Source organism: Shewanella colwelliana (assembly GCF_001735525.1).
Lineage (GTDB): Bacteria > Pseudomonadota > Gammaproteobacteria > Enterobacterales > Shewanellaceae > Shewanella > Shewanella colwelliana.
Map to the genome: position 1 here is coordinate 444027 of NZ_MCBT01000046.1, position 57671 is coordinate 501697.

Below are 57671 nucleotides of genomic sequence, written 5' to 3' on the forward strand. Positions count from 1 at the left end.
CAGAACTCAGTTAACTGACTATGCCCAACGCGTACTTGAAGACAGATTCAGCCTGATCACGGGCGTGAGTTCTGTCAATATTTCGGGTGGCCTGTATAAGGTGATGTATGTGCAGCTTAAGCCTGAGTTGATGGCCGGTCGTAGCGTAACGACCGCCGATATCACAGCGGCATTGCGCAGCGAAAATGTCGAAACGCCAGGTGGTGAAGTGCGCAATGACACCACGGTCATGACAGTGCGTACCGCAAGGCTGTATCATCACCCCGAGGACTTTGATTATTTAGTGGTCCGCACGGCCAGTGATGGCACGCCGATTTACCTTAAAGATGTTGCGTCGGTATTTATTGGTGCCGAAAATGAAAACTCTACCTTTAAAAGCGACGGGGTTCCCAATCTGAGCCTTGGGATTGTGGCGCAGTCAGATGCTAATCCTCTTGAAGTGGCTAAAAAAGTACACCTTGAGGTAGACCAGATCCAAAAATTCCTGCCCGAAGGAACTCAGCTGACTGTTGACTATGACTCGACAGTGTTTATTGATCGCTCTATCACCGAGGTCTACAACACCCTGTATATTACCGGGGCCTTAGTGGTGCTTGTGCTCTATATCTTTATCGGTCAGGGACGTGCCACATTGATCCCCGCCGTGACTGTACCAGTGTCGCTCATTTCAGCCTTTATTGCGGCTAATTACTTTGGATTTTCGATTAACTTACTGACCTTGATGGCACTGATTTTGTCTATCGGTTTGGTGGTCGATGATGCCATTGTCGTGGTGGAGAATATTTTCCACCACATAGAGAAAGGCGAGTCCCCGCTGCTTGCTGCATACAAAGGTGCACAGGAGGTTGGCTTTGCCGTGGTTGCGACCACAGCTGTTTTGGTGATGGTATTCCTGCCTATCTCCTTTATGGATGGCATGGTGGGACGCCTATTTACCGAGTTTTCAGTGATGCTGGCAATGTCGGTGATCTTCTCATCTATTGTGGCATTAACATTAACCCCGGTGTTGGGGAGCAAAATCCTTAAGGCAAATGTAAAACCTAATGGCTTTAATCGGATGATGGAGCGCATCTTTGCTCACCTAGAGATAACATATCGCCGCGGCGTCGCCAACGCGGTCAAATATCGTATTGCAGCGCCATTTATTATTGTTGCCTGCGTAGTGGGCAGTGGTGTGTTACTGCAACAAGTACCTGCTCAACTTGCTCCTCAGGAAGATCGTGGTGTCATTTTTGCTTTCGTTAAAGGGGCTGAAGGGACTAGCTATAACCGCATGACCGGCAATATGGATATCGTAGAAGCACGCTTAATGCCATTGCTTGGTCAAGGTGTGATTAAATCTTTTAGTATCCAAGCCCCCGCTTTTGGTGGACGAGCAGGGGATCAAACTGGCTTTGTCATCATGCAACTGGAAGATTGGCAAGACAGAGATATTAATGCCCAGCAGGCACTTGGTATTGTCGCCCAGGCGCTAAAAGGGATACCCGACGTGATGGTTCGTCCTATGTTGCCTGGCTTTAGGGGGCAGTCGAGCGAACCTGTGCAGTTTGTATTGGGCGGCTCAGATTACGATGAACTGTTTAAGTGGGCGCAAGTTCTACAAGAAGAGGCCCACCTTTCTCCCATGCTTGAGGGGGCCGATTTAGATTATGCTGAAACAACACCGGAACTGGTTGTCACCGTCGACAGAGTGAGGGCTGCAGAGCTTGGGATTAGTGTGGCTGCGGTGTCTGAAACCCTAGAGGTGATGCTAGGTGGCCGCAGCGAAACCACCTTTATCGAGCGCGGTGAAGAATATGATGTTTACCTGCGTGGTAATGAGAATAGTTTTAATAGTATGGCGGATCTCAGCCAGATCTATATGCGCGCCAATAATGGTGAGTTGGTCACCTTAGATGCCATTACCCAAATTGAAGAGGTGGCTTCGGCCCATAAACTGAGCCACACGAATAAGCAAAAATCGATCACCCTTAAAGCCAACTTAGGCGAAGGTTATACCTTAGGTGAGGCGCTGGACTTTCTTGATGCCAAAGCGATAGAGGTCTTACCCAGCGATATCTCTGTCAGTTACACTGGCGAGTCTAAAGATTTTAAAGAGAATCAAAGCAGTGTATTAGTGGTGTTTGGTTTGGCTTTGCTGGTGGCCTACCTGGTTTTGGCTGCGCAATTTGAAAGCTTTATCAATCCTATGGTGGTGATGTTTACTGTTCCCATGGGGGTTTTTGGTGGTTTCTTGGGGCTCTATTTGACGGGGCAAGGGCTGAATATCTACAGCCAGATTGGGATGATCATGTTAATCGGCATGGTGACCAAGAATGGCATTCTAATTGTTGAGTTTGCCAACCAACTGCGCGACAAAGGTCTCGCTATTGAACAAGCTATTATCGATGCGTCGGCGAGACGTTTACGCCCAATTTTAATGACAGCCTTTACGACGTTAGTGGGAGCGGTGCCGTTGATCATGTCATCAGGTGCCGGCGCTGAGAGTCGCATTGCCGTGGGGACTGTGGTGTTTTTCGGTATGGCGTTTGCGACCTTAGTGACATTGTTTGTGATCCCAGCTATGTATCGTTTGATTTCGGGGCACACTCGCTCGCCAGGTTTTGTCGAAGCAGAGCTCGACAGAGCGATCGCGGCGCAAAAAGCGTTAATGAGCAAGGCGAGTTAATCGTTATGGTTCTTTATACCGGTTGACTCTTCTTGCTAATATTGATGAGCCTAGGTGATTACCGGGCTCAATGATTTGATTGGCAGCATTATGTAATGATTTACCTTTAGCATTTTGCTTTAGTACCCCATAAGGGGATCATTTTATAATGGAATGTTACGTTACCAATATATCTAATAGTGATATCGCAATCATCCGCCCGCTTATATTTAGGTGAAAAATTTGATGAATATTGAACTGTAAATTAATCGTGCATATTAATATTTTAAATTCGACTAAATATTCACCTTCAATATTTTTACGGTCAAGCCTAATTGATTGTTAATTAATCAGTGTCATTAAGTGAAAGTACCGTGTTGTTTTATTTTTGTGCTGATTAGAGCTTGTGCTCTTTTTAATCAATCGCTTATATCCTATTTAAATCTCACGAGTGTTTCTTAATGTTAAAATGCTATCTGTACTTGGTAAGTATTTTATCTTATTAGTGTTTCACTGTTTATGCAGTGTCTATTCGCTCATCATTTTCTATGGTGAAAATGTTTCAGTTACAAATGTTGCATTTTGTATCTATCGCGTGTTAAATCCACGCTTCATCGTACTTTTGTTCTATGCAGTTGCTCTATATTAGACGATTTAACTATTTTAGTTACGCATGTTCATAGTTAGCACTGGTGCGGTTTGGGGTCTTAATCAAAAAAAGAAATTTAACTACTATGTCTAGCAATATGGATATTTTTAGCCTTGGCCAATCGATATTGGCAAGTCTCTGGTTGCGTCTAAAAGCGTGCTTTTTGGGTGCAAAGGTCACTGGCGCGCAAGCAAGTGTTACTTTGTTGGTTGCTTGCTTATCGTTTATGTCGGTATCAACGGTAGCCGATGACACCGAGCTCTATGTGTATGAGTCGAGCGCGCGTACTGGTGAGCGTCCACAAATCCTTATTGTGTTCGACAACTCCGGGAGTATGGGCACAACTGTATATGGTGTCGATGAGCCTTATAGTGCCGGTGATGGTGGAATGAGGGCAAGCAATTATGGCAAGAGTCATACGCTTTACTATGTAAAGGGAAATTCCGGTAATAGTAAGTTGCCTGACCCCGATGATCCAAATGAGCGACGTAAGTTTAAGGGCAATATCAATGGTTGCCAAAGCTCTTGGGATTTCTTAGACACTTATGGGGTGTTTACTGGATTTTTCAGGAAGTACACCTTTAGTGGTGCGAATGGCGCATGGCGCGAGTTTGGTGACAACAATGGATTAAATGCCAGAGCTGTCGATTGTTTCGAAGATGTGCAAGATAGTAAGTGGAAAAACGCTAACAACGTCGAACAGGGCTTGCCGATTGACAGTGTTGGTACTGCCGCGTCGCCAGTCATGTATACCGCGGCAAACAGCAGGTCTGCTGATTCAGTTAAGGTAAGTGCAAAAGAAAAAGCATTATTGACGGGTTTTGGTACTGGGCGGGTACTAACCGTTTATACTGAAGATTATTTACGTTGGCATCACGGCAAGAAGACAAAAGTTAATAAGACGCGTCTTGAGTTAGCTCAAGATTCGATCACCAATGTGATATTAACCACTCCAGGTGTTGATTTCGGCTTGGCAATTTTCAATATGAATGGCCCTGATGACACGCTGCACAATGGTCGTAACGGTGGTCGTATCATCTCAGGTATTAAAACCTTATCTACCAGTGATAAAAAGACACTGATCAAAAGCGTTAACGCTATCGATTACGCATGGAACACCCCATTGTGTGAAACCTTGTATGAGGCTTATCGCTACTTTGCAGGTGAATCTGTACTGTTTGGCGATGACGACAAAGATTATAGAGGTAATGGCTGGCAATACAGCGTCAAAAACAACAAAGTGTTAGACAAAGATATTGTGAAGAATGGCAAGTATCAATCGCCATTTAAAGAGTGCCAAAACTCAGCGTATGTGGTTTTTATTACTGATGGTGTTCCAACCCTAGATGGTGCTGCCGATGACGCGGTGAAGACATTGACCGGCGGTGTTGACAAGCACAGTACTAGCTACATGAGTGCACTGTCGAGCTGGATGAATCGTAAGGATGTAAATCCTAATATGACGGGCGATCAGCATGTTATCACCCATACCATTGGTTTTAGTGAAGGGGCTAAAAGGGCTGAAGAGTTGTTGAAAAAGGTGGCGGTTAAAGGCGGTGGAAGTTATTTCGATGCAACCGATGCCACCAAGTTGCAAGGGTCTATTCAGCAAGCGGTCAATCAGGTGCTAGAAAACAGTGCCAGTTTTACCTCGCCATCAGTGGCGAGTAACAACTTTAATCGCACGCAAACCTTTAATTATGCCTACTACTCAATGTTTCTTCCCGATCGCGGTCCGCGTTGGGTGGGGAACATTAAGAAGTTTCGTGTTGCAGAGGATGGCACTGTTTGGGACTCAGAGAATCAGCTTGCTATCGGCGCCGATGGCAATATTAAGGATGATGCTTGCTCCTATTGGACTCCTAAAAAGCTGTGTGGTGATGGTAATGATGTGAAGAAGGGCGGCGTTCTTTCAGCGATGCAGAGCGCTAGTGAGCGTAAAATCTACAGTAATCTTGGTAGTGGACTGACTGATTTAACCATCGACAGTGCGGCATCTAAAGCGGGAGGCAAAGATGCCTTAGCAACGTTTATGGGGGTGGATAAGAGTTGGCTACCGTCGTTATTTAAGTGGGTTGAAGGTTTAGATGTTGATAATGATAAGAATCAACAGAACATTGCAGATCCTGATAGTAATTGGCGCAGTGATATCATGGGGGATGCGCTGCATTCAAAGCCCTTAGCACTGAACTTCGGTAGTAAGAGTAAACCTGATATTCGAATTTTAGTGGGAACAAATCATGGTTTTATGCATATGTTCAAAGATGATACGACCACTAATACCGTGTCTGAAACTTGGGCATTTATGCCTTACGAACTGCTACCTAATTTTAGAGCGCTGCGACAAAATATTCCTACAGGTGTTCATTCTGTCTACGGAGTTGATGGTTCACCCGTGGCGTACGTTAAGAATAACAGTACAGGTATTGAGAAAGCTTGGTTGTTCTTTGGTATGCGCCGAGGTGGTAACAGTTACTATGCGATTGACATTAGTCAGCCCGATTCACCAAGCTTTATGTGGAAAATCGACTCAAACTCTCCAGGTATGAGTGAGCTAGGTCAAACATGGTCTACGCCAGTGGTAACAACGATAAAGAATGATAAAGGCGCTGTCACGCCTGTGCTGATTTTCGGTGCAGGGTATTCACCGTCGGCTAAAGATGGAGTCAGCCTTGGTGCTAGTGATACTAAAGGTCGTGGGGTGTTCATTGTGAATGCCGAATCTGGCAAGCTGATGCATCACTTTGGCCCAACTAGCCAGCTGTCTGGCATTCTTGACAGTATTCCAAGTCGTGTCGCGGTATTAGATGGTGATGGTGATGGTATTACCGATAGGATTTACGCAACTGATACCGGCGGAAATGTGTGGCGCATGGATATGCCAACAGCTGACAAGAAGAGTTGGTCAGGGTTTAAATTTGCATCCCTTGGGGATCGCAAAAGTTTAAGCCAAAATCGACGCTTCTTCTCTGGGCCTGCAGTAGCGCAAACCATGTTTAATAATACGGCGGTCGCCGATCACACCGTTAATGGTAAAACGACCCGAGTGACGACTTTCCAAAATATTCCTTATGATGCCGTCGTTGTTGGTAGTGGTCATCGCGCTGCACCATCGGAAACATCAAGAGAGGATATGTTTTTTACTCTGCAGGATAGGAACGTAGTTACCCAGACCTTTGGTGGTACTGGGCGGCCTAAGGCACCAGAGCCGCTTACGCGAGATGAACTCTACAATGTCACGACGGCTGAAATAAATGATAAATCGAGCAAAATTGCCTTTGGCCACAAACGGGGTTGGTTTTATGACTTTACCCGTAAAGGGGAAAAGAATTTATCGTCAGCTACCATCATCAATGGACGGGTCTATTTTAGTACATTTGTACCGGGTAATCCCGCTGCAAGTAATCAGTGCTTAACCTCTGGTAAAGGTTACTTATACAGTTTTGACCTGCACATGGGCGGGCGCACATACACTCACACCTATCTAGAAGCAGGTGATTTGGTGTTAGATACACCGCAGCTTGTTATCCCATCGGCTAATAGTGGTAGTGCGGGTAAAGATGGTGATGCCTATATGTATTTGATAGGAATTGGGGATGCCGCAAATAAAATGGTAAAGAAAGAGGCCGATGAAGATTGTCCTGCAGGCGATCAGCGTTGTATCGGTGGACGATTGCGCACCAATAAAATTTACTATTACAGTAGCAATTAAGCGGTTGTTGCTGTTGAAAAGGATGATTGACGAATGAAATCTAGCATTGTTTTACTGTTTGCTGTGTTTTGCTCCATATCTGCATGGGCCGAGCCCCGTGAAGATTATAAGTGCTTTTTGCTGACCACTCAGGGGGAGCGTGTTTTGAACTTCTCTTGGCAACCTAGTTTAGCGAAACAGTATCAACACCAATTGGTGGGCACTAAAATGCCTGCTCAACCTCACTCTAATGGAATGCCTTTGTATGTGAAACAGGTCTATGAATGTATTAAGATTATTGAAGCGTTCAAAAGCAGTAAAGCACGGCAGTTTGAGCGGGAAAACTTTGTGGGTGGTTAGCCGGTTAACCAGACCAAGTCGTCGTGACTTGGTCTGGATGTTTAACGATTACAGTGGCACTTGCTGACCATCATATTTACCGCGAATTAAGCCGTTCTCGTTTATCAATAGTAGCTCCCCAGAGTGGCCCAGTTTGATGCTGCTATCAATCGCGATCACTCGGTTATTAAACAAGCCGAGCACTCGCTCTTGAGAGGTGTGGCCAACGACGACCCGGTTCACCTTGAAATAGGCCAAGATGGTGTCGAGTTCAGCTTGGGTAAATTCCGCCTTAAAATAGCCTCTATACCAAGTGGGACCATTGCCAAAAAACAGGAAGTTAAGCAGTTCATTTTCCTTTAATTCGGCTTTACTCTTATCGATATTTTGACGGTAGAGGGCATTGGCTTGCTCAAGCGTGAGTTGGCGCTCAACCCACTCTTTACTGATACCGCCGTGAAGAAATAGCATATCGTTGATTTTCACTATGGTGTGTTTGCTGCGAAGCCACTGGCCAATCTCGGTGTCATCGCCATAGAGCTTGTCATAACTGCGCTCAAGGAGCTTAACAGCAGTATCGTACCTTGGGTGGACATAGCGCAGGTCACCACGCATAACCATCTGCTCATGATTACCCATTAACAGGTGCAGCTGTCCACCGGCTTCGCTGGCCTGTTTATCGAGCTGATAGATAAACCAAAGCACTTCGTTAACCTGGTGGCCTCTGTCAAACATGTCACCCGTTATCACCATATGTCCATCACCGAAAGACCAATTGTTGTGCTCGTCGATAATTTGATGATTACGCAGCAAGGTGATGAGTACGTCATATTGGCCATGTACATCGCTTAGGGCAACAATCTTCTTAACCCCTTGATAAGTATCGGCAAGTACCTGCCTAGCCACTGGGTTGAGCACCGGCTCAGGTAGTTCGGTACAGGTTTTAGGACGGTTAAATTTGACCTGATTGTTATGGGGGGCCGCAGAGCTTTGCTTGAGTAGGCTGTCACAGATCCAATAAGCGCTTTGCTGGCTAGGTGAACTTTGTATTAGATAAGGGCCATCATTAATGCTTGGCCCGTTAGCCGATACACTTAGGGCAAACAGGCTAAAGGCTACTGGAAGTAAATTTAATATTCTCAATGTGTTATCTCTATTTTTTATCAATTCGATCACGTGCTTACGTTTGACAGATAAAGGCTTACCAACCGATTAAGTATCGGCTGCGCTGCTTAAATAATGCTTTAACTGTGACGGCAATAGCGTAAGAGATTGCTATCACAGCGAGGGTGACCAATAGGGTCGTGATGACGTTGCCTTGTCCCTGAAGGTTAAAGAGATCAGGGCTGCCATACAGCATCCACCACGGTGTTGTCAGCCATGGATGAATAAAATAGATAGCAAAACTCACTTCGGCCAGTTTTTGTAATGGCTTAATATTGATATGTTCAATTTTGTTGAGTAAGGCTAATAGCACTAGGGTCAACAGCAGTTTTTGTGGCAGCATCAGATCGGGCACCGTCAAGTCAAACGCTTGCTTATTGAGTACGCCAGCGCCAAAGTAGTGGGCTTGGCCAAATGCCAGAGCTATCGCTGCAAGTAACATCACTAGCCAGTATTTTTCAATAAATGGAAACAGCCTATCTCTGTGCTCTGAGCTCCATACACCAAAAAGATAAACTGGTAAAAAATACACTAGAGATTGAATGGCATTAAGGTTGGATTCAGGGCGGTGGATCACCATAGCGATGATTAACAAGGGCAGTGCATAATGCATTAAACGATGATTTCTTAGTAAGTGCATTACCCAAGGCGATAAGGCAAACAGCATCATACCCATGGGAATATACCAATATGCGGTTAAGGTGCGCCCAGTGATCACGTACCAACTGGCTATTTGAATGGGGTCGGTTAATTCGGTGTAGTTAAGATGCATCAGTGGATTGGTACCCGCGGTGATGTGCCAAATAATCCACGGCAGCGATAACAAAAGATAGGGAAGAAAAACAAATTTGGTTTTGTTTTTCATGTATTTCTTGTAATCCCAGCGATGTGAGAAAACGTGATGAAAAAGAAACCCCGAGATAAAGACAAAAAAAACCGTGCCATTCATCATCAGGTTAAACCAAGTTTTATCACTTAAGGTTTCAACTTGCCAACCCGCCGGCCGATAACAGTGCGCCATGACGATAAAGATAATCGCAATACCACGAAAGTGATTGATACTGTTTAAGAAGGCTTTCTTAGTTGGTGCTTGCTGCTCTGTTTGGGACTGAGTTGATGGCGTTAAGCTCACGTCACTTCCTTGAATTTTTTACGCTTTTGCAACATGTTAGCATTTTATCTGTCGACCTTGCTATGGTCGGCGCAGAGATTAATTTTGACGATTTAAGCATAAAAAAAGGCAACCCCTAAGGTTGCCTATTGATCGAGTGCGATCAAGGGGACCGCGCTAGAAGTCCCTGGGAGAATGATGAACATGAAAAAGCAATTCGTGTTCAATATTTGGAGCTTAAAAGCAGGGTTAAGTTCAAAATTTAAGCAATTATTTTTTGATTTATTTCTAGTCAATTTATATCTATTTGGATTTATTGATTAAAGTGTCAATCTTTTGCGTTAATGACTCTGGAGTCGTTGTCGGCGCAAACCGTTCAACGACATTACCTTGGGCATCCACTAAGAATTTGGTGAAGTTCCACTTAATTGATTCACTGCCGAGCAAACCTTTGGCCTGCTGTTTCAAATGCCGGTATAGCGCAGGAGTTTGCTCACCATTAACCTCAATTTTGGCAAACATGGGGAAGTTAACCCCAAAATTGAGTTCGCAAAACTCACTGATCTCAGTTTCATCACCTTGCTCTTGTTTACCAAATTGATTACAGGGAAACCCCAGCACCGCAAATTTATCGGCACCGTATCTATCATAGAGCGCCTGCAGCGCTTTATATTGTGGCGTAAAGCCGCATTTACTCGCCGTGTTGACAATAAGCAGTACTTTGCCCGCATATTGGCTCATCGACTGCTCATTGCCTTGAATGTCGGTCACTAAAAAATCATAAATAGACATATTGTTCTCCCATTGCTATTGATGGCATCAGAATAACCTGAATTTAGGTTGTGCGCAATTTAAATTGAGAAAGGGGATCCGTCTGCATGTGCAAGGCTTGTGCGTTTGCTTACGGTGACTCTTGTATTGGGTTTGTTATCTTTGTTGGGTGTGGGTAAGGTTTATGTAGAGCATTTCTTATTTAACCCTGTGATATATATCGTTTTATAGCTGTTAGGTTTGTTTGTTGCTACCCTATTACCAACATCTTAAGGGGTAACTATGAAACTAAAATTTGCTGCGCTGCTACTAAGTTCTGTGGCTGTCACCGCCACAGCGAACGATTTCAATTTAGGATTGAATGACGATGTCCTCTCTACCGAAATTGGATTCGATTTAAACAAGCAGAGTAACCTTGTAATGGGGTATATCTATTCTGACGATGAGGGACATGCGCTATCCGCAGCTGCTCACATTAGCCATGATGCGGGTATTCACCATTTTGAGATTGGCCCAAAGTTTACTCATTATTGGGCGAACAACAGTTCTAATGGCGGTGCCGTCGCGGTAGGCGGGCGTTATAGCATAGATCTTGGTTCTAACGTGGCATTTAAAACGTCCGCATATTACGCACCATCAGTATTAAGTTTTGGCAGTTTAGATGGGCAGTATGAGATTGATAGCAAGGTCCAGTTTCAACTAAACCCCGCTCTGGGTCTATTTGTCGGTTACCGCAATATTCGTTTGCAATATGATGATAGCCGTAATAAGACCTTCGATACTGGCTTTTATATTGGTGGCTCAGCAACATTTTAATGATACCTAACGGTATCAACTAACAAGGCAGCATTCGCTGCCTTTTTTATTTGTATAAAGTGGTGTCTAACGCCATAGTAACGTTTGGTGGTCTTCATCAAATTCACTGTGCTTTTGCTGAGATGTTCTCTGGCGCTTGCGCTGCTTACTGCGTTTGCTTCTAAGCTTATCATCACTTTCAAACTCCCGATGGGGCATCTCATCTGTGTGCATTTCATGGTCATAAAACTGTGACATTGGGGCTGTCTCTCTAACATTGTGTCTGTTTGGGCATGCTAAAAATTTTGTATGACAGGGGTGTGACAGTAACAAGACAATTGGGTGTCTGAAAGACGAGAAGGAGTTGGCGGTAATATAGATGAAGCTTAACCCCGCAAGTGACTTGTGAAAGTCACTAATAAAGTCACTGAGAAAGTCACATCGGGAGTTCACAATAAAGGTGATAATAGAACCCCGCGATTATTGTGGTTCTGTTATTAACCTGGTTTTTTAATCATCTTAGCGACAAACATGCCGTCACTGTTTGCCTGATAAGGCATTACTGTCAACATAGTGGTGGTGAGTCCAGTAAAGGGGTGGACCAGAGGTTGCAGTTCAAACTGCGGATAGTTGGCTAAAAAAGCATTAACGACCGCTTCATTTTCACTTGGGCTGATTGAGCAAGTCGCGTATACCAAGGTGCCTCCTGATCGCACAGCGGCAGACGCACGGCTTAAGATATCGAGTTGCAATGCGGGTTTGTCGGTGATCGCATGTTCATCATCGAGCCAACGCATGTCAGGGTTCCGTCTCCAAGTGCCTGTGCAGCTGCAAGGGGCATCGACCAACACACCGTCAAAATGATCGCCAGTCACAGGCAAGGCATCCGACAACCAAGGTGCAACAGTGATCTGCTTAAACTTTGCCCGTTTTGCGCGTTTCATTAGCTCTTCTAATGGTCTCTTGCGGATATCTGATGCAAGGATACTGCCTTTGCTGTGCTTATCTTGCAAAAGCATATGTGAGCGCAGTTGCAGCGTTTTACCGCCGGCGCCGCTACAAGCATCCCACCACGATTCGTTCGGTTTTGGGGCACATATATTGCCAATGACCTGAGAGCCTAAGTCTTGTATCTCTAACTCCCCCTGGTTATAAAGCCCTAAAGCGTTAAGGTTGATACTTTTATGGCCAAGGTTAATGGCATCGACAAAAAACTCACTCATTTTTGCCTCGATATCTAGCTTAGACAGCTTATCGATTGCGTTGGCTGCTGAGATACCCTGTAGACGCCCCCAAATGGGTGGACGACAAGAGAGCGCGTCAACGAGTGCATATTGCTCATTGTCAGTGAGCTGCTGGGAATGACGCCAGTACCATTCAGGAGCGAGCTCGGTGACTGCAAAGTTAAATTGGTTGAAACAGCGCTGTAGTAGCTGCTGTTTAGCATGCAAACTATCGAGATCGTCAATACTGTCTAACGCTTTAAGCTCTGTTAATGTTGAAAAAGCCTGCCATGCAGCGCTGATATCTTGCCAGCGATGGTCTTCAATTTTAGCGGTTAAAGCCAGTGAAGCAAACCAGGCTTGAGGCGCAGTGTATGCCGTCGTTAGCTGCTTAAGCCAACCATGCCAACGAAATAAGCCAAATAGAGACTCACGTATGACTCGTCTATCTTTAGAACCATGTTTTTTATGGCTACGAAAATAGTCAGCTAAGATACGATCAGCGGGCTGTTTTGCGTCCATGACTTGTGTGAACAATTGATGAATTGTATTGCTATAGCTAAGGGCACGCTTTTGGGCTGGCGTTTCCACGACGACTGATTGATGAATATGGTGTGTCGCTGCGCTTGCCTCAGACGGTGAAGCTTGCGTTGATTGAGATGGTGTGGAATCGCCCATGAATAGTTGCCTAGCGTTATATCAATTTTTGAAGCGGCAAGTTTAACAGATGTGACTGCCTTTGGTATCTCCGCTTGATAGATTAATCCCTATTTGAGTGTATATTTCAGCCATCGGCTTTGCCTACTCACTCACAGCACAGGCAGATCTGCCTTTATCGGTACAACGCATAGCTTTGGCAAGCGATTGAGTCGCGCCAGCCTAAATCTCCTCGCGTTTAAATCCAGTTTTTTATTACCAAGATGTGACAACGAAAGTTATGGCTGTAACTACTTATGGTTTTTTACGTGCAGAGGTAAGTTGCAGCTAAAACTAATGTTTAGTCGGAAATTATTTGATTTTTTATTTGTAGCAACAGGTTATGGGTGAAGGTTGGTTTTTAGTTTAATGAAATCAACGCTTTGCGCGAGAGCGCCTCCTTGAATTTTGTTGTGGGAAAATCTGTGACTTGTGTCGCAAAACGCGCGGCGGGGTTGATAGTTATAGCTCTAACTATTATGATTGCGTTGATTGAACGTTCAATTAACTATTTTAGAACAACAAGAGAGCAGTGTTTATGCCTAGACCGCCAATGAAAACAGTCAGACAGCAGCAGTTAATTGATGCGACCTTAGTTTCTGTTGAACGTCACGGTTTACATCACACTACAATCAATACTATCAGCGGGTTAGCGGGTATGTCCTCTGGCATTATCAGCCACTACTTTGGTGGGAAACAGGGGTTAATCGAAGCAACGCTTAAATATTTGCTCGATGAACTTAAACAAGCCCTGCTTCGTCGCACACAAGGTAAGGTTCTGACGCCAGCACAGCGACTGTCGCTTATCGTTGATGCCAATTTCACAGAGTTACAACGTTCAAATGCTGCAACCAAAACCTGGTTAAGTTTCTGGTCTCAAGCGATGCATGATCCCGGTCTTGCCAGACTTCAACATATCAACTGTCAACGTCTATATAGCAATTTACTGTTTTCTTTTAAGCCGCTCATCGGCAAACCTGCGGCAATTGAAGCTGCAAAACAGACTGCAGCAATGATTGATGGTTTTTGGTTACGCAGTGCGTTAAGTGTTTCGCCCGAAAAAGAGTTCGAGCAAGCGCAATATTTATGTAAGAGCTTTATAGAGGCTGTGATCGTGCAGCACGGAGAAAATCAATGTCACTAGTTGTTCATCAAAATTATATTCATGGTCAATATCTTTCCAATGGCACAGGCGAGACTTTTGAAGTTATTAACCCTGCTACCGGTCAGATTAGCTACCTTGTTGAAGTGGCAAACGACGAGATTAAGCAAGCGGCAATAGCAAGCGCTAAACAGGGTTTTGCTGTCTGGTCAAAAATGACAGCCATGGAGCGCAGCCGTATTTTGCAAAAAGCGGTAGCCTTGTTGCGTGAGCAAAATGATGTGTTAGCCGCCATTGAAGTGCTCGATACTGGTAAACCTTGGCAAGAAGCCTCTGTAGTGGATGTGGTAACGGGTGCCGATGCCATAGAATTTTTTGCAGGGCTTGCCCCCAGTATTGAGGGCAACCAGCAGCCAGTAGGGGATGACTTTTATTATACTCGTCGTGAGCCACTTGGTATTTGCGCTGGAATTGGCGCATGGAACTACCCACTACAAATAGCATGTTGGAAAGCCGCGCCAGCGTTAGCTTGCGGCAACGTGATGGTATTTAAACCTTCAGAAGAGACACCTCTAGGGGCGCTAAAACTGGCTGAAATCTTTACCCAAGCAGGTGTCCCTGATGGGGTATTTAATGTGGTGCAAGGTGATGGTCGAGTGGGGGCTTGGTTAACCTTACATGATGAGATTGCCAAAGTGTCATTCACCGGCGAAGTTGGAACCGGCACTAAGGTGATGGCTGCTGCAGCGACAACGCTCAAAGAGGTCACCATGGAGCTAGGTGGAAAATCACCTTTGATTATTTTCGATGATGCCGATGTCGACAACGCTGTCTCTGCGGCGATGTTAGCCAACTTTTATACCCAAGGTGAAATTTGCACAAACGGTACGCGCGTATTTGTGCAGAAAGGGATCTATCCTCGTTTTATTCGAAAGCTCGTTGAGCGAACCCAGAATAATATTGTATGCGGTGATCCTATGGATGAGGCAACCAATTTTGGCGCGCTCATTTCACAGGCTCATCAACAAAAAGTGCTTGAGTATATTGAGCAAGGCAAATCACAAGGCGCAACCTTGGTGGCTGGTGGCCATGCGCTAACACCTGAAAACGCACCGAATGGTTATTTCGTCGCCCCCACCATTTTTACTGATTGCAGCGATGAGATGAGCATAGTGAAAGAGGAGATCTTTGGTCCTGTGATGTCCGTGTTGACGTTTGATGATGAAGCGGAAGTGATAGCGCGAGCTAATGATACTCATCTTGGGCTAGCGGCTGGGGTCTTTACCCAAGATATCACTCGTGCTCATCGTGTTATCCACCAAATGCAAGCAGGTATTTGCTGGATAAATGCCTACGGAGCTTCGCCTTCGGAGATGCCTGTTGGCGGTTATAAAATGTCAGGGATTGGTCGTGAGAATGGCAGTGAAACCTTAAAAGCATATACCCAAATTAAAGCGGTCTATGTCGGCATGACAACGCTTGAAAGCCCATTTTAAGGAGTGCCCATGGACCAGATTAATCCAAAACAGGAATACGATTACATCATAGTCGGCGCTGGCAGTGCGGGTTGTGTATTAGCCAACCGCTTGTCGGCAGACTCTGCCAATAAAGTGTTGCTGTTAGAGACAGGGGGCAGCGATAAGAGCATCTTTATCCAGATGCCAACAGCGCTATCGATTCCCATGAACACTAAGAAGTATGCCTGGCAGTTTGAGACAGAAGCTGAGCCATCTTTAGATAATCGCCGTATGCATTGCCCGCGGGGCAAAGTGTTGGGCGGTTCGTCATCGATCAATGGCATGGTATACGTGAGAGGCCATGCGCGTGACTTTGATGAGTGGCAGCAATCGGGGGCCAAAGATTGGGATTACGCACACTGTTTACCCTATTTTAAAAAGGCTGAGACTTGGGCGTTTGGTGCAGACGACTACCGTGGTGATAGCGGACCACTTGGCGTCAATAATGGCAATCAGATGAAGAATCCGCTGTATCAGGCGTTTGTTGATGCTGGCGTTGATGCGGGTTACCTAGCAACCGCTGATTACAATGGTGCGCAGCAAGAGGGTTTTGGTCCTATGCATATGACGGTCAAAAATGGGGTGCGTTGGTCAACGTCTAACGCTTACCTAAGGCCAGCAATGCAGCGTAGTAACTTAACGGTTATTACTCATGCACTTGTGCACAAAGTATTGCTCGATGGTAAACGTGCTGTTGGCGTGCGCTATGAGCGTAAAGGCAAAATTCTTGATGTGGGTTGTAGTAAAGAGGTTGTGTTATCGGCTGGGTCAATTGGTTCGCCACATATCTTGCAACTGTCAGGTATCGGCGCGGCGAAAACCCTTGGTGCTGCCGGCATCGAACCCCTACATGAGTTACCGGGTGTTGGGCAAAACTTACAAGATCATCTTGAGTTCTACTTTCAATTTAAGTGCTTAAAGCCTATTTCCCTCAATGGAAAACTTGACCCACTCAATAAGTTATTTATCGGTACGCGTTGGATCCTCAACAAGTCGGGATTAGGCGCAACCAATCACTTTGAGTCCTGTGGCTTTATTCGTTCCAAACCAGGGCTTGAGTGGCCGGATTTACAATACCATTTTTTACCCGCGGCGATGCGCTACGACGGTAAGGAGGCGTTTGCCGGTCATGGTTTTCAGGTACATATTGGGCATAACAAACCCAAGAGCCGTGGCGCTGTCACTGTGGTATCGAGTGATCCCAAGGCCGCTCCTAAAATTCAGTTTAACTATCTGTCGCATCAGGATGATATTGAAGGGTTTCGTGCCTGTGTGCGTTTGACTCGCGAAATAATTAATCAGCCGGCACTAGATGAATATCGCGGTGAAGAGATCCAACCCGGAATCCAAGTGCAAAGTGATGAGGCGATCGATCGCTTTGTTAGGCAATCAGTAGAGAGTGCCTATCATCCATCATGCTCTTGCAAGATGGGTGAAGACTCAATGGCGGTGGTAGACAGTCAAACTAAGGTACATGGCATGATGGGATTGCGAGTGGTTGATTCATCTATTTTTCCAACCATTCCAAACGGTAACTTAAATTCACCGACCATTATGGTCGCAGAGCGTGCCGCTGATTTGATTTTAGGTAAGATGCCGCTGGCGGCAAGTGACGCTCCTGTGGTTATTGCCGATGAGTGGCAAGTCCATCAGCGCCAGCAGTCTCCAAAGAGACACAGTGTTTAATCCTTGTTGGATTAGCACTTTCTAGGTTGACGGCCTACCTAAGTCACATTGACTAAAAGGCCTTAATTGTCAGGGTAAAACTATAACGGTTTGTATCAGGGTTTAAATATCGCAGAAACGATATTTAAGGCTTGAGGGGTTGTTGCAGCCTAAAAATGGCACCTTGACGTAATATAAAATCAATAAAATGGAACTAACAGTATGTTTGCATTAATATTTTGTTCAAGGGGGAACAAATGACCACGTGGTTAACTATAGGGATTTTATTTACCTTTGCGGCTATCGCTTTTGTCATCTATCGCTGGGGAAATATAGAGTGTGTCGGGGTGACACCAGTGCGTACCTTTACCTTTATCGCGATTCTCTTTACCTCGGGTCTCGATGTGGGGTTGATTATGTTCCCGTTGACTGAGTTTGCAGGTTACGCCGATCTGGCGGCCAATCCTGAGTATGGTTTTTCTAACCCTCTCGCGATTGAGTTTGGCTTCTGGGCCTTTCTGATTTGGGCATTCTATTTCTTAACTTGTTTCTATTTCTGTGTGATTGAACCAAGGGTGAAATTTTTTGAAATTCCCGTGATTAAGTTCATCAATAACTTAGTCATCATAGGTACCTGTGCGTTTACTGCCTATTTGTTACTGACTAATTTGCCTTGGTATCTGCCTGAATTAGGTGATGGTGAAACCATCGTTAGCAGCTTTTACTTAATTGTATTTGTTGTGATTGCGGCCGCTGTGTATTCGAGCACCAGTATTCGCTATGTGCGTACGTTAAGCCTTGCAAGTACTTGGTTGTTTCTAGGCCTTATTGCACTGATGTGGGTTGGTGCGTTTATGTCTGCAGAGTCAGGTGTGGGTGAGTTTGTTACCACGTTTGCCTTGATTGGTGACTACTTTGGTAATTTGCACCACTTTGTATTGCCGCTCAATGACTATCATGAGTTCTATCTATTCTGGTGGTTTGCATGGAGCATTATGATTGGTCAGTTTACCTCTCGTTTCGTTGGCGGTATGAAAACCTATCAGGTATTAGTGGCAATGATGGTGTTTCCATCTATCCCAATCGCTATCTGGTTTAGCGTGCTCTATTACTACAGTGCCAATGCCATACCGACGGCAGGTTTCTATAACTTAGCCATGGTAGTGGTTGGTATTACCTTTGTGATCAACTCGCTCGACTCATTGATCCGTTTGTATACCGATAACCTAAACTTGACTGTGCAACGATTTGGCAAGGTTAAGTACATCACAGGCAACCTAGTCTTGATGTGCGGTCTCACCTTGTTATTTAGCTTAGATTTCCTACAAATTCAGTGGGTGGGCGCATTAGCCATTGCACTCATTTTAGGTTGTTTTGGCTATATCATGGCGACCAAGTATCGACGTGTGGCAGAAATTGAGCGTTCGCCTAAAGAGAATAAAATCGACTTCGGCAAAATTGAGCTGGCTAGCTAATTAGCGACCTGTTCAACAAAATTATACTGATTGATATTAAACACCCTGAACTCATGGTTTTGAGTTCAGGTCTAATAAAAATGAAGGAAAATGATGAATACAACAATTAAACGCATCGCATTTGCAGGCCTACTAGCATTACCATCTACAGCTATGGCAGGATTAAGTTCAACCGTTAACTTAACCTCTGATTATACATTCAATGGTGTCAGTCAAACAGACAACGGCCCAGCACTGCAAGCGAGTTTAGATTATGGCTTCGACAGTGGTTGGTACGTGGGTTCTTGGGCGTCAAATGTGGATTTTGGATCAGGTGATGATACTTGGTTAGAGTTAGATTTTTATGGTGGTAAGTATTTCGAGCTGACCGACCGCTTTTCGCTTGATGCCGGTATTGCTTACTATACCTATCATGGTGATTCATACTCTGATGAGTACAAATATCCAGAAGCGTATACCAAATTTGGTTATGGCTCATCATTGGGTCAAACTGAGCTGAACTTTTGGTACTCGTGGGACTATTTTGGTTTAGATGCAGGGCACTACATCATGATGGCTGCGCACACTTTTACAGTGGCAGAGGGACATGATATACGTGTGAGCTTCGATCGTTCAACTTCGCAAGATGAAGACAAATGGTCTTGGAATGGTAAAGACGCTTATAATCACTACCGTGTTGAATATATGACCAGCTGGAAAGGCTTTGACTTTAACCTTGCTGCAGAAGATACCAGTATGGATACTGACAGCAGCGATACTCGCGCCGTGTTGTCTGTGTCACGTACCTTTGAATTTTAAGTGTGACTTAACTTTCACTGTTTAACATCTGAATGTTAAACACACAAAAAGCAGAACAACCGAGCGTGTTGTTCTGCTTTTTTGCATTTGAAGCATGAGTCGGTTGCGTATTTCTGTTATGGTGCAGCTCAAATGAGAGGGGATTATGGAAAAGTACGAACAACTATTAATATCGTTGCGCCGTGTGATCAGAGCCATCGATATACATTCTCGGCAACTCAATAAGCAATCGGGCTTAACGGGGCCGCAGTTGATGGTGATTCAAACCATCGCCAACCTAGATAGACCGCTTGCTAAAGAGGTCGCACAAGAGGTTGCATTAAGTCCTGCGACAGTCGCGACAATTATTGATCGACTCGAAGCGCGAGACCTTGTGGTGCGCACCCGAAGTGAAACTGATAAGCGGAAATGGCATTTATCACTGAGTGAAGCCGGGGTCGCAATATTAAGTGCTGCACCTAAGCCGTTACAAGATCACTTTATCAAACGTTATCAAAATCTTGAAGAATGGGAGCAGAGTCAGCTTCTATCGGCGGTAGAACGTATTGCCTCAATGATGGATGCAAATGAACTTGACGCTGCGCCAGTGCTCTTAGTGGGCCAAATCCAAGCTGAAGAGTAGTAATCCGTATGATTGGTTACTTAACGCAGCGATTTAACGTAAAAGGCAACGCTTAAATGTCGGTGATATTTACACCTCGATGGTTGTGGCAAATGGCGGACAAGTTACTTCGTCGAATTGTTCAGCGCTAATGTGCAGTGGATGTTGTCGTAATATGGATGTCAGGGCGGATAGTTTAACAGGCAATACGGCGTTAGTGCTTGAGGGCGGTGGTCTGCGTGCCATCTATACCGCTGGCGTACTCGATGCCTTTCTTGAGGTTGATGTTCACTTCGATTACCTTGTTGGCGTCTCCGCCGGCGCTATCTATCCCGCATCATACTTATCACGCCAATACGGACGTAACCTCAAAATTCAGCAAGGTTTTTTAGCCGATAAACGCTACATGGGATTCAGTCATTTTTTACGTGATGGCAATTATGTCAACACTGATTTTACCTATCGACGTATGGCTAATGAACTGATTCCTTATGATTTTGATGCGTTTACTCAAAGTGGCGCAGAGTTTAAGGTCGGTGCCTTTAATTGCGAAACTGGAGAGACTAATTTTTTCAGTCGCGCCGACTTTGCTAACCACGACCGATTTTTAGCCGTCTTGATCGCATCAAGCAGTTTGCCTTTTATCTCTCAGCCGACCACCATTGATGGCGTCCCCTATTTAGATGGCGGCATCGGCGCACCTATCCCTTTGGCGCAGGCGCGCAGTGATGGTTACCCGCGCCAAGTAGTGATTCTGACCCAAGAACCTGCCTACCGTAAGTCTGCATTTAAATTTAAATGGTTAGCGAATCGTGTTTACCGCCAATATCCCCATGTTGCAGCAGCCTTGCTTGAGCGTCATCGGGTATACAACCAAGCACTTGCTGACTTATTAGCCGCCCAAGCCGATGGTAGTGCGTTAGTGTTACAGCCACAGACGCCACTTGGTTTATCGCGTTTAGAACGTGATGTGTCTAAAGTTGAAGCGGTTTATCATCGAGGTGTCATGGAGGGCCGAGCATTTATCCCACAACTCTTGACGTTCATTAATTAGAGGTTTTTGCCCCGCCTCCTCGCATCTGGTGTCCTTCCGCTCGTTTTATTATCTGATTTGTTATCACCTTGTAAAATAAGTGCATTTACTTTAAATTTGATGCAGTGAACTGAATTGGTTGAGTTTTGGTCGTTTTTAGAAAGGAGTCAGTAATGGATAGCGAAAAGTTTCAGCTAGGTATCGCAAAACGACGCGAGGTGATGGGGGATGAGTTTGTCGATAGAGCATTAGCGTCAGCGACTGACTTCACGCAACCACTGCAAGAACTGGTCAGTAGAAATGCTTGGGGTGAGGTTTGGGTGCGTGAGGGCATTTCAAAGCAAACGCGCAGCCTGATCACGATCGCTACCTTGGCAGCGCTAAAGGCATCAAATGAGCTAAAAGGGCATGTTAGGGGGGCACTTCGTAATGGCTGCACAATCGAAGAGATCCAAGAGGTGTTGCTGCATTCAACGGTTTATTGCGGTATGCCATCAGGCGTAGAGGCTTTTAGGGCTGCGAATGAAGCGATTGAAGCATGGAAAAAGGAAACCGACTAACGGGAAAGTTTCCAATAGCCAAGGAAAGCCGATTTTTCAGGCTTTCCCATAAGCGCATATCTTGGCCAAAGGTGGGGGTTAACCGTTGACCGCTAGTATCGAGGGGCGTTGCTCCATGGTTGCCAGCCACTTACCCAAATTGACTTGGGTATCATCAGGGGCGATCTCAAGGTGTTTAATAAAGCTCATCATCACATAAGCGGTGATGTCGGCGACGGAGAAATGCTGGCCCGCGACGAAAGGGTGTTCACTCAACTGCTTCTCAAGTGTGGGTAAAAACTCAATTACACGTTGGCGCGACTCTTCGCCCCACACTTCGACACAGCGCTCACGGTCTTGGTAGACTTTGGTGATATTTCTAAAGGCTTGAAACGCAACTAATAAGCCTTGTAACTCACAGATGCGCTGCCACATCTCCACTTGTGCTTTCTCTAATGCTGAGCGACCAAACAGCGAGTGTTCGCTTGGGATTAGTTCATCGAAATAACGGCAGATCGCGATGGATTCGCAAAGGGTTTGACCATCATCGAGCTCAAGTACTGGAATGCGACCATTGACGCTCAGTGCTTTAAACTCATCACTGAGGTTGTCACCTGCACGCAGGTTGAGGCTTTGGCGGTCGAGTTCTATTCCCATTTCATTAAGGAAGATATTGACCCGTCTGGCGCTGGGGGTCATGGCTAATTCGTAGAGTTTCATCTATCCCTCTTTGGCTCTCGTTAAAGTTGTAGTATTTGGGTTCAGATAGTGTCTTTTTCTTTATCTGAACGTTCGGTTAGAATAGAATCTAAATCATATCGGAACGTTCGGTCAAGAACCTTGTATTGATCGGTTTTTAATAGCTAAGAGTAAAATCATCTATGGCAAGAAGTTGTAATTTTGATAGACAGGACAAGCTAATAGCGGCGATGGAGCTATTTTGGCAAAAAGGCTACGCCGACACCTCTGTGTCAGATCTTGTGGCGCACCTTAAGATTAATCGTTTTAGTTTGTATAACAGTTTCGGTGATAAGTTGAGCCTGTACCGCGAGTCTTTAAGCTACTATTTAGCGCATTACTCACAGCCAAAATTAGCGCCACTACTTGTTGATGACGCAGACTTGGATACGATCAAGGATTATATTACGGCGTTTATTGCGCTGCAGGTTGATCAGCCTTATGGTTGTTTTTTACAAAATGCGATACTGGAAAAATACCTGAAAGATGAGGTGGTGCAGCAGCTTTGCGGTCGGTTATTTGATAGTCTGCATCAAGCCTTTACTCAGGTGTTGGCTGATGCACAGCGCCGTGGGCGGTTATCTAGCGCCCTGAATACGCAAGAGGTGGCGAGCTTTTTAGTCATGCAATTGCAGGGCATTCGTGTGCTGGGTAAGGCTGAACAATATCAACTTATCGAGCAGGCCCGCCGTGTGCTGATGAGCTACTTGGACGGGCTACGCAGATAAGACGCTAAGCGTTTTATTTGGTCCCCTTAATCAGCGGAATACCATTGGTGCCAACAGGAATATACACTGTGGTGTGGTTGGGCGAATCGGCCATTTTTAACTGCGCATTAATTGCTTCATGCTGCAGGTAGTTTGGTGTGAGGGTAGTGTTGATGATCTTTTGCGCCTCGGCAATACCTTTGGCCTCTTCAATACGGATCTCCGCATCTTTTTGCGCGATCTCTTTTTGGGTTTCCTTCTCCGATAGCAGCTGCTGCGCGGCGAGTTTCTTCTCTACCGCAATGGCAACAATTTCAGGATAGTTGATGTTGCCGATCACCACGTTTCTTAACTGAAACGGCGAACTTTTAAGGTATTCTTTAAGCTTCACTTCAACTGATTCGGCAATTTTAGAGCGATTCTCCTTCAATGCGACACTGTCGTAGCGCTGTACTTCATCACGCACAAAGGTTCTAAAGGTTTCGCGAACAAAGCGGATATACCAGTTTTCTGCGCCATACTTTTCTACCACCTCTTTTACTGAGCCTGATTTTATGGCGAGGACTGCATGAAAGTTAAAGCTAATGTTAAGGTCATCATTGGCCAAAATTTTAAAGTTCTCAGTATAGGTATTTGGACGCATATCTATGTTAATGATCTCGTTACGCCACAATGAAACGCCGTAATTACTCGGCCCAATCAAGCTGCCACGGTAGCCTCCAACACCAAAAATGCGCGGTTGTTCAAAAACATAGCCCTCTTCACCCGCTGGAGTGTTTGGGTTGGTGCAGCCAGTGATAACCGCACTGGTAATGGTTAGTGTGACGATAGTCGCTAAAGGTTTAATTATGGTTTTAAGTGTTAGTGGTTTATTCACAAAATATCCCTATTTTCTATTAATAGTCGAGCGATAAGGCAAAGCACAGGTAGGCCATCAGTTTGTTGGTCTCCTTAAATTGCTCGGCACACCAAGTATCGAAATGTTGACCGAGCAATTGCTCTGTGGTGATCGGTTTAATGGCGATAAAATCTTTGCGTTTCAGTTCATCAATCATAGGGTGTTCTTTATCGAACCCTTTTGGTGGCCTGATTAAACAGTCCCCCTCCATGGCAAACCCCGCATCTGCGAGTTGCGCTAATGCCTGTTTATAGGCATTGGGGTTGTCATCGATGCAAGTGCGAATTTGATTAAGTGCTTGGCTGTCGGGGTGCCAAATCCCAGCCCCTAAGAAACAACCATCATTGGCGATATGTAAATATAAACCTGGCGCATGCACATCTTTGCCCTGAAAGTGGCGAAACTGAATGCCAACATTTATTTTGTAGGGTGTTTTGTCTTTGCTAAAACGCGCATCACGTTGAGGGCGCATGAGGCTACCCCCCACCTTTTTGGCCACGCAGGTTAATTTTGGCGATAGCTGATGAATATAAGGGGTCATCGTTTCGATAAACGCTAATGCAGGAGTGCGTACCTTAGCTTCATATTCGGCTTGATTTGCTTTAAACCAATCGCGACTGTTGTTGGCTTGTAATTGCTGTAAAAAAGTCAGGCAATCGACATTAAAAGCTGATTGACTAGCGGTTTTTTTGCTCATAATCGACGTAATATTGAAACCAGTATTGTTGGCTAAAACTATCATACCTGTGGGAAGATTGTTAATCATTGCTAATCTATCTTTGTTGTTGGCTTACAAGAGTACATTATGCACAAGGGGAGGGCTGATGGTGGCTATCGTCAAATGGTGTTTAATGCTATAGTCGTTGGCATTTTTATTATTGATATCATAGCCGTGCATCAATAATGAGGGCGCGCTTAAGTGCCAATAGTTGCCCGTAAGAGGAAAGAAAAATGAAAATTTGGGTCGATGCTGATGCCTGTCCTGGTGTAATTAAAGAGATGTTATTTCGCGCTGCCGATCGTGCTGAGGTTGAGGTCACTTTGGTGGCGAATCATGTGATGCGCATTCCCCCCTCTCGTTTTATCAATTTAGTCACAGTGCCATCTGGCTTTGATGTGGCCGATGATGAGATCGTTAAACGTCTTGATGTGGGAGATTTAGTGATAACCGCTGATATCCCATTGGCATCAGAGGTTATCGACAAAGGCGGTTTTGCACTCAACCCAAGGGGTGAGTTATATACCACGCAAAATATTAAATCGATTCTTAATATGCGTGATTTCATGGACACTATGCGAGCCAGCGGCGTGCAAACGGGTGGGCCGGCAGCGATAGGTCAAAGTGAGAAGCAAGCCTTTGGTAACCAGTTAGACAGGTTCATCACTAAACATCACAAACGCTAATTCTAGGCGTTAGTCACTTGCGGCCATTACACGCTGCAGTACCAGTTTTAGATAGTCTAAGCAAGAAGGGGCGCATTGCACCTTTTTGCGTTCCTGCACTCGCTTCATCATTTCAGTAACTGTATGTCATTTTTCTATTCTAAGCAGTCTATTAGCCTGCTTATCACCTCAACACTTTTGTGTTTCCTCATTTTGACTGTGAGATTTTTTGTGATCTAGCACAACTTCTTTTAGCTCGATGGCGATCGCGATCACATAATGAGCTGTCGAGGGGGCAGTTTGGGTTGCGCGTTTAGATAATCTGGATTAGTTTGAACAAAAGTTTGGTGTGCAAACATTTGTTTGTTTAATTCTTATAGAGATCGCTCAAATGACTGAACGTGAATTAGAAATCTTAGCACTACTCAAGCAAGACCCGTTAATCGCTCAGCAAGACTTAGCCGACAAGCTAGGTATTAGTCGCTCTGCGGTAGCGGGACATATCATGAACTTAACCAACAAAGGCGTAATTCGCGGCAAGGGCTATATCTTAGCGGAAAACCGTTATGCGGTGGTTATTGGCGGCGCCAACATGGATATTCTCGGTAGACCTGCGGCAAATCTTAGAGTTGGTGACTCAAACCCTGGTAGCGTCAGTTGTTCACCTGGCGGTGTCGGACGCAACATTGCTGAAAACCTCGCTAGATTAGGTTCCGATACCCGTTTGGTCACGGCAGTGGGTAAAGATGCTTACGGGCAACAAATTATCGAGCATTGTCAACGTGCTGGCATCGATATGAAGAACACGTTACAACTTAACGATGCGTTAACCTCAACCTACCTGTCAGTGCTAGACGGTGACAGTGATATGCATGTCGCAATTAATGACATGGCGATTTTAGAGCGACTCAGTGTCGACGTGCTGAAATCTCAACAAGCGATGTTAAAGCGTGCCGAGTTGATTATTGTTGATGCCAATCTTTCAGAAGCCGCGTTAGCGTATCTCTTAAGCAATTACGCCGAGATCCCTCTGTTTGTTGATACCGTTTCTTGCGCTAAAGCCACCAAGTTAAAACCTTACCTCAACGCTATCCATACGTTAAAGCCCAATCTTAAAGAAGCTGAACAGCTCTCAGGCATGGTTATCGAAAACTACAGCGAGCTTCCGGGTTTGGCCAACTGGTTTCATAACCAAGGGGTTGAGCGGATATTTTTAAGCTTAGGTGCCGACGGTGTCTTCTATAGCGAACCCAATGAACAAGCCTTAATTCCTGCAATCCCTGTAGCCATGGTAAATGCCAATGGTGCAGGGGATGCTTTTCTTGCTGGGCTTGCACACGGTTTTATTCAAGATTGGCCGACCAGAAAGTCGACCGAGTTTGCCATGGCGGCGGCTGTTGTTGCCTTGTCTGATCTGGCGACTATCAATCCAAATATGTCTGAAATATCTGTTAATCGAGTTATCAAGGAGTCTCTATGTTAGCGCAGTACCTAGATATCAACCCTGAAGTTAAAGCGGCACTGGATGCCGGACGACCTGTTGTGGCATTGGAATCAACCATTATTTCCCACGGTATGCCGTACCCACAAAATGTTGAAACGGCACGTAAAGTTGAACAGATCATCCGTGACAATGGCGCCATTCCGGCGACGATTGCTATCTTAAAAGGTCGACTCAAGGTGGGCATGACCCATGACGAGATTGAGTATTTAGGTAAAGCGGGCCAAGCGGTAATTAAAACTAGCCGTCGTGATATTCCGTTTATTGTGGCCAAGCAAGCCGATGGCGCAACCACTGTGGCCTCGACCATGATTCTAGCGGCCATGGCTGGTATTAAAGTGTTTGCCACTGGTGGTATTGGTGGTGTGCACCGTGGAGCGCAGCAAACCTTTGATATCTCCGCTGATCTGCAAGAGCTGGCTAATACAGATGTTGCCGTAGTGTGCGCTGGTGCTAAATCGATATTGGATATTGGTTTAACCCTTGAGTATTTAGAAACCCAAGGTGTGCCAGTGGTCGGTTATCGAACCGATACCTTGCCCGCGTTCTACACGTGTGAGAGTGACTTTGGTGTTGATTACCGTTTGGATGAGCCAAAGCAGATTGCGGCGGCAATGGCGGCAAAATGGCAGATGGGCTTGAAAGGCGGTGTGGTGGTTGCCAATCCTATTCCTGCTCAGTTCGCATTGGACAAAGCGATGATCGATCAGGTGATTAAAGATGCGGTTGCCGAGATGGACAGTAATGGGATTTCTGGTAAAGCCTCAACGCCATTCCTGTTAGCCAAAGTGGCTGAAAAAACCGAAGGTAGTAGCTTAGCTGCGAACATAGAATTAGTGTTTAATAATGCCAAATTGGCCGCGCAAATAGCCTGTGAATACCATAATTAACAAGAGTCATGTTTAGTTGCTTTCTAAAATAGCGCCTCTGGGCGCTATTTTTGTTTATCGTAAGCACTTTTTTAAACTAACCTTTAAAATTAATAATCTAATCAAGTCTTTGGTCGTTATTTTTCTGTAATTTTGTTATCATTTTGTAAATTGTTGTGCCAGGACTCAATATGGATCCCCAAGTCATTGAAATAAAAGATTTCGTCTCTTTTACCTTAGCGATTATTGCGCTATTTATCGGTAAGCATATTATTTCTCGTTATGAATTGCTGCGTAAGTACAGTATTCCTGAGCCCGTCGTGGGTGGCTTTGCCTGTGCGGCGATAGTCGGCATCCTTTACTACGGGTTTGATCTGCAGGTCGAATTTAATCTCGATGTTCGTGATATTTTGCTGTTGTACTTTTTTGCCGGTATTGGGCTTAAAGCTGATATAGCTACCCTATTAAAGGGCGGTAAGCCTTTATTGATTCTATTGTTGCTCTCTTCAAGCTTTATCTTTATTCAAAACGTTATGGGCGTTAGTGTTGCAACCCTGTTTGGCCTCGATCCCAAGGCGGGATTAATGTCTGGGTCAATAGCGCTCATTGGAGGTGTGGGAACCGCAATGGCCTGGACGCCTACATTTGTTGAGGAGTTGGGGATTGCCAATGCGGCCGAGTTGGGGATTGCATCCAACACCCTAGGTTTAATTGCGGCGTGTGTGATTGGTGGTCCCATTGCAGCGTATTTAATGAAACGTCACAACCTTAAAGCCAGCGGTAATGATGAGCTCGATATCGGTACCAGTCATCAAGAGAGTAGCCAGCATCTACAGGTTGATTACTTTGGTGTATTGCGGGCCTGGTTGTGGCTCAATGTTACGCTTATTATGGGCTATTTCATTGATATTGGATTAGCCGAACTAGGGCTTAAGTTACCCATGTTTGTGAGCTGTTTGCTGGCGGGTATTATCATTGGTAACCTTGGGCGCTTATATCTTGAGCACAAAGGCCGAGAGAAAAGCGCCTATGTTATTGAAGCGAGTCGCGGCTTAACGCTGATCCAAGATATCTGTTTGGGGATGTTTTTAACCATGGCGTTGATGAGCTTGAAAATCTGGGAACTCGAAGGCAGTTTGCTGTATATCTCTACGGTAATGGGCTTACAGGTAGTCATATCAGTGGTTTTTACCATCTTTGTGGTGTTTCGTGCCATGGGTAAAGATTATGAATCTGCAGTGATCTGTTCAGGTTTTGGCGGTGTCACATTAGGCTCAACGGCCACGGCGATTGTCAACATGACGGCGGTGACACAGCAATATGGCGCCGCGCACCGAGCTTTTATTATTGTGCCACTGGTGTGTGGGTTCTTTATTGATATCATCAACGCGATGATCATCAATCTGTTTGTTAATTTCTAAGGTTTTTACGGACGGCGTTAAGAGGGAGAGTCATCTCCCTCTTAATTGACATCATAATAGTTGTTGGATGATCTGCTTTAACAAGTAAGTTTCGCGCTCTATCGACATCCCTTTCTTCTCGCTATGGGCCATGGTGTGCTCATTGTGACGAATCGCATCATGGATATTTATCCACACTGGGCGCATGCCGTTTTGAATCTCGTGGGCTTCAAGTCGCGTCTCTTTGAGTGTTTCATCTATGGTGCACACAAAGCAAAATGACTCCATATGTACAAAGTCAAAATTGTCTTTGTACCAAGGACGAAACTCTTCATAGCGCCCAAACTCTGCCACAATATTAATATTGTGCGCGCCAGTTTCCTCTTCGAGTTCACGGATTAATCCTTGGCGAATATCTTCGCCTTCATCCACTCCGCCGCCAGGAATACTGTAATCATGGTAGCGCTCGGTGTAGAGCATGAGGATCGCTTCGCCTTTAATAATAATGCCGCGTGCAGCTTGGCGATGAAACCCTCTCCCTACAAGAGCTTGGCGGTGCTCAGCATTGAGCGCAGGGTGGATGGTCGATTTTAATAGGCGCATGAAGTCTATCGCTTGGTAAAGGGCGCAAGTATACGCAAAAAGTAAATTATTGTTGAGGGGTTAATGCTTGGTAAGCACTAATCGCCTCGCGAAGCATGGCAGCGTGTGTCTCATCTGTAGCCCCTTTAATAGCGAGACGATAATGGTTCAGCAGCCGAGTAAGGTAGTGTTGGTTGATGTCGGTATTGTGGTGTGACCATATTTTGTCGCCCACGAGTGAAACAGGCGTTGTGGCGTCACTCGACAGGTGCAGTATTTCGTAGAAACGTTTGTTTTCAGTGATTAAGTGCTCATTAACTAAGCCTAGCGTTAGCGACGAGAGCGCTTCCCTTAACTGATAGGTATGGTGAACAGGGCAGAGAATAAACTCCACACTTTGGCCGATAGCCAAGGCGTGTTGCTGTATCGCCTTAACAAAGCTTGCAGTGAGTTCACCACCCACTCCTGCAATAATCACTAATTGAGGAGACTGACTGCGGTATTGTGCCAAAGGCAGCGCGTGAACGTCGAGACAGTGAACATGCCAAGTTTGCTGTGATAAAGCGGCCAAAGGGTAAAACTGCTCAAGCTTTGCAATCAAGGTATTGGTGATAGATGGCACAATATCGACAAAATGCATGGCATCGCATCGCCCTTGTTTAAGCAAGGTGGCACCTAGCAAGCCATGATCGCAACAGCAATCCCAAATATGGCTATAGTGGCCATCTATCATGCTGGCAATAGTGTGTAAGCGTTGACTTAATTTCAATCGTGTGGACTCTGGTTAATCTGTGTGGCACTAAAATTACTGGGTAGGCGTGCAGGTGTTTGCATTGGCCAATGCCAGCATGGCAGCGTTATCTATGGTTGTTGCGTAGGAGCCGCTACCGGTATGGATATTAGCACTAAAGTGCACAATGGCCTCGGCGACTTGAACAGCATGAATAGGGCGATACTTTGCCCACTGACCAAACATAAAAGGGGCGAGTAGCGGCAGGAGTGTTTGGCCTATATCTTCGGCCAAGCGACTCTGCTTGCGTTTACCTAACAATAAACTTGGCTGAAAGCACTGCAGCTGTTTTTGGCCGTCATGGGCCCACTGCTGCAGTGCAACTTCAGTCTCTCCTTTAACGCGGTTATAGAACACCTTGCTATTGGCATCGGCACCTAAGGCGGTTACCACGGCGCTGTATTTTGCGTCGCACAAGGTGACGAAGTCGATTGCGCCCCGCTGATCGACTGCAACAAAAGCTGCTTGGCTGCCCGCTTGTTTAATGGTGGTGCCTAACGTGCAAAAGCTATGGTCAATAGCAAAGGGCGGCGTTAACAGAGGTAATTGATTTAGCCTAGTCGCGGTAAATACTAGGCTTGGGTGGATCAGTGCTGGCGGCGTTCTGCCAAGCACCCAAATATGACGGTAGCGACCGCAATCAATCAGTTTTTGCAATAAGTGTTGGCCAACCAGTCCGGTTGCGCCAATGATGGCAGCATTCATCTCACGTACTCGTTAAATAATCAGATCCATTTCAAGTTGGATATCAGTACACCCTTTTTTGCAAAATACTCCATATTGGCCTGTTTGTGCTTTTTCTGTGGGCACAACCAAATGCAGGGGTTGGTGACATGTCTCACACATGACGGTGTTACCTTTGAATAAGCGCTTAATCAGGTTTTTCTGATCATTAAATGATTTAGCTGTGGTTTTATTGATGGCGGAAAAGTCTAGTTTTTGGGTGTTGTTGGTTGCGCTATCTGTCATTGTTTAGGTCGCTGTAATACACATGATGTCGTTAGTATATCAGTGTTGCTGGCAGGCAACAGTGATTCTAAGGGGAGATCAATAATTTCCACCCGAGTTGCTTATTAATTCATCAGCAAGTGGATCTTTAGGGGGGAGGTAGCCTCAATTTCCGTTTTGCCACAGACGGCATAACTGCTGCTATGCTTTACAAAGATGAATATCAATAATCAATGGACGTTTAATACCATGGGTCATCCAATGGGCTATGTTGCCGCATTTATTTGCCTTGGTGCGTTAATCGCGCCTTCCGCGCTCGTGGCTGCTAAGGCGGAACTAAAGGTTATTGCCATTGACTATCCGCCATTTACTACAGAGAACATCGAGGGGGACAACGGTATTGCTTTTAGACTGTTACGCCAGGCACTGTCCGACAGTGAGTTAAGGGTAAACCCCGACATCTACTCAACAGCAAGAGCGCACAAGTTAATCCGTACTGGGCACTGGTGTGCCAGTTTTTACCCGCCGAAAGAAGCCTCCGAGCAATTGGTCAATATTCCATTAGCAGAGCAACCTATTAAGCTTGGGTTATATCGTAAGCGTCAAGAAGGCCCGTTTCGTTGGGATGACTTAAGGGAGCTAAGTGGATCGCAAGTGGCCTATCTGCGCGCAGTAGCGAGAGATGGTATTGGGTTAGATATGACCAACGCAGGGTTGGTTATCTTTAATGTTGAATCGGTAAGACAGGGCTTGCAACTCTTAGCTAAAGGGAGAGTCGATTATGCGTTTGCCGATAATGTATCGGGAGCCATCATACTTAATGAGCTTGGCTTAGATACCAATGATTATCAATTTTCACAGAGTCTGTTTCGCGCACTCCCCATGGGAATTTGGCTGAATCTTTCTTGTGAGCAAGCTTTAAAAGCTCACCAAGTGCTTACCCAACGAGGACAGGGCATCCAGTAATTGCCCTGTAGGTTCAGCGACGCTTTTATCAACCTGACGTGCCATAGTGCTCGACTCAGTGTCATCTAATCCAACCTCATTTTCAATCTAGGCTTAATATGTACGGCTGTGCAACATATGTTTATTTTTTGTTAAATACTTGTTGCCTTATGGTTGCCGTGGTAGGTTTTCTCTTGTTGTGTAGTCGCAAACGCCAAAAATGGTCGCAAAGGAAGTTAGATGTATCGTGGCATTTGCAGATGAAAATCAAAATAAATAACTCTAAACATAAAAAATATAATGGAGAGACTTTTATGAAGTTAACCAAATTGGCAAGTGCAGTAATGGCGTTAAGCGTTGGCATCTCAACACAAGCTTTTGCTGACGATGATCGTTATGTCATTCAGGTTGAAAATGGCAAAAAAGGTGTGGTTAAAGCACTGGCCAAAAAATTAGGTGCTCAAGTTCATGTTGATGGCAATGGGTTTATCGCCGCAACTTTTAGTGGTAAGGACCTAGCAACAGTTAAGGGCTTACTTAACAATCCTCACGTTAAGCTAGTCGAAGCTGACCAGCGTCGTCATCTAATGGGCTTTAGCGATACTAAAGATGCAGACCCAAGCAATCAGATAACACCTTACGCTGTATTTCAATCACAAGCTGATCAAGTTAACTTTAATAGCGCTGCAGGCATGAAAGTTTGTGTGATCGATTCAGGCTTAGATGCTTCAAACCAAGATTTTGTATGGAATAACATTACTGGCGACAACGATTCGGGTACCGGTAACTGGAACGAGAACGGTGGTCCACACGGCACTCACGTTGCGGGTACGATTGGCGCTGCTGACAACAATATTGGTGTTGTGGGTATGGCGCCTGGCGTCGATATGCATATTATTAAAGTATTCAATGCCGAAGGCTGGGGTTACTCGTCTGATTTAGCCCATGCGACAAACTTATGTAGTGCTGCTGGTGCTAACATCATTAGCATGAGTTTAGGTGGCGGCGGTTCAAACTCTATTGAATCTAATGCATTTCAATCATTTGTTGATGCGGGTGGCTTAGTGGTTGCCGCAGCAGGTAACGACGGTAACAACGTACGCTCTTACCCAGCAGGCTATCCATCAGTCATGATGGTTGGTGCAAACGATGCGAACAACAACATTGCAGACTTCTCACAGTTCCCATCTTGTACTTCAGGCCGTGGTAAGCGTGCGACAGCAGATGAGTATAGCTGTGTTGAGGTGACAGCGGGTGGTGTTGATACGTTATCGACCTATCCAGCAGGTATGGCGACTTCATCGAGCTTAGTTGCAGATGGGGCATACTTTGCCAGCAGCGCTATGGAAAACGCAGGTACGGTAAGTGGGACTCTGTATTACATGGGCACAGCCGAGGGCACAGATGCTGGTGCTAATGGCAATGTGTGTTTAATCGATCGCGGCGTTATCTCTTTCTATGACAAAGTGGCTAACTGTGAAAACTCTGGCGGTATCGGGGCTATCATAGTTAATAATGAGCCAGGCATGTTGTATGGCACCTTAGGCGATACCAATGCAACGAGTATTCCAGCTGTGGGCGCCGCGCAGGAAGATCAAGCAACACTGCTTGCAGCATCAAGTGCGACTATTGATATTGGTGCATCTGATTATGGCTTTATGAGCGGTACTTCAATGGCAACCCCAGCGGTATCGGGTATTGCAGCCTTAGTTTGGTCTAACCATAACGAATGTACAGGTAGCGAGATCCGTGAAGCGCTTAAAGCAACCGCTCTTGATGGCGGTGCAGCAGGTAATGATGTCTACTTCGGTTACGGCATTGTTCAGGCGGCTGCGGCTGATGCGTACCTAACGGCCAATGGTTGTGCGGGTGGCGACAATGGCGGTGGAACCGGTGGTGATTTCTCTATTTCTGCTAATGGGTATAAAAGTAAAGGTGTGAAGATGGTTGATTTAACCTTCTCTGGCGCAGCGGGTGCAAGTGTTGATGTTTACCGCAACAGCAGTAAGATTGCCACGACTTCAGCGAGCACCACCTATACCGATACCATTAGCGGTAAAGGCGGCGGAACTTACACTTACAAAGCGTGTGATGCTGGGACTTCGACCTGTACTGCTGATGTGACTGTTGTCTTCTAAATCAATATGGTTAGCCGCACACTTATGTTGAGTGGCAAATGAAAAAACGCAGCCTAGGCTGCGTTTTTTAATGCTTATGCGTGTGAACCTCGCGGTTCCTAGGAGCTGTTAAAGTGTACGTCGTCAGCCTTTGCTTAATTTCGATTGTAGATCGCGTTCAACAATCTCTAATGCTGCCAGTGCGACGGCGGGGGCTATACCGTGGGTTTCTAGCAGGTAAATGAGATCAACGGCTAACTTAACTTCATCGCTTGCTTGATTAAGACCACTATCCGCGGTTTCGCTGTTATCTGATTGCTGTGTCATATCGTCCTCTATTTCTATCGCGTCGATTTTTACACAGCTCACCAGCATGAACAAGTGACTTACTCACTTTGAATCGCCACTAAATTACTCGCCAGAGACTCGATACTCTAACGTGTTTTTGTCCAGAAACGATTTAACTTGTGATTGCCCAAGTGGTAGCAGCAAGGTCAAATCGAAGAGATAGAAAACTCGGTGCGAACACAGTTGTGACCTTCTGAGGCATGGATGCCGAGGTAGAGCTCACATGGAAGTGCTCGTAGCGTGTCACAAATGTGTTTGCACGTGGGCCTGCTGCAAGCAATTCAAAACAATGAAAGTCAACGCTACCGTCAGCGAAATAAAAACCAATACAGCCAAATGTTAAACCACAAAAATGCCAACACCTTCATTCGAAGGTCAACTTATTTTTGTTCAAAATCAATTGAGCTTTAGCTGGCCAGTGAAGCCCAGTGCAGTTAACTCTCAGAGTGGTTAGCCTGGTGGGCAGCGAAGTCTGCCATGGCGGCTAGATGGCATCAGACTCATCGCCAAATGAGTCTGTGCCAGTGTGTACTACTCTTGCTCACATTGGGTATGGGCGAGCGGCGCGCTGCGCTGGTTGTCAGCAGTGGCGATAAAGCAGGTCTTATCACTTATCCATAGCTGCACCGTTTGTGGTAGCTCAAAATTACGCCCCATGAGCAACTGGCCGTTAGGGTCTGTATGGGGCGCGCGTTCAAGTGAGAGACGGCTGCTGCGGGTAAACGCATCATCGGCAATGGTTACGCGATCCATCTTCAGTAAGTCTGCAATTGCCGTTTCTAGCTCTGCAATACTCGCTGCGCTCGGTTCACTGACCAATGCCGGTAACGGTGCAGACTGCTGGCTATCGTCGGCTTGCAGGCTACACCCCATTATCAGTAATGGGGTCAGGCTTAGCAGTGTCTTTACTCGATGCAGTGTCATCATAAGTACTATTTCACCTGGGTTAAGATGCGGTTATTGAGTAACACATTCTGCATACGTGTGTCTTCTAGCGTAAAGCCGTGGTCGATAAATTGCGGCTTAGGCGCGCTTTTGGCCATCGATGCACTGACAGCAGGGCAGCGATTATTGTCGCGATAATAAAGCGCTGCTGACAGCATGGCTTCGTTTTTATCACCTAAAGGCTTTGAAAAATCATCAGCCATGTCACAGCCTGGGATTTCGCTGGCCAAGGTTGGACTGGTACTAGGGATAAAGCCATCAGAGTAGTCGCCAAATCCTTTATCATTTTCACCCTTAAACTGAATAGTGAAATAGGTGGTGCCGCAGTTGGGGGTTGGGTAGAAACCGTAAGGCTTACCACAGGTGGTGCCGCCTATTTGGATCACCTCAATATCGATGCCGCGTAAACTATTCATTAGCGCTTCACTGGCCGAGCAGGTGTTATCTGTGGTTAGAACGAAGAGTCGATTAAGGTTAAGCGATGGCAGTGCCTGTCCTGCGCCTAATAGACCTGCGTTAAACCCAATACTCTCGTCAATAAAAGGCATAGGTGTGAGTGCTGCACCAGTGACGGGATCTGTGGTCGGGTATTTACTGTTAAAACTACTGCGCTCAAAAATACGGTTTTGAGTCGCTTGTTCGCCAGCAACCATGTAGCCCAGCTGACTGGCGAGAGCGAGAAGACCACCGCCGTTGTAACGCAGATCAAGTACTAGGTCGTTAACACCGCTACTGCGCAGGCTATTGATGGCGTCAACGAGACCGCGCTCTGCAGTGGCGATATGTGAGTTGAACTGGATATAACCGACGGTGCCTGTGTCGGTAGCAATTAGATTGACGTTTTGCACTGGGGTTGAGACTACCGTTTGCGCACTCAGGGTGACATCACGGGTTTGGCTTGCGCCTAGGTCCAACAACGTGAAGCGGGTTTGTTGCCCACTGCTGCTGGGGAACAAGCCTTGGTTAAGCACGCTAATGCTGGCTGTGTCATTGGCATCTTTAACGCTGACACCATTGATACTGACGATAACTGCGCCACGGGCAATATTGGCAGAGGTCGCTGGAGAGTTTGGTTCTGTGTAGGTGACTGTGACCTTTCTGTCAGCACTGGCACTGGCTTGTTGCAGGTGGAAGTTAAGGCCGTAACTGACCGAGGCACCAGATTGATTAAGTTGTTCCCACTCGGCTGTTGACATGGAGAAGTGGAACTTGTCTTTCTCATTACCTGTCTCTGAAAGCTCAGTAGTTTTTAAGGTATCGAAGTAATCGCCAACGCTGTAGGGCGCTGGGTCTCTGTCGGGTATTTCGCTGTACCAAAGGTAAGTGTCATTGCTCCATGAGCGCAGCCACAGCTTTTCTTTTAGAGCGGCATCGCATTGATTGGCCAATTGAGGGTAAGGGGTAAACTCGCCTGCCACCCACTTTATGGTGCTACCGCCAGATCCAGTGCCGATAGAGCCGCTTGTATTGCCAGAATTGGTTTCGCTGCCAGGGCCTCCACCGCTACATCCACAAAGGAGTAGTCCTGAGGCGATGACAGTGGTTAACAGAGTCGTTGAGAGTAACTTCATAAATAATCCTTTATTATTAAACTCTTAATTTTATTTTTAAGTGCTAGTAGTGAGCTTTTTTCGTCCAAAACAAGTGTATAACATTAACTTGGGCTGTGTCAGGCAAGATCTTTACTAATGATGAAATATTCTAAGGCAATTATGGATATAACCCTTGTCCCAGATGTTCTCAAGCGGATCAGGTTATGATTTAATGGCATATTGCTATTTAGTCAGCGTCACTAGGTGCGGAGTACCGTTTTATCTTATGGGTTATTCACTGCTCGATCTTACTGCTGTGTTGTGCTTTTTTTGTTGTTGGGTTGGCTATGCTCGTTTTGCGCGGCAAAAGGCGAAAACCACCAATTGTATTGCTAGGTGTTTGCATCAACACCGAATCCATTGGATGGAGCAACTCATTGGTCGTGAAGTACGGGTGGCAGAAGCGGCGTTACTGGCTAACTTAGAGCGGAATATTACCTTTTTTGCCAGTACCACCATGCTGGTGCTAGCGGGTGTGTTAACGCTATTTGCTCAAGTTGAGCGTCTCGAAGCGGTGATCGCTTCCATTCCACTGACAGCGCCCCCTGTGCACCTGTTGATTCAGCTAAAACTCGGTCTGTTAACCTTTATCTTTGTGATGGCGTTTTTTCAGTTTACTTGGTCGATGCGCCAGTATGGATTTTTAAATGTGATGATAGGCGCAGCCCCTATCGACAAAAGTGGCACTAACAGTCACCTTAGGGATTACGCCAATCAGATGGCCGTGGTGCAAGATCAAGCGGCTCACTCCTATAATTATGGTTTGCGCTCCTACTATTTTGCGATGGCTGTGCTGTGTTGGTTTTTCCATCCACTACTGTTTATCGTGGCCAGCTTGGTCGTGGTATACACCTTGTATCGCCGTGAATTTAAATCTAAAGCTGTGATGGCCATTACGGCAGGGATGCAATTACTCAATGAAGAACGGCAGAAGTTAAGTAAGAATTAAAACTGGCTATGTGTCAGTAGGGACTTGCTGCAGATGGCAGTTGTTGAAAGGTTTGTTGTATTGTCGATATCTCATCTGCGCCGTCGATCAATGCCGTAACGCAATCGGTATCAAGCTTTGTGCCTGCCAGTTTTCTTAGTTCGGCAAATGCGACATCGTTGCTCCAAGCACTCTTATAGGGTCTTTCGCTTGTGAGTGCGTCAAAAATGTCGGCAACGGCAACGATTTTGGCTTCAATAGGGATCTGTTTATCCAACAAGCCTTTTGGGTAGCCTTTACCATCCAAGGTTTCATGATGATATACCACTACATTACGCAAGATTTGCACATGATCTAAATTCGTCAAATGGTAGTTATCGAGCATTTTGTCAATCAGGTGTAGGCCTGACTCACAATGCTCTTGCATCGCTTTACGCTCAACTTTATTTAAAGGCCCTTGCTTAAAGAGAATGTTGTCGGAGACGGTAATTTTTCCAATGTCATGTAAAGGTGCAAACAGAAAGAGGTGTTCGACAAAATTGTCATTTAGCTGATGACGGTCAGCGACGTTTAAACAGATAAGGCGAGAATAGTGCGCCATTCTGGCAAGGTGTTCGGCGGTTTCTGGGTCACGAAAATGGGTCACATCAATGGCGGTTTTCATGGTTGACGCTAAGGTTGTTATGTCGGATAGCTCGTTAATGATCAACAGGGCAACGAGATTACCAATAAGGTTTAAGTGCTGAATACATGCACTGTCAAACACGCCTTCTCTTTCTGCATTAAAAAAGATGAACCCAATCAGTTCATCGCCATAACGTATCGGTAAGGTATAGCTGCTGCGATAACCTGCTTGGTAAATAAGCTGTGCATGTTGGTGCTTACTGCCGTTAAAAACGCGTAAATCCTGTTCGATACGACCGTTGTGAGACGTTGCTATGTTTCTCAGTGAGTAACAGTCACTGAGTTTTGCCTCGTAGTGATTTAAAGGCGATGGTTTTCCGCTGTAGATAAAGGTTTTAATCTTGTCTGTGTTTTTGTCATACAGTGCAACCGCAATACGTGAAATATCGGCAAACTTTTCCTGTGTCGTCACGTGCAAAAATACCAGTTTGCTCATCACTGAGGGGTGATCGTTCAGATCCATAGGTTTTGCATACATTAGGTCGCTCCATTGACACTCAGCTGTTGCTTTGACTGCGGCTTTACTCATGTTTATTCAAGTATAGGTTGGGATTGCAAAAGTGGGGGGAAGGCAGATTAATTAGTTAAGGCATCATGACCGACATCAATAAACGCCAAGTGGTGTTACACCACTTGGCGTGATTAAAGTGCTTCTATCTATGCTAAAGCGGTTACCTCATTTTATATCGCTTTATTCAACGCTTGGGCCACATCCGCAATAATATCGTCGATATGTTCAATCCCCACAGAAATACGAACTAGATCTTCTGATACGCCAGCTTTAGCTAACTCCTTGGCATCTAGCTGTCGATGAGTGGTTGTAGCAGGGTGGCAAGCCAGTGATTTAGCATCACCAATGTTCACTAAGCGTAAAATCATTTGCAGTGCATCGATAAAGCGCCCGCCAGCTTCTTTTGCTTCATCGCTAGAGTTGGCTTTGATTCCAAAACTGATGATGCCACTGGCTTTACCGCCAGTGATTTTATGACAGTTGTCTTGATAGGGGCTGTTGGCTAATGCGCCATAATTGACCCAGCTGACATTGGGGTGTTGTTCAAGGTATTGTGCCAGCGCTAGGGCATTGCTGCAATGGCGCTCCATTCTTAAAGCCAAGGTTTCTAACCCTTGCAGCAGTAGAAAAGCACTTTGTGGTGCCAGCGCCGCGCCGGTGTTGCGCAGCGGTACCACGCGGCACCGACCAATAAAGGCCGCTGGTCCAAAGGCTTCTGTATAAACAACGCCATGATAGGAGGCATCTGGCTCATTGAGTAGGGCAAAGCGTTTAGATTGAGCCGCCCAGTCAAACTTGCCTGAATCGATTATTGCACCACCTATAGTCGTGCCATGACCACCAATATATTTAGTCAATGAGTGGATAACGATGTCGGCGCCATGTTCAAAGGGGCGGCACAATACCGGGGTTGCTACCGTATTATCGACCATAAGGGGAACGCCATGTTTATGGGCAATTTCAGCGAGGCGCTGAATATCGACAATATTGCCCGCAGGGTTACCAATGGATTCACAAAACAGCGCTTTGGTCTTGTCGTCAATCAAGGCTTCGAGACCTGCGAAGTCATCAAAGGCCGCCATCCGCACGTCGACACCTTGGCGGGGTAAGGTGTGAGCAAAGAGGTTGTAAGTGCCGCCATATAGCTGACTGGTGCTAACAATGTTATCGCCTACTTGAGTCAGCGCCTGAATCGCATAGGTGATAGCAGCCATGCCAGAAGCCACCGCCAGCGCACCGATACCGCCCTCAATCGCTGCGAGACGTTGCTCTAATACATGGGTGGTGGGGTTCATAATACGGGTATAGATATTGCCCGCGACTTTTAGATCGAAAAGGTCTGCACCGTGCTGTGTATCATCAAAGGTATAGGAGGTGGTTTGGTAAATCGGGACGGCAGCGGCCTTGGTGGTCGCTTCAGATTCATATCCATGATGCAGTGCTAATGATTCAAGTTTCATTGTTATTCCATTCCTAACCATTGAGTAAAATCTGACCATAACATCTGGCCATCTAGATGTCTAAGTGTTTTTCTACTATATGATGATAGACTCGTTATGCTTAAGGTTATGGTTTGATTATTAGGCGGTGAATGTTGTTGTGGTAACTGAAAGATGTAGCGCTAACAGCTTGTATATCTTTGTGATATCGTGAGCCAGTAGTTAATAAACCTCATCACTGGATAGACAATGATAAGCCCAATTTGTAAAGGAACATTAGTACGCTGGAAAGATGATAAAGGCTATGGCTTTATTGCCGTGGAGGGCGGTGATACAACCTCGTCTCAGGAGCTCTTTATCCACGCGCAGACTTTGCGTCATATGAGTCGGCGTCCGCAAGTTGGCGATAGGCTCTTTTTTCAAATTGAAACCCAAGCCAATGGTAAGCGTGCCGCAGTAAATGCCCGTATCGATGGAGTGACAGTCAAGCAAGTGGCTCACCATAATGTTCCCCCCAAGCGGCCGATAAAGCGTAAGCGTAAAGCTGACTCTCCCTTGATGGGGATCATGCTGCGTATCGTGATAATGATGTTATTGCTCGCACTCGGTAGTCAGTTATATCAAGGTTTTTGGTTGGGGGCAGGAGAGCCCAGCCAAACGACTAGCAGCGCCTTACCCGATACAAGGCAAGTGGATGTTGAGACTAACGCTGATAGGGTTATTGCTCGTGCGTTTGAGCTGCAACAAAGTGGTGTGATGGTGCAAAGCCAAGGCCGGGTAAGCAAGCTGTTAGCCGATGACAATGACGGTAGTCGTCACCAAAAGTTTATCTTGCGTTTGTCGAGCGGCCAGACCCTGCTAGTCGCGCACAATATCGATTTGGCGCCACGTATCGATAGTTTAAATGTGGGCGATCAGGTGAGCTTTGCGGGTCAATATGAGTGGAACAACCGCGGAGGTGTGCTGCATTGGACACATCTCGATCCGAATGGACGCCATCAAGGTGGCTGGCTTAAACATAATGGTCGTATTTATCAGTAGTGAGTAAAGCTTGGCTAGGGCTCAATCTAGGTTATCTATTGAGTCCTTTTTTGTTTGGCGTTAATGCTCGACGACTCGTCTACAGCGGCTCGACCTTACCCTTGTTCAGCATTCTATCCAACTTGTCATCAAAGTTTCTTATGTTCGCTATAGTATCACTTAACTAAAACCTAATTAAGCTGGCCGAGCTTTACATTTTTTATTGTTATAAAACTACATTGTTAACAGTATTAATTATTTTGGAGTGATCAATATCACATTGCAGCGGAAAAAAACGTTGCTTAGTTACAATGCGGTGTCGGAATGTGACCTTAATATCGGTATTTTAGTTAATAATCTATTACTATTAACCATCCCCAATTTTTAACGGTTGATGTTTGTGATGGCAGATTTCTCAGACAAGATTAAAACGATTAAGAAGGGCCTTGATGTGCCCATCGCCGGTGAGCCTAGGCAAGTTATTGATATTGCTCCTAGCCCAGCCAAAGTAGCGCTGCTTGGCGAAGAGTATGTTGGCCTAAAGCCCACCTTATTAGTGGAGGTTGGTGACAAAGTCGTCAAAGGGCAAACACTTTTCGAAGATAAGAAAACCCCTGGTGTGCAATTTACTGCACCAGCCAGTGGTGAAATTGTCGAAATCAACCGTGGTGAACGTCGTGTTTTGCAGTCGGTTGTGATTGCGGTGGCGGGTGACGAGCAGATTTTATTTGATGCTTATAATGATTTCACCCAACTTAATCGTGAGTCGGTACAAGAGAACTTAGTCAACAGCGGTCTGTGGACTGCATTACGGACGCGTCCTTTCTCTCGTGTACCTGAGTTAAACACGCAACCAGCAGCCATTTTTGTTAATGCCATGGACAGTAATCCACTGGCGGCAGATCCTCGGATTATTATTGCCGAGCAACCTGATGCGTTTGCGGCGGGTCTGCAAGTCTTATCTCATCTCACCGAAGGCAAAATCCATCTGTGTCATGATGCGGGTGACGCACTGCCTGGTAGCGATATTACGCAGGTGAAAAGCCATCGTTTTGCAGGGGTTCATCCAGCAGGCTTAGTGGGTACTCATATTCACTTTATTCAACCTGCTAGTTTAGAACGCCCAGTGTGGCACCTTAACTATCAGGATGTTATCGCCTACGGTAAACTTTTCCAGACTGGTGAGCTTTATACTGACCGTGTTGTCGCTCTCGGTGGGCCTACCACCGTAAATCCTCGTTTGTTAAGAACACAGCTTGGTGCTCAGCTTTGCGGTATTGTCGAAGGTGAAGTGAAACCGGGTGATAACCGTGTGGTATCGGGTTCAATATTAGCGGGTCATACTGCCACTGGCCCCCATGATTACCTTGGTCGCTTCCATCAGCAGATCTCTGTGTTAGAAGAAGACTCTCAGCATCAGTTCCTGTCGTGGGTGCGTGGTGGGTCCAATAAATTCTCTATTACACGTGCGGTGACATCGCGTTTTCGCGGTACCAAGCGATTATTTAATTTAACTACTCATGCTGGCGGTTCGGTACGCGCGATGATCGCATTTGGTCAACTAGACCGTGTCATGCCGCTCGATATCTTACCTATGCTATTGATGCGTGACCTTGTGGTAAGAGATACCGATGAGGCGCAACTGCTTGGCGCATTAGAGTTAGATGAAGAAGATTTGGCGTTATGTACGTTTGTTTCTCCTGGTAAATATGACTACGGACAAGAACTACGTATCTGCCTAGATATTATTGAGAGGGAAGGTTAATGAGTAAGCAAGATAAAAAGCCTGACGTTCAATCTGACTACTATGCACATGGTCAGTCGATGCGCAGCTTCTTCCGTTCACTACTCTATTTGCATGGCCGCAGCACCAAGGGGAAGGTGCATGTACGCGACGCAATTGATGTAAAGCGCACCATGACCTTGGTCGGCTTATGCCTGCTGCCAGCTATTTTATTTGGTATCTACAATTTAGGCGTACAAGCACAAGTGGCGTTGACTTCTGGGCTTAGCACGCCAGATGTATGGCAGCTGTTTGTCTTTAACGGCTTAACGGGTGGATTAACAGAGCAATCAGGTTTGATTGGTTTGTTTGGCTACGGCTTAAGTTTTTACCTTCCTATCTATTTTACCGCGCTGGTGGTGAGTCTGTTCTGGGAAGTGGTGTTTGCAAAAGTGCGCCGCCAAGAACTCCATGAGGGCTTCTTTGTTACCGCATTGCTGTTTACCCTGATTTTACCTGTGTCGACGCCGCTTTGGATTGTGGCATTAGGTATCACCTTTGGGGTGATCATGGCCAAAGAGGTGTTTGGTGGTATGGGGTATAACTTCCTCAACCCTGCACTGGCTGGTTATGCCTTTATCTATTTTGCTTACCCAACAGAAGTGGCCGCATTATCTCAGTTTGTGGCGGTTGACGGATTTGCTGGCGCAACAACGTTAACGCAAGCTGCAGCAGGTAACTTGAGCTTTGCTGACTATAGCTGGTACCAGGCGTTTAGTGACCCAACTTGGTGGAATGCTTTCTTTGGTTTCACCGTAGGCACGATGGCAGAAACCAGTACGCTTGCCATTTTACTGGGTGGCCTGATGCTGATTCTGACGCGTTTAGCAGATTGGCGCATTGTTGCGGGTGTCATGCTCGGTATGATTTTGACCGCTGTGATGTTTAATCTGATTGGCTCGGCAAAAAATGAGATGTTTGCCATGCCTTGGACGTGGCACCTAGTCACGGGCGGTTTTGCGCTGGGTATGATGTTTATGGCAACAGACCCGGTTACTACAGCTTATACCCGCAAAGGTAAGTTTATTTACGGCATCATGATCGGCTTTATGACAGTGCTGATTCGGGTACTTAACCTGAAAATGCCAGAAGGCATAATGCTTGCCATCCTATTTGCCAACCTTTGGGCACCGCTGTTTGACTACGTGGTTGCACGCAGCAACATGAAGCGGAGGCTAAAACGTAATGCCTTATAAATCAGAACATATGCTTAGGGTGCAAACCGCAAACTTGTGGTCATCAATATTCGCATCCTTTTTGTTTCGCCTTTCTAGCCGCTCTGAGCGCGTCAATACGGAGAATAAATCGTAATGGCATTTAAGAAAGATACCGTTGTGGGGACCATGATCTTCACTATTATCCTTTGCTTGTCTTGTTCTTTCATGATCACCGGGACAGCAGAGGTACTTAAAGAACGTAAGCTGGCGAAAAAACGTGATGAATTAAAACGTTACGTCTTGATGGCCGCAGATGTCGACATCAGTGGTGACAAAGATTTTCGTCAGATTTTTGAAAAGTCAGTCACACCATTGTTAGTTGAGCTGGACACTGGTGTGGTTGATACCGAAGCCAACGTGCTCGACTTTGATGACCGCATGGCGGCGATTAATCCAGAGACATCAAGCAAGCCGAAAAAAGATACTGCGAAAATTCGTAGTCGTGCTGACAAGGCGCGTGCATTTAAGGTGTTTGACGACAATGGCCAGCTCCATGCCGTGGTACTGCCTATTTACGGAAAAGGCTTATGGTCGATGATTTATGGTTATGTGGCGGTGAAGCCTGACTTTAATACCATCGAAAATGTGGTGTTTTATGAGCATGGTGAAACCCCTGGTATTGGCGATTTCCTTAACGATACCGAATGGACTGACAAGTTTAAAGGTAAGCAGCTATTTGATGAGAAAGGTAAAGTCTCATTCAAAGTGGTTAAAGGCGGCGCGAAAGCAGGCGATGTTCACGGGGTGGACGCGGTGAGCGGTGCAACCATGACAGGACGCGGCGTACAGCGTGCGGTGCAGTTCTGGTTTGGCAGCGAAGGTTTTGAAACCTTCCTACACAAGCTAAAAGCGTCGGAGGTTTAAGATGAGTAAAAGTATGACAGCGACTCGGGATATTTTGACCAGTCCTATTTTTGCTAACAACCCTGTTGCGATGCAGGTACTGGGTGTCTGTTCGGCGCTAGCAGTCAGTAACTCAATGCAAACAGCATTGGTGATGACATTAGCCGTGACGTTTGTATTGGTGTTCTCAAACCTGATCATCTCTACTATTCGTAACTTTATCCCTAACAGCGTGCGGATTATTGCGCAGATGACGGTTATCGCCTCATTGGTGATTATCGTCGACATGATTTTGCAAGACGTGGCCTATGAGCTATCGCGTCAGCTATCGGTTTTTGTTGGGTTGATTATCACCAACTGTATCATCATGGGCCGCGCCGAAGCGTATGCCATGAAGATGCCGCCGCACCTAGCTGTGGTCGATGCATTGGGTAATGCAATGGGGTATGGCGTGATCTTATTAGGGGTGGCTTTTGTCCGAGAACTACTTGGTAGCGGCACCCTGTTTGGCCATGAGATTTTTGCCACGATTGAAAATGGCGGCTGGTATTTGGCTAACGAGATGTTTAAGTTGCCACCGAGCGCTTTCTTCTTGATTGGTTTGATGATTTGGGCCATCAACGTCATTCAGCGTAAGCGAGGGTAAGGAACGGATATGGAACACTATATTAATCTTTTTGTTCAAGCTGTCTTTATCGACAACATGGCGCTCTCCTTCTTTATGGGGATGTGTACCTTCCTTGCGGTATCGAAAAAGGTATCAACCTCATTTGGTCTAGGTATCGCCGTTATCGTGGTGATGATGTTAGCGGTACCGTTAAACCAGTTGATCTATGCCAACGTGTTAGCGCCTGGGGCGCTTGCCTGGGCTGGCTACCCTGAACTGGATCTGAGCTATCTACAGTTGATCACCTTTATTGGAGTGATTGCTGCCTTGGTACAGATTTTGGAAATGTTTTTAGATAAGTACATTCCGAGCCTCTACCAAAGCCTAGGTATCTTCTTGCCACTGTTAACCGTGAACTGCGCGATTTTTGCAGGGGTAATTTTCATGGCAAACCGTGACTATACCTTAGCCGAGTCAACCGTTTTTGCTGCGGGTTCTGGTTTAGGTTGGGCAATGGCAATTGTGATGCTGGCGGGTCTGCGTGAGCGAATGAAGTTTCATGCGATTCCGGCAGGGCTGCAAGGCGTAGGTATCACCTTTATAACTACGGGCTTGATGGCGTTAGGCTTTATGTCTTTCTCTGGGATTTCGTTTTAAGTGGTGTGTTTTCCAACTTAATTCAGATGCATTAAAGAAAAGGGTTATTAGATGGAAATGGCAATAGGCATAGGCATGTTCACCATAGTGGTGTGTGTGCTGGTTATGGTGATACTACTCGCCAAAAGCAAGTTGGTGATCAGTGGCGATGTCACTATCGGCATCAACGATGATGCAGAAAAAAGCATTACCACTGGCGCTGGCGATAAGCTACTGGGCGCACTTGCAGGTAAAAATATCTTTATTCCATCGGCATGTGGTGGTGGCGGTACTTGCGGTCAGTGCCGCGTGACAGTTAAATCTGGTGGGGGAGATATCCTGCCGACAGAGCTTGACCATATCACTAAAAAAGAGGCTAAAGAGGGCTGTCGTTTAGCCTGCCAAGTGGCGGTTAAAACTGACATGGAGCTTGAGATTGAAGAGGAGATCTTTGGCGTGAAGAAGTGGCAATGTGAGGTGATCTCTAACGATAACCAAGCTACCTTCATTAAAGAGTTACTCTTAAAACTACCAGAAGGCGAAGATGTTAAGTTTAAGGCCGGTGGTTATATTCAGATTGAAGCACCTGCTCATGAGGTGAAATACAGTAATTTCGATATTCCTGCTGAGTATCGTGATGACTGGGAAAAGTATCAGTTGTTTGATTTAGTCTCAACCTGCGATGAAGATGTACTGCGTGCTTACTCAATGGCAAACTATCCAGACGAGAAAGGCCTCATCATGCTGAACGTGCGTATCGCTACGCCGCCATCAGAAGGTCTACCACCTGGTAAAATGTCCTCGTATATCTTTAACCTTAAAGCGGGTGATAAGGTGACTATCTCAGGTCCATTTGGTGAGTTCTTCGTCAAAGAAACCAATGCTGAAATGGTGTTTGTTGGTGGTGGTGCTGGTATGGCACCGATGCGCTCACATATCTTTAATCAGCTAAAGGGTGAGCAGACTAAACGTAAGATGACCTTCTGGTACGGTGCACGTTCTCGCCGTGAGATCTTCTATAAAGAGGATTTCGATACCCTAGCTGCAGAGAATGACAATTTTGAATGGCATGTTGCCCTGTCAGATCCGCTCCCAGAAGATAATTGGGATGGCTACACAGGCTTTATTCATAATGTGCTTTATGAGAACTACTTGAAGAATCATAAAGCGCCAGAGGATTGTGAGTTCTACATGTGTGGCCCTCCAATCATGAACTCTTCAGTGATCAGCATGCTTGAAAGCCTAGGTGTTGAGCAAGAGAATATCTTACTCGATGACTTTGGTGATTAGACTCAATTGAGTCACATCTAGCTCAATGAAAAAACGCAGCCAATGGCTGCGTTTTTGTATCTAAAGGTTTGTACTTTGATATTTTAAGGCGTTTTCATTACCGGCTTTTGCACTTTTGTTTATCCAGCTCTCGCCGAGCGTTCGGTTTTCAGTTGAGAGTAACCGTTTACCCAGTATAAATTGTGCTTCACTGTCATTGTTTTCGGCCGCATTTTTCAACCACTCTAATCCTTTAACATCATCGACAGGCACGCCTTCACCGTTTAAATATATTTCACTCAGGTTTAGCATCGCAGTCGTTGACCCCCAGTTTGCTGCTGAGATATAGCGTCCAATCGCTTGTTGAATATCTTGCTCTACACCTGTGCCTAAACGATACATTTCACCCAAATTGTTTGCTGCAATAGAACTTTTTTTCTCGATGGCTATCTCAAAGTAGTGACGGGCTTTTTGGTAATCTTGTGTCACGTAATTGCCAAAAAAGTATAAGTTTCCAATCATCTGGTCAGCATTTTGGTTTCGAATTAGAGAGAACTTTCGATATAAGCTTAAACCATGCTCAATGTTTTTGGGGACACCATTGCCGGTGAGATAGAGCTTAGCTAAACGGCTATAGGCAAACCCATTATTTTTTTCGATAGCCTTGTTGTACCAATCTATTGCCAGCGCGATATTGTGGTGAGGTTTACTGCCTGACTCATAAATAAGACCTAAGTAAGCTGCTGAATCTCCTTCTCCTTGAGCATAAGCTTTCTCGAAATAGCTAATGGCTTTATCAATGTCATGCTCGATGACTGGGCTTTTAAAGTAGATCTCCCCTAGATAGTGTGCTGAGCGGGAGCTCGAATTGTCTGCTTTTAATAGGTAAGGGAGTGCTGCTTGGTCATCTTTTTCTGTACCTATCCCTAAATGGTAGGCTCTGCCAACGCTTCGATATGCTTTTTCATAACCTAAGTCGGCTGCTTGCGTGAAAAAGGTCAAAGCCTTTTCATGGTCTTGCTCTACTGCGTTGCCATCTCGATAGATTATACCTAAGTTATTCATTGCATTTGGGTTGTTAAGCGATGCCGCTTTATAAAAGAGTGCTAACCCCGTTTTCGTGTCTTTTTTGACTTGCTCGCCATAAAAAAAGATTGAGGCAATATTATTAATAGCTAGCGCATTTCCTTGCTTGGCCGCCAAAGTATAAAGTTGTAGGGCAGTCTCAATGTTCTGGTTAATATATTCACCAGATTCGTAAAAAGTACCTAAATTGACTTGGGCATCAGCATCACCTAGCGTTGCTGCTTGATGGTAGAGTTCTATAGCAAACCCTTTATTTACAGGGACATTCCACCCGAAGTCATACATACTTGCTAAATAGCTGATTGCAGGGAGGTACGCTTGTTCAGCAGCTAAGTCTAGATAATGATGACCTAACTTAATGTCAATGTTTGTGCCTCTGCCTTCTAAGTACATATTGGCGAGATTATATTGCGCTCCTGGTTCACCACCCTCTGCAGCGAGTTTGTACCATTTAAATGCCTGTTCATTTTGTTGCAGTTCGAAATCATAGAGATAAGCTAAGCCTAAATAACAGGAAGCTTGCTGTTCATTTGCACCGCGTAAAAATGTCTGTTTGGCTTGTGTAAGATCTTTATGGCTTGGCTCATCTAAATAGATAAAACCGAGTTCACACGCTGCCATGGAATAGTCTTGCGCTATTGCTTGTCGATAGTAGTCGATTGCTTGGTCGAGATTTTGTTCGACGAATTCACCTTCTCGATAGAAAGCCGCGAGATTTACGAAAGCTTGAGGATCATTTTGCTTAGCTGCGCGTTGATACCATTGGAAAGCGAGTTCATTATTCTCAGTGGTACCCAGCGCGCCTACATCATATATCAGCCCGAGCTCACTTTGGGCTCTAGGATGTCCTTCATTAGCTGCTTGTTGATATAGTTCGAGTGCTTGCTGTGGCATGTTATTGTTGTAGTAATCTTCCGCTAGCAATAGCTTTTCTTGACTTGTCATAGCAAGTCGTTCTGTTGACGGTGTGTTTAGATCAATATGAGAAGTTTTATTTTCGTTTGTAGATGTACAAGCGACCAAAAGGCTTATGCATACGAGCAGTGGGATCGGGCGATACATACTATTCCTTTAACATAGTTGTAAAACTTTCCAATCATATCGTTTTGGTCTTAAATAATAAATACTTACCTATCAAAGCAATGTTTAATTTTTGTCTTTCATTTGTTATGACCACTTATGCTTGATCCATGTCATGGAGCTTAGAAAGCGTGCGCTTTATAGTGGATTGTTACTTAAAGGTTAAAAACAAAACTAACAGCGACCATTATGACTCTACCCATTAGCCAAGTTAATCTTGCGGCGCAGTGCCAGCCACCATTAAATACCTACACGATTTCCGTGCGAGGTAAGCCCGACCATCAATCAGTGATGAAGTTTCTCAGGCAAAACTTTGGTTCAGTGCCACTTAAACAAGTCGAGAGTGTATTTGGTTTTGTGGAGCGGTCGTCCCTTTACGGGGGGCGGTTTTATCTGATGCGTCAGCTGTCCGACCGAGATGTAGGGCAACTGCGCGACAATGGATTAGGTTTACGTATTCCGCTGACTAATCATTTTGTCACCAAGGCTGAGTTTGATGACAACCGTGCCCTATTAGCGAAATATCACCATAGCCGAAACTCCATCATCTGTACCAATGATGATTTAGCATACTGGATAAAACAGGAGTTTCCCGACTACGATATCGAGGCCAGTGTGATTAAGAATCTGACTAAAGCGGTGCAGATTGAAGAAGCATTGGCTCTCTACGACACCGTGGTATTGCCCATGGTACTCAATGATGATGACGAGTTACTCACTCATCTTAAGCAAAAAGATAGAATACGCCTGTTTGCGAATGCCGGGTGCGCATATACTTGCCCAGCTAAGATCTGCTACAAATCAATCTCCAAGTTTAACAAAGGTGAGGGTGGGGAGTTTAAGTGTTCGCAAGATCTCAAAGCGCGCGAGATGCAGGGAATGATAGATTTTGATATAGCTAGGCTCAGTGGTTTGGGGTTCCATAAGTTTAAATTATTACGGGCGAGGGCGGGTCAGCAGACTGGCTATTAACCATGATGTGCAATGGCCCTTATTGGGGAGCGAGCCGCGCACTGCCATAATGGACGCGCTAAATATTAAGCTGTTTTTTGCGAAGCTATTTACCTAAGATCTCACTTCTTAATGAGTGGGCTGCCATTAAGAGTTCCTGCTCCTGTTGGCCGACATCATGTTTGTCGAGTACTGCTAAAATATCATCAATCACCCCCATATACTCTCGCTGGTTGATATTCATGCCTTTGTGGGTATCACTCATGTTTTTGCCTGTGTACGCCAGCGGTCCACCCGTTGCTATGCAAACAAATTCAGTGCGCGCCTGACGACTTGGCTTGGGTCTGAATCAATATAACGGCTTGCAACGGTTGGGCTCGCCGCCTAGGCGTTCATAAAGGCTAGTCATTATCTTATCTCCTGCTGTTGTTCACGCTGTATCTGTTTGACTCATTAAGTGTAGTGTCTACAGCTTATTTAATCGTGGAGTCAGTGCTTGAACAGAGGTGGGCCGTCAAAGGATTTGTAAGCGGGTAATTCTTTGTTGATTAAAGGAATTAAAATCGTTATCGGCCAACCCCCTAATCTTAAAAAGCAGCAATACGGCATTGACCACGCGTTGTTTTAGCTGTGATTCAATTATTATCGCCAACTCACAATTTACATTCTGTTTACATTTTGGGTTTACATCATCTCAAAGCTGGGTATATTGTATAAAGAATACTTTATCGGGTTGGTAATGTTGTTATTCAAAAAGGGTGAGATCGCAGGAGGGCGATTAACCGCCCACGTACCCTGAAACGAATAATTAGAGAGATAAATAATATGATAAGTAAACTAAGCCTTTCGATCTTAGCCGCACTCATGGCGACCTCTGGCGCAGTTGAGGCGAAGCAGCCTGAATTTGCTGCTAACCATTGTAAAGCCGCAGAGACCAATGCTCAGCATTATCGTAATTTCCCCGCTGCACTGACCGAAGCCAAAGCGCGTCATGCTATGCTCAAAAATGCTAATCAAGCCCAAGCTAAGCCTGGTAGTGGTGACCTGGTATCAGATGGCACAACGCCAGATGCGTTAGCCATTACTGACAATCCAACTTTTATCATTCCTGTGGTTTTCCACGTTTATGGTACGGTACAAAATGGTGATACGGTTAACGATGCCGTGATCATTGACGCACTGAACAAGACGAATGAAGATTTCCAAGGCCGTACTGCGGACTTTGCCGATATTGACCCTGAGTTTGAAAACGTAAAAGACGCACTTAATATTGAGTTCCGCTTAGCCAGCATAGATCCAAATGGTAACCCAACCTCAGGTATTATTTACCATCCCGAATCGTCAGGGGCAGGTAACTATTCTAGCTCTGATGTAAAACGCGATCATTGGGATAACTACAAGTACATGAACGTGTATATCCAAAATGATCTCTATGCCGATGGTGTAACCAATAACTCAGGTGTCGCTTGGTACCCTGACTCAGGCATGTCTGATGAAGGCTTGGCGCGCGTGGCATATAATGGGGCCTACCTTGGTACCAATACTGATGAAAACTTTCGTTCTGTGCTGACCCATGAGTTTGGTCATTTCCTCGATCTAATTCATACCTTCGAAGGAGGCTGTAAGCGTGGCTTTGAACGTCGCTGTGCGATAACGGGTGATGAGAACTGTGATACGCCACAGCAAAATAGCTGGCAAATGAACCCTGGTGACGGTGGTATTCTCAACTGTATGGGACAGACCATTAATTGGCAGAACTTTATGGCCTACTCAGATCAATATGCCAACTTTACCCAAGATCAAGTTGATCGTATGCAGAACGGTCTCAATAGTGGGGCGCGAGTGACGCTTTGGTCTGCATCCAACTTAGCGGCAACGGGTGTCGCTAACTAAACCTTTAGTCCCACATCGGCCATGCTGATGGTTTAATCGGTGGTCTAATAAAAAACGCAGCCAATGGCTGCGTTTTTTTATCTTAAGCGGGCGCCTTTAAAGAAAAATGGGAGCGTCGTAGTCATAACCCTCGTCTGTATAAGCGGTAACAATCGCATCGTCAACTAAGCCGTCAGCGGCAGCAACTTGGGTGTCAAAAAAGTGCTGTATCTGTTTACGGCGTCCATGGGCCGCCCAACTTTCACCGTCATTCCAGATCTCATTAAACACGATTGGGTAGTCGGTACGTGTGGCACTTGGGTGGTCTATTTGACGGGTCAAAATGTACTGAATGCAACCCTGCTCTCGCAGTGCGTCGGGCTCTAAAGCTTTAAGTACTTCAAACAGTTGCGCTTCTTTACCTGCTTTGGGACGAAATTGAGCAATAACAAAAACACGTGATGACATAGCATGGCCTTTTCTTTGGTAAAAGCGAGATTGTAAGCCAAGAGTGTAAACCAAGATGGGTCAGCGCTCTAGGGTGGATATATTGGTCATCGATACAAGCAATGATAGAGTTCAAACTTTAATGCAGCGATTCCCTCAAGGGCCTAAGGAATGACGTTAGTGTGTCAATTAGAGGATTTTAAGCGCTATCTAAAACAGAACGGGCTAGACGATAGCTTAATGGCAACGGTTACAGGGCAGGCGAAGCCGCTGCGACTGGTTGCTGACGAGGTACTGTTACATCAAGGGCGTCGCCAAGAGTTTGCCTATTTTATTAGTGCTGGGTTGCTTAAGGCCTGTCATTACAATGACAAAGGTGCCCCCTTGGTCAAGGAGTATTATTTTGAACAGGAGTTGTGCTTTTTATATGGCAGTTGGTTAACAGGCGAGCTTGCGCAGTATCAGATTGAGGTGATGCAAGAAGCCAATGTTGTCAGGCTGCCATTAGCGCTGCTTGATGATCCCCGTTTGCACAAGGTTAAAATCAGCTTACTGAGTCAACAACTGATCTACAAAGAGCAAAAAGAAGCCTTTTTGTTACTGCATACGCCTGAGCAGTGCTATCTCCACTTGCTTGAACATAGGCCGATATGGCTTGATAGATTGAATAATCAGCAACTGGCTTATTATATCGGGATTAGCCCTGTGAGCTTGTCTCGACTAAAAGCGCGGCTTGCTGGCGAATCTAATGTCGCCGTCTGCTAGCTAATACGCCTCACCGTTATTGTCTTTGTTCTGTAACCAATATTGGCGGGCGGTTTGCCATCAGCGGCGATGTTTTATCACTCAACTTCATCTCAATCGTTACCGTTGAACTATTTACCGTTAAAACCGAGCGTAGCCTGTCGTTATTAACTTAAGTTAATGCTTAGACTTGGTGTAATAATCATACTTTGACCACTTCTTTTACCATTGTCTCAACTGAGTTAGGGCGATGTTTTCAACAGGTGGTTTATGTCAGAATTTATGGTATCGCAATGGCTTATAGGCATTGCAATTATCTTTGACCTAGTGTCATTTCAGTTTAAACAAAAGCGCCATATTGTCGCGTGTCTAGCTGTGTCGGGTGTGCTCATTAGTAGCCACTTTGCTCTGCTGCAGCAATGGACCGCTGCAGGTTTAATGCTGGTGGCAGCGATACGCTATGTTGTCACTATTTTTAGCCATTCAAAGTTGCTGATGTCACTATTCTTGGCCATTAGTAGCTTTGTGACTTTAGTGACCTTTGCAGGCCCACTTAGCCTGATTAGTTTTGCTGGCAGTGCCACGCAAACCGTCGCGGCATTTAGCCAAAGCGATCAACGTTTACGCCAGCTAATGATCATAGGTACTAGCCTTTGGTTACTCAACAATACTCTCGTTGGATCACCAACAGCTGTACTGATGGAGTTACTGTTTATTGCTAGTAACTTGGTGGGCTATTACCGGTTTTATGGCACACGGTTAGCGCTAGATTAATGCTTGGATATCAGACCAACAATACTCATAATGCAGAGCTTAATCACCCAAGGCTGAGTGGCAGATTCAATGCGATTAGACAAATTTGTGTGCAAGAGTACCGCGCTTAATCGTCAGCAGGCGCTATTGGCGATTACAGCAGGAGAGTTAACCGTTAATGGTAAGGTTGCATTTGATGCAGGCATGCAGGTGCACGAAAGTAATTGTATTGAGTTAGGTGGTCGGTTACTGGTATTGAGGCCGTTTCGTTATCTACTGCTCAATAAGCCAATGGATACGCTCTGCTCTAATGTTGACGGTGATTACCCCTCCATCTTTAATTTAATTGATGTGCCAAATCCTCATGAACTGCATATCGCTGGCAGGCTGGATGCCGACACCACTGGATTGGTGCTAATCACCGATGATGGCCGATGGTCGTTTAATGTATTTAACCCCAAGTATCATTGCCAAAAAGTGTACCGAGTAAGATTGAGAAATAGCATAGAAGGTGAGCGCAAAGGTGAGATTGATCGCCAGCTGGTGGCTAGGTTTGAACAGGGGTTACAGTTACCCGGTGAGACAAAGCCTACCTTGCCGGCTAAGCTGGTTTATGTCAGTGCCCACGAAGTGTTACTGACGATTGGTGAGGGGCGTTATCATCAGGTCAAGCGGATGTTTGCCACCGTGGGTAACCGAGTCAAGGCGTTACACCGAGAGCGAGTTGGTAATATTCAGTGCGATGTGGCCAGCGGTGCGTGGCGCTACTTGAGCGATGATGAGGTGACAGGCTTTGGCTTTTCTCCGTTAAGTGAGCTAGATGGCCAGATTTAGATAACCTGTGAGTTAGATGATCTGTGAGTTAGATAATCAGAGTCAGATGGCTTGAGCTTGGCATACTCACTGGCGTCGTTGACTATCACTGTGTATCAATAATGAACATCGGCTCAAACATTGGTTTGAGCCGATTTTTTATGGCAAGCTTCAGCCTTAATGATCGCGCTGTTTAGTGCGAGAGGGTTGGCTGCGCTGTGGTGAGCGAGCCTGTGCCGATTGGCTGCGCTGCTGGCTTTTGGCTTGCTGTTGACGATAATCTTTTTTCTGATCAGAAGCTCGTTGACGCGATTGCTGAGTATTTTTACTCTTCTGCTTGCTCCTTTCTGGCTGCTGGATCTTCTCTCGCTGAGTACTTTTGTATGGCTGCTGGCTCCTCTCTCGCTGAGTACTTTTGTATTGCTGCTGGCTCCTCTCTCGCTGAGTACTTTTGTATTGCTGCTGGCTCCTCTCTCGCTGAGTACTTTTATACTGCTGATGGCTCTTATCTGGCTGGTGCCTCATATCTCGCTGGTGATTGTTATTCCGCTGTTGGCGGCTCTCTTTAGCACCTTGCTTAACACTTTTATGCTGACTGTTATTAATATTACTGTGCTGTGCCTTAGCCAGTTTTTGGCTGAATCTTTGCTCACGGTTTTGTTTTACTTGTGCTGTGCTGTAGTGCTTAGGTTTAGCACTGTTTCCGTGACGCTCAACACTTCTTAATTGCTTAGTTTGTAGTGTTGAGGGTCTATGGCTGTGATAGCGCTGTTTTACGCTGGTTGAGCGATAAGCCACACCGCGGCGATGAGCCGGTTTATGGTTCCAACGCTGTGCGCCACTGCTGGTCACAATACGTTTATGTGAGCGATAGCGATTAGCGCTATGGTGGTGAGTGACCACGATATGGCGTTTGTGCCAATGGAACGCACTGAAGTAATAGTTAAAGCTGATGTGAATACCACTATGCCAATAAAAGCGGCTTGAGTAATGGCTAGGGTAGTGCACAGGATATCGCGGTGGGTAGACCCAATACACTGGTGGATAGTTATACCAGCGCCAATGACCATAAACCACACGTGTATCATACACAGGTACGTAAACAATCTCTTTTTGAACCGGTTCTATGATGATCTGCTGATTCACCTTAGTCACCTTCATATTATCCATATCATCAAAGGTGTTGGCGTTATCAGCTTGCTGACGCAGGGTTTGAATACTGGCCAGTACACGCGCTTCATCTTGTAAGAAGGCATCACCTAATTTCTGTGTCCAATCTAAATCGTCACTGAGTTTTTCAAGTACCGTGGGGAAGGCCAATAGCGCTAGAATGCTCGGGTCCCAGCCCTTATCTTCGGCGCGTTTAACCGCGGCTTCAGCTTCGAGGGCTTGATATTTATTGCGCCAGC

Annotated in this window: 53 protein-coding genes (2 of these 53 cut by a window edge); 32 read left to right on the top strand and 21 right to left on the bottom strand. The window is 45.6% G+C overall.

What is annotated here, in order from left to right:
* The 3 genes from BEL05_RS17470 to BEL05_RS17480 all read left to right on the top strand — a co-directional run.
* On the top strand, positions 1–2668 hold the 3' portion of the coding sequence (locus BEL05_RS17470) for a multidrug efflux RND transporter permease subunit (protein WP_028762861.1). Its footprint begins 446 nt before the window's first position; the window shows 2668 of its 3114 coding nt (coding positions 447–3114); the start codon falls outside the window, past its left edge; the stop codon is at positions 2666–2668.
* Between the two features lie 713 nt (positions 2669–3381).
* Positions 3382–7008, top strand: a complete 3627-nt coding sequence (locus tag BEL05_RS17475; protein ID WP_245687017.1) for a pilus assembly protein — start codon at positions 3382–3384, stop codon at positions 7006–7008.
* 33 nt (positions 7009–7041) lie between these two features.
* Positions 7042–7347: a TapY2 family type IVa secretion system protein gene (locus tag BEL05_RS17480; protein ID WP_069671943.1), complete on the top strand. Its 306-nt coding sequence runs from the start codon at positions 7042–7044 to the stop codon at positions 7345–7347.
* A 48-nt stretch (positions 7348–7395) separates the two neighbouring features.
* Here BEL05_RS17480 and BEL05_RS17485 read toward each other — a convergent pair whose 3' ends face one another.
* From BEL05_RS17485 to BEL05_RS17495, 3 genes are all read right to left on the bottom strand, one after another.
* Positions 7396–8469, bottom strand: coding sequence for a metallophosphoesterase (locus BEL05_RS17485; RefSeq protein ID WP_069671944.1), 1074 nt, complete (start codon positions 8467–8469; stop codon positions 7396–7398).
* A 58-nt stretch (positions 8470–8527) separates the two neighbouring features.
* Entirely contained in the window at positions 8528–9622 is a 1095-nt protein-coding gene (locus BEL05_RS17490) for an acyltransferase family protein (RefSeq protein ID WP_028762864.1), read from the bottom strand.
* Positions 9623–9904: 282 nt separating this feature from the next.
* Positions 9905–10393, bottom strand: coding sequence for a glutathione peroxidase (locus tag BEL05_RS17495; RefSeq protein ID WP_028762865.1), 489 nt, complete (start codon positions 10391–10393; stop codon positions 9905–9907).
* Positions 10394–10654: 261 nt separating this feature from the next.
* Here BEL05_RS17495 and BEL05_RS17500 point away from each other — a divergent pair, with 261 nt between their 5' ends.
* Complete coding sequence (locus BEL05_RS17500) at positions 10655–11188, top strand: YfaZ family outer membrane protein (RefSeq protein WP_069671945.1); 534 nt, start codon at positions 10655–10657, stop codon at positions 11186–11188.
* 66 nt (positions 11189–11254) lie between these two features.
* Here BEL05_RS17500 and BEL05_RS21090 read toward each other — a convergent pair whose 3' ends face one another.
* Positions 11255–11425, bottom strand: a complete 171-nt coding sequence (locus BEL05_RS21090) for a hypothetical protein (RefSeq protein WP_156029379.1) — start codon at positions 11423–11425, stop codon at positions 11255–11257.
* Between the two features lie 239 nt (positions 11426–11664).
* Positions 11665–13068, bottom strand: coding sequence for an RsmB/NOP family class I SAM-dependent RNA methyltransferase (locus BEL05_RS17505; protein ID WP_028762867.1), 1404 nt, complete (start codon positions 13066–13068; stop codon positions 11665–11667).
* Between the two features lie 556 nt (positions 13069–13624).
* Here BEL05_RS17505 and betI point away from each other — a divergent pair.
* From betI to BEL05_RS17545, 8 genes are all read left to right on the top strand, one after another.
* On the top strand, positions 13625–14230 hold the full coding sequence (gene betI, locus BEL05_RS17510) for a transcriptional regulator BetI (RefSeq protein ID WP_028762868.1): 606 nt from the start codon (positions 13625–13627) through the stop codon (positions 14228–14230).
* Entirely contained in the window at positions 14221–15684 is a 1464-nt protein-coding gene (betB, locus tag BEL05_RS17515; protein ID WP_069671946.1) for a betaine-aldehyde dehydrogenase, read from the top strand. Before betI ends, betB begins: the two co-directional genes overlap by 10 nt.
* A 9-nt stretch (positions 15685–15693) precedes the next feature.
* The gene (gene betA, locus BEL05_RS17520; RefSeq protein ID WP_028762870.1) at positions 15694–17391 is read left to right on the top strand and encodes a choline dehydrogenase; all 1698 of its coding nucleotides are present in this window, start codon (positions 15694–15696) and stop codon (positions 17389–17391) included.
* A gap of 236 nt (positions 17392–17627) precedes the next feature.
* Positions 17628–18845: a choline transporter gene (locus BEL05_RS17525; RefSeq protein WP_069671947.1), complete on the top strand. Its 1218-nt coding sequence runs from the start codon at positions 17628–17630 to the stop codon at positions 18843–18845.
* 93 nt (positions 18846–18938) lie between these two features.
* On the top strand, positions 18939–19643 hold the full coding sequence (locus BEL05_RS17530) for a TorF family putative porin (protein ID WP_028762872.1): 705 nt from the start codon (positions 18939–18941) through the stop codon (positions 19641–19643).
* Between the two features lie 145 nt (positions 19644–19788).
* Positions 19789–20265 carry a MarR family winged helix-turn-helix transcriptional regulator gene (locus BEL05_RS17535; protein WP_069671948.1) on the top strand — a complete coding sequence of 159 codons (477 nt, stop codon included), beginning with the start codon at positions 19789–19791 and terminating at the stop codon, positions 20263–20265.
* A gap of 154 nt (positions 20266–20419) precedes the next feature.
* Complete coding sequence (locus tag BEL05_RS17540; RefSeq protein ID WP_069671949.1) at positions 20420–21298, top strand: patatin-like phospholipase family protein; 879 nt, start codon at positions 20420–20422, stop codon at positions 21296–21298.
* A 152-nt stretch (positions 21299–21450) separates the two neighbouring features.
* The gene (locus BEL05_RS17545) at positions 21451–21837 is read left to right on the top strand and encodes a carboxymuconolactone decarboxylase family protein (protein WP_069671950.1); all 387 of its coding nucleotides are present in this window, start codon (positions 21451–21453) and stop codon (positions 21835–21837) included.
* A gap of 78 nt (positions 21838–21915) precedes the next feature.
* On the opposite strand, the gene BEL05_RS17550 is transcribed toward BEL05_RS17545, so the two are convergent.
* Positions 21916–22536, bottom strand: coding sequence for a glutathione S-transferase (locus BEL05_RS17550; RefSeq protein WP_069671951.1), 621 nt, complete (start codon positions 22534–22536; stop codon positions 21916–21918).
* Positions 22537–22697: 161 nt separating this feature from the next.
* Between BEL05_RS17550 and BEL05_RS17555 the strand changes: the two genes are divergently transcribed.
* Positions 22698–23282, top strand: a complete 585-nt coding sequence (locus tag BEL05_RS17555) for a TetR/AcrR family transcriptional regulator (protein WP_069671952.1) — start codon at positions 22698–22700, stop codon at positions 23280–23282.
* 13 nt (positions 23283–23295) lie between these two features.
* On the opposite strand, the gene BEL05_RS17560 is transcribed toward BEL05_RS17555, so the two are convergent.
* Positions 23296–24111, bottom strand: a complete 816-nt coding sequence (locus tag BEL05_RS17560) for an SPFH domain-containing protein (RefSeq protein ID WP_069671986.1) — start codon at positions 24109–24111, stop codon at positions 23296–23298.
* Between the two features lie 46 nt (positions 24112–24157).
* Entirely contained in the window at positions 24158–24856 is a 699-nt protein-coding gene (locus BEL05_RS17565) for a DUF2461 domain-containing protein (protein WP_069671987.1), read from the bottom strand.
* Between the two features lie 254 nt (positions 24857–25110).
* Here BEL05_RS17565 and BEL05_RS17570 point away from each other — a divergent pair, with 254 nt between their 5' ends.
* The 4 genes from BEL05_RS17570 (at position 25111) to gltS (ending at position 29333) form a co-directional block, all read left to right on the top strand.
* A complete protein-coding gene (locus BEL05_RS17570) occupies positions 25111–25563 on the top strand; it encodes a YaiI/YqxD family protein (protein WP_028762880.1) in 453 nt (150 codons plus the stop codon).
* A 370-nt stretch (positions 25564–25933) separates the two neighbouring features.
* Entirely contained in the window at positions 25934–27025 is a 1092-nt protein-coding gene (locus tag BEL05_RS17575) for a PfkB family carbohydrate kinase (protein ID WP_069671953.1), read from the top strand.
* Positions 27019–27933, top strand: coding sequence for a pseudouridine-5'-phosphate glycosidase (locus BEL05_RS17580; RefSeq protein ID WP_069671954.1), 915 nt, complete (start codon positions 27019–27021; stop codon positions 27931–27933). The genes BEL05_RS17575 and BEL05_RS17580 overlap by 7 nt, the downstream gene beginning before the upstream one ends.
* Before the next feature lie 170 nt (positions 27934–28103).
* Positions 28104–29333 (top strand): sodium/glutamate symporter, encoded by a 1230-nt coding sequence (gltS, locus tag BEL05_RS17585; protein ID WP_028762883.1) that lies wholly within the window; start codon positions 28104–28106, stop codon positions 29331–29333.
* 51 nt (positions 29334–29384) lie between these two features.
* On the opposite strand, the gene BEL05_RS17590 is transcribed toward gltS, so the two are convergent.
* From BEL05_RS17590 to BEL05_RS17605, 4 genes are read right to left on the bottom strand one after another with little or no spacing between them, the layout of a single operon-like run.
* Positions 29385–29915 carry an NUDIX hydrolase gene (locus BEL05_RS17590; RefSeq protein ID WP_069671955.1) on the bottom strand — a complete coding sequence of 177 codons (531 nt, stop codon included), beginning with the start codon at positions 29913–29915 and terminating at the stop codon, positions 29385–29387.
* A gap of 46 nt (positions 29916–29961) precedes the next feature.
* The gene (locus BEL05_RS17595; protein ID WP_069671956.1) at positions 29962–30663 is read right to left on the bottom strand and encodes a tRNA (adenine(22)-N(1))-methyltransferase; all 702 of its coding nucleotides are present in this window, start codon (positions 30661–30663) and stop codon (positions 29962–29964) included.
* A 36-nt stretch (positions 30664–30699) separates the two neighbouring features.
* Positions 30700–31389, bottom strand: a complete 690-nt coding sequence (locus BEL05_RS17600) for a Rossmann-fold NAD(P)-binding domain-containing protein (RefSeq protein WP_069671957.1) — start codon at positions 31387–31389, stop codon at positions 30700–30702.
* A 12-nt stretch (positions 31390–31401) separates the two neighbouring features.
* Complete coding sequence (locus BEL05_RS17605) at positions 31402–31653, bottom strand: hypothetical protein (RefSeq protein ID WP_069671958.1); 252 nt, start codon at positions 31651–31653, stop codon at positions 31402–31404.
* Positions 31654–31848: 195 nt separating this feature from the next.
* On the opposite strand from BEL05_RS17605, the gene BEL05_RS17610 reads away from it, so the two are divergent.
* Entirely contained in the window at positions 31849–32598 is a 750-nt protein-coding gene (locus BEL05_RS17610) for a transporter substrate-binding domain-containing protein (RefSeq protein WP_069671959.1), read from the top strand.
* Positions 32599–32891: 293 nt separating this feature from the next.
* Entirely contained in the window at positions 32892–34715 is a 1824-nt protein-coding gene (locus BEL05_RS17615) for a S8 family serine peptidase (protein WP_069671960.1), read from the top strand.
* 123 nt (positions 34716–34838) lie between these two features.
* Here BEL05_RS17615 and rsmS read toward each other — a convergent pair whose 3' ends face one another.
* From rsmS to BEL05_RS17630, 3 genes are all read right to left on the bottom strand, one after another.
* Positions 34839–35021 (bottom strand): pleiotropic regulatory protein RsmS, encoded by a 183-nt coding sequence (gene rsmS / locus BEL05_RS17620; protein WP_037428052.1) that lies wholly within the window; start codon positions 35019–35021, stop codon positions 34839–34841.
* A 552-nt stretch (positions 35022–35573) separates the two neighbouring features.
* Entirely contained in the window at positions 35574–35969 is a 396-nt protein-coding gene (locus BEL05_RS17625) for a hypothetical protein (protein WP_028762889.1), read from the bottom strand.
* A gap of 5 nt (positions 35970–35974) precedes the next feature.
* Positions 35975–37558 carry a S41 family peptidase gene (locus tag BEL05_RS17630; protein WP_069671961.1) on the bottom strand — a complete coding sequence of 528 codons (1584 nt, stop codon included), beginning with the start codon at positions 37556–37558 and terminating at the stop codon, positions 35975–35977.
* A gap of 247 nt (positions 37559–37805) precedes the next feature.
* Between BEL05_RS17630 and BEL05_RS17635 the strand changes: the two genes are divergently transcribed.
* Positions 37806–38528 carry a DUF599 domain-containing protein gene (locus tag BEL05_RS17635; protein WP_028762891.1) on the top strand — a complete coding sequence of 241 codons (723 nt, stop codon included), beginning with the start codon at positions 37806–37808 and terminating at the stop codon, positions 38526–38528.
* A gap of 13 nt (positions 38529–38541) precedes the next feature.
* Here the strand turns inward: BEL05_RS17635 and BEL05_RS17640 are convergent, their stop codons facing one another.
* Both BEL05_RS17640 and BEL05_RS17645 read right to left on the bottom strand, forming a co-directional pair.
* Positions 38542–39720 (bottom strand): HD domain-containing phosphohydrolase, encoded by a 1179-nt coding sequence (locus BEL05_RS17640; RefSeq protein ID WP_245687018.1) that lies wholly within the window; start codon positions 39718–39720, stop codon positions 38542–38544.
* 152 nt (positions 39721–39872) lie between these two features.
* Positions 39873–41162, bottom strand: coding sequence for an O-acetylhomoserine aminocarboxypropyltransferase/cysteine synthase family protein (locus tag BEL05_RS17645; protein WP_069671963.1), 1290 nt, complete (start codon positions 41160–41162; stop codon positions 39873–39875).
* Positions 41163–41390: 228 nt separating this feature from the next.
* Here BEL05_RS17645 and BEL05_RS20810 point away from each other — a divergent pair, with 228 nt between their 5' ends.
* The 7 genes from BEL05_RS20810 (at position 41391) to nqrF (ending at position 48537) form a co-directional block, all read left to right on the top strand.
* The gene (locus BEL05_RS20810) at positions 41391–42182 is read left to right on the top strand and encodes a DUF3465 domain-containing protein (RefSeq protein WP_028762894.1); all 792 of its coding nucleotides are present in this window, start codon (positions 41391–41393) and stop codon (positions 42180–42182) included.
* Between the two features lie 382 nt (positions 42183–42564).
* Entirely contained in the window at positions 42565–43926 is a 1362-nt protein-coding gene (locus tag BEL05_RS17655; protein WP_069671988.1) for a Na(+)-translocating NADH-quinone reductase subunit A, read from the top strand.
* Complete coding sequence (locus BEL05_RS17660; RefSeq protein ID WP_028762896.1) at positions 43926–45140, top strand: NADH:ubiquinone reductase (Na(+)-transporting) subunit B; 1215 nt, start codon at positions 43926–43928, stop codon at positions 45138–45140. Before BEL05_RS17655 ends, BEL05_RS17660 begins: the two co-directional genes overlap by 1 nt.
* A 114-nt stretch (positions 45141–45254) precedes the next feature.
* Positions 45255–46025 (top strand): Na(+)-translocating NADH-quinone reductase subunit C, encoded by a 771-nt coding sequence (locus BEL05_RS17665; RefSeq protein WP_028762897.1) that lies wholly within the window; start codon positions 45255–45257, stop codon positions 46023–46025.
* A gap of 1 nt (position 46026) precedes the next feature.
* Positions 46027–46650 (top strand): NADH:ubiquinone reductase (Na(+)-transporting) subunit D, encoded by a 624-nt coding sequence (locus BEL05_RS17670; RefSeq protein WP_028762898.1) that lies wholly within the window; start codon positions 46027–46029, stop codon positions 46648–46650.
* 9 nt (positions 46651–46659) lie between these two features.
* Entirely contained in the window at positions 46660–47268 is a 609-nt protein-coding gene (gene nqrE, locus BEL05_RS17675; RefSeq protein WP_028762899.1) for an NADH:ubiquinone reductase (Na(+)-transporting) subunit E, read from the top strand.
* Positions 47269–47319: 51 nt separating this feature from the next.
* On the top strand, positions 47320–48537 hold the full coding sequence (nqrF, locus tag BEL05_RS17680; RefSeq protein ID WP_069671964.1) for an NADH:ubiquinone reductase (Na(+)-transporting) subunit F: 1218 nt from the start codon (positions 47320–47322) through the stop codon (positions 48535–48537).
* Between the two features lie 60 nt (positions 48538–48597).
* Here nqrF and BEL05_RS17685 read toward each other — a convergent pair whose 3' ends face one another.
* Complete coding sequence (locus BEL05_RS17685; RefSeq protein WP_069671965.1) at positions 48598–50547, bottom strand: tetratricopeptide repeat protein; 1950 nt, start codon at positions 50545–50547, stop codon at positions 48598–48600.
* A gap of 324 nt (positions 50548–50871) precedes the next feature.
* On the opposite strand from BEL05_RS17685, the gene BEL05_RS17690 reads away from it, so the two are divergent.
* Positions 50872–51654, top strand: coding sequence for a hypothetical protein (locus BEL05_RS17690; protein ID WP_069671966.1), 783 nt, complete (start codon positions 50872–50874; stop codon positions 51652–51654).
* Between the two features lie 85 nt (positions 51655–51739).
* Here the strand turns inward: BEL05_RS17690 and BEL05_RS20815 are convergent, their stop codons facing one another.
* Positions 51740–51937 (bottom strand): globin family protein, encoded by a 198-nt coding sequence (locus tag BEL05_RS20815; RefSeq protein ID WP_342671961.1) that lies wholly within the window; start codon positions 51935–51937, stop codon positions 51740–51742.
* A gap of 521 nt (positions 51938–52458) precedes the next feature.
* Here BEL05_RS20815 and BEL05_RS17695 point away from each other — a divergent pair.
* The gene (locus BEL05_RS17695; RefSeq protein ID WP_069671967.1) at positions 52459–53526 is read left to right on the top strand and encodes a M43 family zinc metalloprotease; all 1068 of its coding nucleotides are present in this window, start codon (positions 52459–52461) and stop codon (positions 53524–53526) included.
* 96 nt (positions 53527–53622) lie between these two features.
* On the opposite strand, the gene BEL05_RS17700 is transcribed toward BEL05_RS17695, so the two are convergent.
* Entirely contained in the window at positions 53623–53973 is a 351-nt protein-coding gene (locus BEL05_RS17700) for a putative quinol monooxygenase (RefSeq protein ID WP_069671968.1), read from the bottom strand.
* 159 nt (positions 53974–54132) lie between these two features.
* Here BEL05_RS17700 and BEL05_RS17705 point away from each other — a divergent pair, with 159 nt between their 5' ends.
* From BEL05_RS17705 to BEL05_RS17715, 3 genes are all read left to right on the top strand, one after another.
* Positions 54133–54717: a Crp/Fnr family transcriptional regulator gene (locus tag BEL05_RS17705; protein ID WP_217629872.1), complete on the top strand. Its 585-nt coding sequence runs from the start codon at positions 54133–54135 to the stop codon at positions 54715–54717.
* Positions 54718–54966: 249 nt separating this feature from the next.
* Complete coding sequence (locus BEL05_RS17710) at positions 54967–55470, top strand: YgjV family protein (protein WP_028762906.1); 504 nt, start codon at positions 54967–54969, stop codon at positions 55468–55470.
* Between the two features lie 69 nt (positions 55471–55539).
* A complete protein-coding gene (locus BEL05_RS17715) occupies positions 55540–56283 on the top strand; it encodes a pseudouridine synthase (protein WP_069671970.1) in 744 nt (247 codons plus the stop codon).
* A gap of 156 nt (positions 56284–56439) precedes the next feature.
* Here BEL05_RS17715 and BEL05_RS17720 read toward each other — a convergent pair whose 3' ends face one another.
* A protein-coding gene (locus BEL05_RS17720; protein ID WP_069671971.1) for a DUF3300 domain-containing protein crosses the window boundary here: on the bottom strand, positions 56440–57671 show its 3' portion. 229 nt of this gene lie beyond the right edge of the window; the window shows 1232 of its 1461 coding nt (coding positions 230–1461); its start codon lies off the right edge, out of view — the gene reads right to left on this strand; its stop codon occupies positions 56440–56442.

Bases quoted from the DNA above. Each gene is read 5' to 3' on its own strand.
- betB (WP_069671946.1), top strand. From the start codon at position 14,221: ATGTCACTAGTTGTTCATCAAAATTATATTCATGGTCAATATCTTTCC.
- BEL05_RS17505 (WP_028762867.1), bottom strand. From the start codon at position 13,068: ATGGGCGATTCCACACCATCTCAATCAACGCAAGCTTCACCGTCTGAG.
- BEL05_RS17690 (WP_069671966.1), top strand. From the start codon at position 50,872: ATGACTCTACCCATTAGCCAAGTTAATCTTGCGGCGCAGTGCCAGCCA.
- gltS (WP_028762883.1), top strand. From the start codon at position 28,104: ATGGATCCCCAAGTCATTGAAATAAAAGATTTCGTCTCTTTTACCTTA.
- BEL05_RS17550 (WP_069671951.1), bottom strand. From the start codon at position 22,536: ATGAAACTCTACGAATTAGCCATGACCCCCAGCGCCAGACGGGTCAAT.
- BEL05_RS17575 (WP_069671953.1), top strand. From the start codon at position 25,934: ATGACTGAACGTGAATTAGAAATCTTAGCACTACTCAAGCAAGACCCG.
- BEL05_RS17565 (WP_069671987.1), bottom strand. From the start codon at position 24,856: ATGAGCAAAAAAACCGCTAGTCAATCAGCTTTTAATGTCGATTGCCTG.
- BEL05_RS17530 (WP_028762872.1), top strand. From the start codon at position 18,939: ATGAATACAACAATTAAACGCATCGCATTTGCAGGCCTACTAGCATTA.
- BEL05_RS17640 (WP_245687018.1), bottom strand. From the start codon at position 39,720: ATGAGTAAAGCCGCAGTCAAAGCAACAGCTGAGTGTCAATGGAGCGAC.
- BEL05_RS17710 (WP_028762906.1), top strand. From the start codon at position 54,967: ATGTCAGAATTTATGGTATCGCAATGGCTTATAGGCATTGCAATTATC.
- BEL05_RS17570 (WP_028762880.1), top strand. From the start codon at position 25,111: ATGAAAATTTGGGTCGATGCTGATGCCTGTCCTGGTGTAATTAAAGAG.
- BEL05_RS17655 (WP_069671988.1), top strand. From the start codon at position 42,565: ATGGCAGATTTCTCAGACAAGATTAAAACGATTAAGAAGGGCCTTGAT.
- BEL05_RS17555 (WP_069671952.1), top strand. From the start codon at position 22,698: ATGGCAAGAAGTTGTAATTTTGATAGACAGGACAAGCTAATAGCGGCG.
- betI (WP_028762868.1), top strand. From the start codon at position 13,625: ATGCCTAGACCGCCAATGAAAACAGTCAGACAGCAGCAGTTAATTGAT.
- BEL05_RS17475 (WP_245687017.1), top strand. From the start codon at position 3,382: ATGTCTAGCAATATGGATATTTTTAGCCTTGGCCAATCGATATTGGCA.
- BEL05_RS17660 (WP_028762896.1), top strand. From the start codon at position 43,926: ATGAGTAAGCAAGATAAAAAGCCTGACGTTCAATCTGACTACTATGCA.
- BEL05_RS17700 (WP_069671968.1), bottom strand. From the start codon at position 53,973: ATGTCATCACGTGTTTTTGTTATTGCTCAATTTCGTCCCAAAGCAGGT.
- BEL05_RS17590 (WP_069671955.1), bottom strand. From the start codon at position 29,915: ATGCGCCTATTAAAATCGACCATCCACCCTGCGCTCAATGCTGAGCAC.
- BEL05_RS17500 (WP_069671945.1), top strand. From the start codon at position 10,655: ATGAAACTAAAATTTGCTGCGCTGCTACTAAGTTCTGTGGCTGTCACC.
- BEL05_RS17630 (WP_069671961.1), bottom strand. From the start codon at position 37,558: ATGAAGTTACTCTCAACGACTCTGTTAACCACTGTCATCGCCTCAGGA.
- BEL05_RS17480 (WP_069671943.1), top strand. From the start codon at position 7,042: ATGAAATCTAGCATTGTTTTACTGTTTGCTGTGTTTTGCTCCATATCT.
- BEL05_RS17580 (WP_069671954.1), top strand. From the start codon at position 27,019: ATGTTAGCGCAGTACCTAGATATCAACCCTGAAGTTAAAGCGGCACTG.
- BEL05_RS17605 (WP_069671958.1), bottom strand. From the start codon at position 31,653: ATGACAGATAGCGCAACCAACAACACCCAAAAACTAGACTTTTCCGCC.
- BEL05_RS17615 (WP_069671960.1), top strand. From the start codon at position 32,892: ATGAAGTTAACCAAATTGGCAAGTGCAGTAATGGCGTTAAGCGTTGGC.
- BEL05_RS20810 (WP_028762894.1), top strand. From the start codon at position 41,391: ATGATAAGCCCAATTTGTAAAGGAACATTAGTACGCTGGAAAGATGAT.
- BEL05_RS17625 (WP_028762889.1), bottom strand. From the start codon at position 35,969: ATGATGACACTGCATCGAGTAAAGACACTGCTAAGCCTGACCCCATTA.
- BEL05_RS17535 (WP_069671948.1), top strand. From the start codon at position 19,789: ATGGAAAAGTACGAACAACTATTAATATCGTTGCGCCGTGTGATCAGA.
- BEL05_RS17545 (WP_069671950.1), top strand. From the start codon at position 21,451: ATGGATAGCGAAAAGTTTCAGCTAGGTATCGCAAAACGACGCGAGGTG.
- BEL05_RS17645 (WP_069671963.1), bottom strand. From the start codon at position 41,162: ATGAAACTTGAATCATTAGCACTGCATCATGGATATGAATCTGAAGCG.
- BEL05_RS17635 (WP_028762891.1), top strand. From the start codon at position 37,806: ATGGGTTATTCACTGCTCGATCTTACTGCTGTGTTGTGCTTTTTTTGT.
- betA (WP_028762870.1), top strand. From the start codon at position 15,694: ATGGACCAGATTAATCCAAAACAGGAATACGATTACATCATAGTCGGC.
- nqrF (WP_069671964.1), top strand. From the start codon at position 47,320: ATGGAAATGGCAATAGGCATAGGCATGTTCACCATAGTGGTGTGTGTG.
- BEL05_RS17610 (WP_069671959.1), top strand. From the start codon at position 31,849: ATGAATATCAATAATCAATGGACGTTTAATACCATGGGTCATCCAATG.
- BEL05_RS21090 (WP_156029379.1), bottom strand. From the start codon at position 11,425: ATGTCACAGTTTTATGACCATGAAATGCACACAGATGAGATGCCCCAT.
- BEL05_RS17715 (WP_069671970.1), top strand. From the start codon at position 55,540: ATGCGATTAGACAAATTTGTGTGCAAGAGTACCGCGCTTAATCGTCAG.
- BEL05_RS17665 (WP_028762897.1), top strand. From the start codon at position 45,255: ATGGCATTTAAGAAAGATACCGTTGTGGGGACCATGATCTTCACTATT.
- nqrE (WP_028762899.1), top strand. From the start codon at position 46,660: ATGGAACACTATATTAATCTTTTTGTTCAAGCTGTCTTTATCGACAAC.
- BEL05_RS17495 (WP_028762865.1), bottom strand. From the start codon at position 10,393: ATGTCTATTTATGATTTTTTAGTGACCGACATTCAAGGCAATGAGCAG.
- BEL05_RS17695 (WP_069671967.1), top strand. From the start codon at position 52,459: ATGATAAGTAAACTAAGCCTTTCGATCTTAGCCGCACTCATGGCGACC.
- BEL05_RS17525 (WP_069671947.1), top strand. From the start codon at position 17,628: ATGACCACGTGGTTAACTATAGGGATTTTATTTACCTTTGCGGCTATC.
- BEL05_RS17540 (WP_069671949.1), top strand. From the start codon at position 20,420: ATGGATGTCAGGGCGGATAGTTTAACAGGCAATACGGCGTTAGTGCTT.
- BEL05_RS17670 (WP_028762898.1), top strand. From the start codon at position 46,027: ATGAGTAAAAGTATGACAGCGACTCGGGATATTTTGACCAGTCCTATT.
- BEL05_RS17600 (WP_069671957.1), bottom strand. From the start codon at position 31,389: ATGAATGCTGCCATCATTGGCGCAACCGGACTGGTTGGCCAACACTTA.
- rsmS (WP_037428052.1), bottom strand. From the start codon at position 35,021: ATGACACAGCAATCAGATAACAGCGAAACCGCGGATAGTGGTCTTAAT.
- BEL05_RS17685 (WP_069671965.1), bottom strand. From the start codon at position 50,547: ATGACAAGTCAAGAAAAGCTATTGCTAGCGGAAGATTACTACAACAAT.